Genomic DNA, 57,142 nt, shown 5'->3' on the forward strand with positions numbered 1-57,142 from the left:
ATGTACCGCACCGGCGACCGGTTCCGCTGGACGGCCGACGGGCAGCTGATGTTCGTCGGCCGGGCCGACGCGCAGGTCAAGGTGCGCGGATACCGGGTCGAGCCCGCCGAGATCGAGAGCGTGCTGTCGGAGCATCCGGGGGTCTCCCAGGTGGCGATCGCCGTCCACCGGGACGGGCCGGGCGACAAGCAGCTGGTGGCCTACATCGTGCCGTCGGCGGACACCGCGGCCGATCCGTTGTTGACCGCGCTGCGCGAGCTGGCCGCCGAACGGCTGCCGGAGTACATGTTGCCGTCGGCGTTCGTCGCGCTGGACAAGATGCCGCTCACGCCCAACGGCAAGCTCGACCACCGGGCGCTGCAGGCGCCCGACTTCGCCGGGATGACCTCCGGGCGGGATCCGCGCACGGACACGGAAAAGCGGCTGTGCGAACTGTTCGCGGAAGTACTCGGCCTCGAACGCGTCGGCGCCGACGACAGCTTCTTCGAACTCGGCGGCGACTCGATCACCTCGATGCAGCTGTCCGCCCGCGCGCGCCGGAAGGGGCTGGAACTGACCCCTTGGCAGGTCTTCGAGGAGAAGACACCGGAACGGCTGGCGGAACTCGTGACGGAACTCCCGGCCGAAGGCGGCGGCGTCGCCGCGCCGGAACCCGAGGCGGGCATGCTCGTCGACCTTTCCCCTGACCAGCTGGACCAGCTCGAGGCCGGATTGGCCCGCGACTGATGAGGGACAAGGCAATCGGGGCTGCTGCCGACGTTGCGAAAGCCACTNNAGTGGCTTTCGCAACGCCCGCCAGACACGGATGCCACCTCGCCTCGCCCCTCGAACCAACCGCTATAAGGAGCAGATCGTGACCGTTGACGACACTCGCGCGAAGCCCCGCTCCAGCGTCGAGGACGTCTGGCCTCTCTCGCCGCTGCAAGAAGGGATGCTGTACCACACCGCGCTCGACAAGGACGGGCCCGACACCTACACGGTGCAGACCGTCTACGGCATCGACGGTCCGCTGGACGCGGGACTGCTCCGGGCGTCTTGGCAGGCACTCGTGGACCGGCACGCCGCGCTGCGCGCCTGTTTCCGTTTCGTCAGCGGCGCGCAGATGGTGCAGGTCATCGCGCGGGACGCCGAAATCCCTTGGCGCGAAACGGATCTGTCCGGTCTGCCGGACGACGTCGCCGACGCCGAGGTGGACCGGCTGGCCGCGGAAGAGGTGGCCGAGCGGCTGAGCATCGAGGTCGCGCCGCTGATGAAACTCCACCTGGTCCGGCTGGGCCCGGAGCGTCACCGGCTGGTGCACACCCTGCACCACGTGCTGACCGACGGCTGGTCGATGCCGATCATCCATCACGAACTCGCCGAGATCCACGCCGCGGGCGGGGACGCGTCCGGGTTGCCGCCCACCGTGTCCTACCGCGACTACCTCGCTTGGCTGGGACGGCAGGACAAGGAAGCGGCGAGGACGGCCTGGCGCGACGAACTCGCCGGGCTGGACGTCCCGACCACGGTCGCCCCCGCCGATCCGGCCAGGGTGCCGGATATCCACACGGCGGTGGTCGAACTGCCCGAGGCGGTGACCGACGGCCTGGCCAAACTGGCGCGCGGCAACGGTCTCACCCTCAACACCGTCGTGCAGGGCGCTTGGGCGGTCGTGCTGTCACAGCTTTCCGGGCGCACCGACGTGGTGTTCGGCGCGACCGCGTCGGGACGGCCCGCCGATCTGCCCGGCGTCGAGGCGATGGTCGGCCAGTTGCTCAACACCCTGCCGGTGCGGGTCCGGCTCGACGGTGCGCGACGTGCCGTCGACCTGTTCGCCGAACTGCAGAGCCGCCAGTCGGCCCTCATGGCCCATCAGCATCTCGGCCTGCAGGACGTGCTCGCCATCGGTGGCCCCGGGGCGGTCTTCGACACGCTCGTCATCTACGAGAACTTCCCCCGGGCGGGGCTCGGTGAGGAGGAGGACACCGGTCTGGTCCTGCGTCCGGTGAAACGGGGACGCAATTCGTCGCACTACCCGTTCACCCTGATCACCGGACCCGGTGAACGGATGCCGCTCATCCTCGACTACGACCGGGGCCTCTTCGGCGAGGAGGCCGCCGAGTCGGTCGTCGGGGCGCTGGCCAGGGTGCTGGAGCGGCTCGTCGCCGAGCCGGGAGTCCTCATCGGACGGCTGACCCTGCTGAGCGAGGCCGAACGCGCACTGGTGGTCGACGAGTTCAACGCGACCGAGGCCCCGGTCCCGGGCGAGTCGGTGCTGGAACTGTTCGGGCGGCGGGTGGCCGTGGCGCCGGAGGCGGTGGCGATCACCGGCGCGGACGGCGCGGACCTGACCTACGCCGCACTCGACCAGGCGTCGAACCGGCTGGCCCGGCACCTCACCGATAGCGGCGTCGGCCGGGGAGACCGGGTCGGGGTGGCCATGGAGCGGTCGCCGGAGCTGCTGATCGCGTTCCTGGCGATCTGGAAGGCGGGCGCGGCCTACGTCCCGGTGGACGTCGACTACCCGGCGGAGCGGATCGCGTTCATCCTCGCCGACTCGGAGCTTTCGACCGTGCTGTGCACGGAGGCCACCAGCGGTGTCGTCCCGTCGGGCGCGATCGTCCTCGACGCCGCCGAGACGCGGGCCGCCGTCAGTGCTTTCCCCGCCACGCCAACGGATTTCCGGCCGAGCGCGGACGACCTCGCGTACGTGATGTACACGTCGGGCTCCACCGGGACCCCGAAGGGCGTGGGCATCCCGCACGGGGCGGTGGCGGGCCTGGCGGGTGACGCGGGCTGGCTGATCGGGCCCGGCGACGGCGTGCTGATGCACGCGACCCACGTCTTCGACCCGTCGCTCTACGCGATGTGGGTTCCGCTCTCGACGGGCGCCAGGGTGCTGCTCACCGAACCGGGTGTCCTGGACGCGGCCGGGGTCCGGCTGGCCGTCGGGCGCGGAGCGAACTACGTCCACCTCACGGCGGGTACTTTCCGTGCCCTCGCGGAAACCTCCCCGGAATGCTTCGAGGGCCTGGTCGAGATCGGTACCGGCGGCGACGTCGTCCCCGCGCAGTCCGTGGAGAACCTGAGGCGGGCCCAGCCCGGCCTGCGGGTGCGGAACACCTACGGGCCGACCGAGACCACCTTGTGCGCCACGTGGCTGCCCATCGAACCCGGTGAGGTGGTCGAGGGGGAGCTGCCGATCGGCCATCCCATGGCGAACCGCAGGATCTACGTCCTCGACGCGTTCCTTCGTCCGGTCGCCCCGGGTGTCGCGGGCGAGCTGTACATCGCGGGCACGGGCCTGGCGCGCGGGTACCTCGCCAAACCGGGCCTGACGGCCGAGCGGTTCGTGGCGTGCCCGTTCCTGCCCGGTGAACGGATGTACCGCACCGGCGACCTGGCCCGCTGGACCCGCGACGGCGAGGTGGTGTTCCTCGGCCGCACCGACGAGCAGGTGAAGATCCGCGGCTACCGGGTGGAGCTTGGCGAGGTGGAGGCCGTGCTGGCGGCCCAGCCCGGCGTGGTCGAAGCGGTCGTCGTGGCGAGGGAGGACCAGCCCGGGGAAAAGCGGCTGGTCGGCTACTTCGTCTCCGACGGCGGTGACGCCGGCGCGGAGGAGATCCGGCGGCGGATGGGGCTGGCCTTGCCCGCGTACATGGTCCCGATGGCGGTCATCGCCCTGCCGGGCCTGCCCGTCACCGCCAACGGCAAGGTGGACCGCCGTGTGCTGCCCGCCCCGGATCTCGCCGGCCGCACGTCGGAGAAGGCGCCCGAGAGCGAGGCGGAGAAGGTGCTTTGCGCGCTGTTCTCCGAGATCCTCGGCGTCGACGGCGTGGGGGTCGACGACGCTTTCCACGATCTCGGCGGGAGTTCGGCGCTGGCCATGCGGCTGATCGCGCGGATCCGGGAGGAGCTCGGCGCGGATCTGCCCATCAGGCAGCTGTTCTCCTCGCCGACCCCCGCGGGGGTCGCGAGGGCGCTCGCGGCGAAGGCACGTCCCGCGCTGGAAGCCGTGAAACGACCGGACCGGTTGCCTCTCACGGCCCCGCAGCTGCGTGCCTGGCTGCTGGCGCGCCCCGGGGAAGAGACCGCGGGGCTGCACATCGAGGTCGCGCTGCGCCTGCGAGGCAGGCTGGACGTGCCCGCGCTGGCGGCGGCGCTCGGTGACGTCGCGGCCAGGCACGAGATCCTCCGCACGACCTTCCCCGGCGACGCGCAGAGCGTCCACCAGCACATCCAGGACACGCTGGAGGTCGAGCTGACGCCGGTGCCCGCCACCGAGGAGACCCTGCCCGGCCTGCTCGCCGAGCGGCGTGGACAGGTCTTCGACCTCACGCGCGAGGTGCCGTGGCGGTGCGACCTCTTCGAGCTCTCGGAGAAGGAGCACGTCCTGAACCTGCGGATGCACCGCATCCTCGCCGACGACGACTCGATCGACGTGTTCTTCCGCGACCTGGCGGCCGCGTACGGCGCGCGCCGGGAGGACCGGGTCCCCGAGCGGGCCCCGCTGGCCCTGCAGTTCGCCGACTACGCGGGCTGGGAGCGACGGCTGCTCGCCGACGAGGACGAACCCGGCAGCCTCACCAACGAGCAGGTCGTCTTCTGGCGGGACAACCTGGCGGGTATCGACGGGGAGACGGTGCTCCCGTTCGACCGGCCGCGGCCCGCCGTACCGTCGCGGCGGACCGGGTCGGTCGAGGTGCGGCTGGACGCGGAGACGCATGCCCGGCTGACCGCGGCGGTGGAACGGCTCGGCGCGGAAACGCCCGAATCGGTGCACGCGGCGCTCGCCATGCTGCTGACCGGATTCGGCGCGGGCGAGGACCTGGTGATCGGTACCCCGAGGCCAAGGGACGAAGACCTGATCGATCTCGAGCCGATGATCGGCCCGTTCGAGCAACCGTGCGCCCTGCGGACGGATCTCTCGGGCGATCCGGACTTCCTCGAGGTCGTTTCCCGGGTCCAGGAGGCGGTCCAGGCCGCGGCACAGCATCCCGACCTGCCCTTCGCGCGGATCGTCGAGCTGCTCGACCTGCCGGCCTCGCTTTCCCGGCACCCCGTGTTCCAGGTCGGACTGCGGGTGGCCGAGGAAGACCTCGGGGCGTGGGACGCGGCGGAACTGCCGGCCCTGCGCACCAGCGCCGAACCCGGCGGGACCGGGGCGATGGAGCTCGATCTCGCGTTCGAGCTCACCGAACGCTTCGACGACAACGACGACCCGGGCGGTATCGACGGCACCCTGCGCTACGCCGCCGATCTGTTCGACGAGGCCACCGCCGAATCGGTGGCCAGGCGGCTGGTCCGGGTCCTGGAACAGGTGGCGGAGAACCCCGGACGGCGGATCAGCGAGCTGGACCTCTTCCTCGACGACTTCGAGCGCGGACGTCCCGTCATCGCACCGGCGCGGTGGTCCGGCGCGGTTTCGCCCGCCCTCGCCGAGCTGGCGGGCGAAACCCCGCTGGGCGCGCTCCTGCTCGACGAACGGATGAACCCGGTGGCTCCCGGCGTCGTCGGCGATCTGTACGTCACGGGACAAGCGGTGGACGGCGGATCGGGACTGCCCACCGTTCCCTGCCCGTTCGGCGAGCCGGGGCACCGGATGCTGCCGACGGGACTGCTCGCCCGCAAGACACCCGCCAAGACCCTGGTCGTGGTCGGCGAGCGGCGGCGATCGGACACCGCCGTGAAGACCGGTGACTTCGAGATCCTGTTGCCGCTGCGGGTCGCGGGTTCCCGCCCGCCGCTGTTCTGCGTCCACGCGAGCGGTGGGTTGAGCTGGAACTACGAGCCGCTGCTGCGCCATCTGCCGTCGGATCAGCCGGTCTACGGCGTGCAGGCGCGAGGATTGGCGCGTACCGAACCCTTGCCGGGCAGCGTCGACGAGATGGCCGCCGACTATCTCCGGCAGATCCGCGCCGTGCAGCCGTCCGGGCCGTACCACCTCCTCGGCTGGTCGCTCGGCGGGCGGATCGCGCAGGCGATCGCGACCCTGCTCGAAGCGGCGGGGGAGGAGGTCGGCCTGCTCGCCCTCCTCGACGCCTATCCCGTCTACATGGGACGGAACGCGGCAGGCACGCCGAGCCAGCAGGCCGCGCGTGACGAAGAAGCGCTCGAAAAACGGAATCAGCGGGACCTCGACCTCGCGGGCCAATTGGTCAAGGGGACGGCCGCACGGGCCCGGCTCGAAGCGGTCATGCGCAACCTCTGGGAAGTCGGGCCACGGCACACCACTTCACCTTCCGCGAGCGACATCCTGCTCTTCATCGCGACCGTGGACCGGCCCGGCCATTTGCCCGTCCCGGTGGCGAAATCCAGCTGGAAGGAGTTCACGAGCGGCGCCATCGAGCCTCACGAGATCCCGTCCAACCACTACGACATGGTGCAACCCGCGGCGTTGGCCCAGATTGGACCCATCGTCGCCGAGAAACTCCGGTCCCGGCCGGAACGTGAAAGGACACAACGATGACCAATCCGTTCGACAACGAAGACGGTTCCTTTTTCGTGCTGGTCAACGACGAGGGACAGCACTCGCTCTGGCCGACCTTCGCGGAGGTGCCCGCCGGGTGGACCCGTGTGCACGGGGAGGCGAGCCGTCAGGAGTGCCTCGCCTATGTCGAGGAGAACTGGACGGACCTCCGGCCGAAGAGCCTCATCCAGGAAATCGGCGCCTGAAAAGGTGTCCAGCCGCTCAAGACGGCCGGTTGGACGGGCTCGGCGCCCGTCCGGCCGGCCGGGGCGAAAGGATCTGCGCAGTGATCGAGGAGAACGACGTCGTCCGCGGCGATTTCGAGGAGATCAACGTCGACCTGGGGCTGGCGATCCACCGGCGTGATCGCTTCGACCCGGTGCCGGAGCTGACCGCCTTGATGGCACAGGGGCCCATGGCCGTCATGGGGGTCGAGGACGCACCCGGAGGACGGACCGCCTGGCTCGCCACCGGGTACGACGAGATCCGGCAGGTCCTCGGTTCGGACAAATTCACCGCGAAACTGCTCTACGGCGGCACCGCGGCGGGTTTCACCTTCCCGGGTTTCCTCACCCAGTACGACCCGCCGGAGCACACGCGCCTGCGGCGGATGGTGACGTCCCCGTTCGCCATCCGGCGGATCCAGGGTTTCCGGCCGCAGGTGGAGAAGATCGTCGACGCCACCTTGGACGCCATCGAGGCCACCGGCGGCCCGGTCGACTTCGTACCGCGGTTCGGCTGGCCCATCGCGACGACGGTGACCTGTGACTTCCTCGGCATTCCCCGTGACGACCAGGTGGAGCTCTCGCGGGCCCTGCACGCCAGCCGGGCCGAGAAATCGGGAAAGCGGCGGGTGGCGGCGGGGAACCGGTTCTGGACGTACATGAACCAGGTCGTGAGCCGGACCCGCCGCGACCCCGGCGACGACCTGTTCGGGGTGGTGGTGCGCGAACACGGCGACGACATCACCGACGCGGAACTGATCGGCGTGGCTTCGTTCGTCATGGGGGCGGGCGGCGACCAGGTCGCCCGCTTTCTCGCGGCGGGCGCCTGGCTGATGGTCGAGCACCCCGGGCAATTCGCGCTGCTGCGGGAAAAGCCGGAAACCGTCCCGGATTGGCTGGACGAGATGGTCCGCTACCTCACCAGCGACGAGAAGACCACTCCGCGCGTCGCGCTGGAGGACGTGACCATCGGCGGCTGCCCCGTCAAGGCGGGCGACGCCGTCACTCCCTCCTTCCTGGCGGCGAACCGCCGCGACTTCCCCGCACCGGAGGACCGGTTCGACATCGGCCGGGAGAAGCCCGTCCACGTCGCGTTCGGGCACGGCATCCACCACTGCCTCGGCAGGCCACTGGCCGAAATGGTGTTCCAGGTGGCGATTCCCGCGCTGGCACACCGGTTCCCCACCTTGAAGCTGGCCGAACCGGAGCGGGAGATCAAACTGGGGCCGCCGCCGTTCGACGTGGAAGCCCTGCCACTCGACTGGTGACACCGGAGGCGCGCGGGAGCGGGGGTCGTGATCGGGGGTGGGGTGATCGGCGGTGGGGTGAAGGCTCCCTTCGCCGCATTGGACGCGGGGAAAGTCACCTTCATCCGGGCGCCGCCGGTCCGCGCGGGCGAGTCGATCACGGCCACGACGGTCCATAAGGGACATTCGATGCCTCCAGGTGTCCCGATTCGGGCGCTCGGCGTGGGGTCGTGAGCGGCAATGGCCGGTCTAGTGAGGAGTGAGTCAAACGTGTCGTGGTCGTGGTCGCGGGAGGGTCGGTGGTGGGGTGATGGCTCCCTTCGCCGCGTCTAATGCGGTCAAGGGAGCCATCGCCCCGGCCACTCGCCCGCCTCGCCCCGCTCCCGCCTCGCCCCGGCCACTCGCCCGCGCAGGCCACCTTCCGCCGGTGCCCGTGTCGCGAAAGCCACTTTCGCGACGCCTGATGTCCCGAAAGTGGCTTTCGCGACACGTTCGACAAGGGGCCCGTCTCATCCTCATGCTCCCAGGGTGATCGCCCGAACCGGACACGTTGCCATCCGGCCCCACGAGCCGCTTTCATCCAGGGGAGCGACTGATCACGCGTGACCACCCTCACCGTCCAGGTCCGCGAATGTCTTGCAGCAGAGGAGCTTTCCGTTGAGTGGTGACGACTCGCGCCCGGTCCACATCCGGCGGGAGGGGCTCGATCCGGCCGCCGAACTGCTCGCCGCCGGGGCGCTGACGGAGGTCACCGTCGGTTCCGGGGCGGACGCCGTGACGACCTGGATGGCCACGACACACGCAGTCGTCCGGCAGGTGATGGGCGACCACACCAGGTTCAGCACGCGGCGGCGCTGGGACCGGCGCGACGAGATCGGCGGGGAAGGGATCTTCCGGCCGCGTGAACTGGTCGGCAACCTGATGGACTACGACCCGCCGGAGCACACGCGGCTGCGTCAGAAGCTGACGCCCGGGTTCACCCTGCGCAAGATGCAGCGGCTTCAGCCGTACATCGAACAGATCGTGTCCGAGCGCCTCGATGCGATGGAGCAGGCGGGATCGCCCGCCGATCTGATCGAGCTCGTCGCCAACGAGGTCCCGGGCGCGGTGCTGTGCGAGCTGATCGGGGTGCCGCGTGACGACCGCTCGATGTTCATGCAGCTGTGTCACGCGCATCTCGATCCCGCGCGGAGCCAGAAGAGACGCGCGGCCGCGGGCGAGGCGTTCTCCCGCTATCTGCTGGCCATGATCGCCAGGGAACGGAAGGAACCGGGCGAGGGGCTGATCGGCGCCGTGGTCGCCGAATACGGCGACGAGGCCACGGACGAGGAGCTGAGAGGTTTCTGCGTTCAGGTGATGCTGGCCGGCGACGACAACATCTCCGGGATGATCGGACTGGGCGTGCTGGCCCTGCTGAAGCATCCTGACCAGATCGAGGCGTTCCGGGGTGACGAGCAGTCGGCGCAGCGGGCGGTCGACGAGCTGATCCGGTATCTGACGGTGCCCTACGCCCCGACACCGCGGATCGCCAAGGAGGACGTCACCATCGGGGATCAGGTGGTGAAAAAGGGGGAGAGCGTCATTTGCTCCCTGCCTGCGGCGAATCGCGACCCCGCGTTGGTGCCGGATCCGGAACGGCTCGACGTCACCCGCGAATCCGTTTCCCATGTCGCGTTCGGGCACGGTGTCCACCATTGTCTCGGTGCCGCTCTCGCCCGGCTCGAACTGCGCACGTTCTACACCATGCTGTGGCGGCGTTTTCCCACGTTGGCGCTCGCGGATCCCGGCCAGGAGAACAATTTCCGGCTGACCACCCCGGCATACGGATTGACCAGCCTGATGGTCGAGTGGTGAGTCCCTTCGTCCATCCGGGTCGCTGGACCTCCGCTCGGCGACCGATGAAACTGGGGCCGACGGCGGATCGGCGAGACCGAAACGCACTCCCGGTCACTTAAGGAGCCTCCACTCGACATGGGAAACGGAACCGATCAGGCCGCGCCACTCCTGCGGGAGCCGGCGAACTTCCAACTGCGGACGAAGTGCGATCCGCACGAGGACAATTTCGACCTCCGGGCGCACGGCCCGTTGTTCCGCATCGTCGGGGAAGCGTCCGCCCAGCTGGGCCGGGACTATGTCTGGCAAGCGTGTGGTTATGACGTCGTCCGCAGGATCCTGGGCGATCACGAGAATTTCTCGACCCGTCCCCGGTTCACCCAAGGGGAATCGGGAACGCACGTCGAAGCCCAGTTCGTCGGCCAGATCTCGACCTACGACCCGCCCGAACACGGCCGCCTGCGGCGGATGCTGACGCCGGAGTTCACCCTCCGGCGGATCCGCCGCATGGAGCCCGCGATCCAGCGGCTCATCGACGACCGGCTCGACATGGTGGAGGCCGAAGGGCCGCCCGCGGACCTCCAGGGATTGTTCGCCGACCCGGTCGGAGCCGGTGTGCTGTGCGAACTGCTCGGTGTCCCGCGCGACGACCGGCGTGAATTCGTCCGGCGGATCAGGCGGAACGTCGATCTGGGCCGGGGGCTCAAGGCGAGGGCGGCCGACAGCGCGGCGTTCAACCGGTATCTGGAGGACTTCATCGCCAGGCAGCGGAAGGATCCCGACGAGGGGCTCCTCGGCACGCTCGCACGGGAACACGGGGACGACGTCACGGACGAGGAACTGAAGGGCCTGTGCACGGCGCTGATCCTCGGCGGCGTCGAAACCGTCGCCGGGATGATCGGTTTCGGGGTCGTCGCGCTGCTGGAAAATCCCGGGCAGATACCGCTGCTTTCGGAGGGCCCCGAGAAGGCGGACCGGGTGGTCGCGGAATTGGTGCGCTACCTGTCACCCGTGCAGCAGCCGAATCCCCGGCTGGCTCTCAAGGACGTGGTCGTCGACGGCCAGACGATCAAGGCGGGCGACTACGTACTCTGTTCCGTTCTCATGGCCAACCGGGACGAGGCGCTGACGCCGGATCCCAATGTGTTCGACGCGAACCGTGGTCCGGTTCCGGACATCGGATTCGGGCACGGAATCCATTATTGTATCGGCGCGGCGGTGGCCAGGTCGATGCTTCGGATGGCTTATCAGACCCTGTGGAATCGCTTTCCCGGGTTACGGCTCGCCGTGGCGGGCGAAGAAATCAAGTTTCGCAAGGCGTTCGTCGACTGCCCTGATCAGGTGCCGGTCACCTGGTAGTGACGGCGAAGAATATTCGGCAGCCACAACGGATTGACACTCGATCGAGGAATGGTGGGATATGTCGGTGGAAGATTTCGATGTGGTCGTGGCTGGCGGCGGGCCGGGTGGTTCGACACTGGCCACCCTCGTCGCCATGCAGGGACATCGGGTGCTGCTGCTCGAAAAAGAGGTGTTCCCGCGGTATCAGATCGGTGAGTCGCTGCTGCCGGCCACGGTGCACGGGGTGTGCCGGATGCTCGGGGTCTCGGACGAACTGGCCAACGCCGGCTTCCCGCTGAAACGCGGCGGTACCTTCCGCTGGGGCGCCCGCCCGGAGCCGTGGACGTTCCACTTCGGGATCTCCTCCAAGATGGCGGGTTCGACGTCGCACGCCTATCAGGTCGAGCGGGCGAAGTTCGACCAGATCCTGTTGAACAACGCCAAGAGCAAGGGCGTCGTCGTGCGCGAGGGCTGCGCGGTCAACGACGTGGTGGAAGAGGGCGAACGCGTCACCGGCGTGCGGTACACCGACCCCGGCGGCGAGGAGCGCGAGGTGTCGGCGCGGTTCGTGGTCGACGCGTCGGGCAACAAGAGCCGCCTGTACTCCCACGTCGGTGGCACGCGGAACTATTCCGAGTTCTTCCGCAGCCTGGCGCTGTTCGGGTACTTCGAAGGCGGCAAGCGGCTGCCGGAGCCGGTCTCGGGCAACATCCTGAGCGTGGCCTTCGACAGCGGCTGGTTCTGGTACATCCCCCTGAGCGACACGCTGACCAGCGTCGGCGCCGTGGTACGCCGCGAGGACGCGGACAAGATCCAGGGTGACCGGGAAGCGGCGCTGAAGGCGTTGATCGCCGAATGCCCGATGATCTCGGAATACCTCTCGAACGCCACCAGGGTCACCACCGGCAAGTACGGGGAACTCCGTGTCCGCAAGGACTATTCGTACCAGCAGACGACCTTCTGGCGTCCCGGGATGATCCTGATCGGCGACGCCGCCTGTTTCGTGGACCCGGTGTTCTCCTCGGGCGTGCACCTGGCGACCTACAGCGCGCTGCTCGCGGCCCGGTCGATCAACAGCGTCCTCGCGGGCGAGCTGGACGAGAAGACCGTGCTGAACGAGTTCGAGGCGCGGTATCGCCGCGAATACGGCGTGTTCTACGAGTTCCTCGTGTCGTTCTACCAGATGAACGTGAACGAGGAATCGTATTTCTGGCAGGCCAAGAAGGTCACGAACAACCAGCACACCGAGATCGAGTCCTTCGTCGAACTGATCGGCGGCGTGTCCTCCGGTGAGACGGCGTTGACCGCCGCGAACCGGATCGCCGAGCACAGCGCGGAATTCGCCGCCGCGGTGGACGAGATGGCCGGTGGCGGCGGCGACAACATGGTGCCCATGTTCAAGTCGCAGGTGGTAAAGCAGGCGATGCAGGAAGCCGGCCAGGTGCAGATGAAGGCGCTGCTCGGCGAGGACGCCGAGCCCGAGGTGCCGCTCTTCCCCGGCGGGCTGGTCACTTCTCCCGACGGGATGAAGTGGCTGCCGCACCACCCTGTGTGAGGCCTCCGCGGTTCGCGAGGGTCGGGATCGGACGGGACAGGGGAAGCGAAGAATGCGCGTGTTGATTTCCGGATGCGGATCCCGCGGCGACACCGAACCGTTGGTGGCGCTGGGAGTCCGGCTGCGAGAACTCGGTGCGGAGGTGCTGATGTGCCTGCCGCCGGACTACGCCGAGCGGTGCGCCGAGGTCGGGGTGCCGATGACACCGGTCGGCCGTCCGGTGCGGGCGGGGGCACGCGAGCCGGGAGAGCCGCCGCCCGGTGCGCCCGAGGTCGTCGGCCAGGTGGTCGGCGAGTGGTTCGACAAGGTGTCGGCGGCCGCCGAGGGATGTGACGCGGTGGTGGCGTCGGGTTTGCTGCCCGCCGCCGTCGCCGTGCGCTCGGTGGCCGAGAAACGGGGCATCCCGTATTTCTACGCCGTCTGGTCTCCGGACCATCTGCCCTCGTGGCACGACCGGGCGGAGCGGGAGCTGTACAACCAGGGCGCGGACAAGCATTTCGGTGGTGTGGTCAACGAAAGGCGGGCGGACGTCGGCCTGCCGCCGGTCACGAATCTGTTCGACTACGGCTACACCGGCGAGCCGTGGCTGGCGACGGATCCGATCCTGGCCCCACCGCCGGGCGGCGCGTACGCCAGGCAGACCGGTGCGTGGATCCTGCCCGACGAACGGCCGCTTCCCGAGGCACTGGAAGCCTTTCTGGCCGACGGCCCGCCGCCGGTGTACGTGGGCTTCGGCAGTTCGTCCGGAGCCTCGACCGCCGGCGCGGTGCAAGTGGCCATCGAAGCGATCCGTGCCAAGGGCCGCCGGGTGGTCGCCTCCCGCGGCTGGGCCGACCTGGCCCTGCCGGAGGACGACGCCGACTGCTTCGTCGTCGGCGAAGTGAATCTCCAGGCGCTTTTCGCCAGGGTGGCCGTCGCCATCCATCACGACAGCACGGGCACGACGTATGTGGCCACGCAGGCCGGCGTCCCCCAGATCGTGGTGCGCAACGTGATCGACAACGTCGTGGAGCAGGTGTACTTCGCCGACCGGGTGGCCGAACTGGGGGTCGGTGTGGCACTCGAGGGCCCGATCCCGGCTTTCGACGCCATGTCGGCCGCGCTCACCACGACGCTGGCACCGGAAGCCCGCACGCGGGCGGCGGCCGTGGCGGGCACGATCCGCACCGACGGGACGACGGTGGCCGCGGAAGAACTGTTCGACGCGGCAGGCAGGGAAGAACCCGCCGTTCCCGCGTGACGTGCGACAACCTACCGAACGGGGAAGCAGATAATGCGTGTTTTGTTGTCGACGTCCGGCAGTCGCGGCGACGTCGAGCCGCTGATGGCGCTGGCGGTCCGGCTGCGGGAGCTCGGCGCGGAGGTGCGGTTGTGCGCGCCGCCGGACTCCGCGGACCGGGTGGCCGAGTTCGCGCTGCCGCTGGTGCCGGTCGGCCGCTCGGCACGACCGAAGGCGGACCGGAAGACCCCGCCCTCGCGCGAGGAAATGGCGCGGTTCATGACCGAGTCGATCACCGTGCAGTTCGACGAGGTCCCGGCGGCCGCCGAAGGCTGTGACGCGGTGGTGACGACCGGCCTGCTGCCCGCGGCCGTCGGTGTCCGTTCGGTGGCCGAGAAACTGGGCATTCCCTACTTCTACGCCTTCTACTGCCCGATCTACGTTCCGTCGCCGTACTACGCGCCGCCGCCGCCCATCGGCGAGCCGCCCGCCCCGGAAGGCACCGGGATCCAGGAGTTGTGGGAGCGCAACAACCAGAGCGCCCTGAAGCGATACGGGGCGGCGCTCAACGGCAAACGGGCCGAGATCGGTCTGCCGCCGGTGGAGGACATCTTCACCTACTGCTACACCGAACAGCCGTGGGTGGCGGCGGATCCGGTGCTGGCCCCGTTGCAGCCGACGGATCTCGGCGCGGTGCAGACCGGAGCGTGGACCCTGCCCGACGAACGGCCGCTTTCCGCGGAACTGGAGGCGTTCCTCGCCGCCGGGTCGCCTCCGGTGTACGTGGGCTTCGGCAGCCTGCACGCTCCCGCCGACGCCGCGAAAGTCGCCATCGAGGCGATTCGCGCCCAGGGCCGCCGGGTGGTGCTTTCCCGCGGCTGGGCCGATCTAGCCCTGATCGACGACCAGGAGGATTGCCTGGCCATCGGCGAGGTCAATCAGCAGCTGTTGTTCGGCCGGGTGGCCGCCGTCGTCCACCACGGCGGGGTGGGCACGACGACCGTGGCCGCCCGCGCGGGCGTTCCCCAGATCCTGGTCCCCCAGATCGCGGACCAGCCCTACTACGCCGGCCGGGTCGCCGAGCTGGGGATCGGTGTGGCGCACGAAGGCCGGACGCCGACCTACGACTCGTTGTCCGCCGCCCTCACCACCGCGCTGGCACCGGAAACCCGCGCCAGGGCGCAGGCCGTGGCGGCCACCATCGGCACCGACGGGGCGACCGTCGCCGCGGAGCTGGTGCTCGACGCGCTCAACCGGGAGAAGACCTCCGTCCCCGCGTGAACCACCGCCCCCGCTTCCATTTCGTCCCTTGAGGAAGGTTTGAGACCGGCCATGATCGACCAACCGGACACCGCCACCCGAACGTACGAAGCCAGCAGCATGTGGCAGCAGATCGGTGAAGCACACCTCAACCAGGAGATGATCGCCGACCTGGCCGGATTCAAGAACAGTGAGGTCAACTACCGGCTCGCGCTGGTCAACGTGCAGACGAACGGCGTACGGTTCCTGAAGACGCTCGTCTACGGCCTGGCCGGCAGCTTGAGCGAGGACGCCTGGGCGGGCCTGACCCGTATCCGCCACCGCGAGGTGGGCGATCCGATCTCGGTGACCTACCACGGCGAGCAGGTGGATCTGGACTATCTGCGGGCCGCCCTGGAGCTGGAGTTCATCGCGAAGCGGGTCGATCTGGACAAGGCCGAGGTGCTGGAGATCGGCGCCGGGTACGGGCGGACCGCCCACGCCATCATCTCCAATCACGAGCTCTCCGGATACTGCGTCGTCGACCTGCCGAACACCCTGGAACTGTCGCGGAAGTACCTCGCCGCGGTGCTGACCGGCGAGCAGTTCGCCAAGGTCGAATTCGTGCCGGTGGACAAGATCGAAAGCACACTGGCGGACCGGACCTTCGATCTCTGTATCAACATCGACTCGATGGCCGAGATGAGCGCCGAGACCGTGCGGTCCTACCTCGCCCTCATCGACCAGCAGTGCCGCCACTTCTACGTGAACAACCCGGTGGGGAAGTACATGGACAAGAGCCTCGACTCGCACGCGCGAGGCGAGGAGGCCGTCGCGCGTGCCCTGAGCACCGGGCTGCTGACGAACATCATCGACATCCACGACAACCGCGCCGTCGAAGCGCAGGCACGGAACTACGTCGAGGCCTATGTACCGGGCCCTGACTGGAAATGCGTCGCCGACGAGTGGGCCCGGCCGTGGAGCTACCTCTGGCAAGCGTTGTACCAGCGGCAAGGTCGTTGACGGACCCCGGTCGGGAACCCATCGGAACAGAGGTGCGAAATGCGTGTGTTGTTGTCGACGTGCGGCTCTCGGGGAGACGTCGAACCACTGGTGGCACTGGCGGTTCGGTTGCGGGACCTCGGCGCGGAGGTGCGGATGTGCGCCCCGCCGCCCGCCGCGGAACGGCTGGAGGAGGTCGGTGTCGTCCACGTGCCGGTCGGTGCGAAGCAGCGGGTGATGTTGCAGGAGGGGATGCCGCCGCCGTCGCCCGAGGACGAGCGGCGGTTCGCGGCCGAGGCGATCGACATGCAGTTCGACAACGTCCCGGCAGCGGCCGAAGGCTCCGACGTCGTGGTGGTGACCGGGGAGATGGCCGCCGCGGTTTCGGTGCGGTCGGTGGCCGAGAAGCTGGGCATCCCGTACCACTACGCCGCCTACAGCCCCGTCTATCTGCCGTCCTCGCATTTCGCGCCGCCGCTGGACGAACGGACCACCCCGGGCGTGACCGACAACCGGGTGCTGTGGGAACAGCGTCACGAGCGGTTCTACGAGCGGTTCGCCGGTCCGCTCAACCGCAGGCGGGCATCGGCGGGCCTGGCTCCGCTGGAGAACCTGTTCGACTACGGCTACACCGATCAGCCGTGGCTGGCGACGGATCCGGTGCTGGCCCCGTTGCAGCCCGGGCTGGACGCCGTGCAGACCGGCTCGTGGATCCTGCCCGACGAACGCCCCCTTCCCGCGGCGGTCGAGGCGTTCCTGGCGGCCGGGGCGCCGCCGGTGTACGTGGGTTTCGGGAGTTCGACCGCGCTCGGCACCGCGGAGCTGGCGACGTCGGCCATCAAGGCGATCCGGGCCAAGGGCCGCCGGGTGATCCTTTCCCGTGGCTGGGCCGAATTGGCCCTGCCCGACGAAGGCCCTGACTGTCTCGCCGTCGAAGAGGTGAACCTCCAGGTCCTGTTCGGCCGGGTGGCCGCCGTCATCCACGGTGGCAGCGCGGGTACGGCGCATATCGCCGCCCGGGCGGGTGTCCCGCAGATCATCGTCGCCCGGCACACGGATCAGCCCTATTACGCGGACCGGGTGGCCGAATTGGGGATCGGTGCGGCACACCACGAGCCCGCTCCGAGCTTCGACGACCTGCCGTCGTCGCTCACCGCGGTGCTGAGCCCGGAGACCAAGGCCAGGGCGGTCGAAGTCGCGGGCATGATCAGCGAGGACGGGGCGGTCGTCACCGCGGAGCGCCTGCTGGACGCGGTCCGGCGGAGGAAGCCCGCCGTTTCCGTTTGACCCGGCGATCCGTCCAGCCTTCACCTGTTGTCCCGTGGCACCGCTGACGCGAAAGTGACGCTATGTCTCAAGACCTCCGGCTACTGGCGCTCTCCCCTCATCTGGACGACGCGGTCCTGTCCTACGGCGCCGGCCTCGCGCAGGCGGCGCGGGACGGCGCGGAAGTGATCGTCAATACGGTGTTCGCCGGTACGGCACCGCCTCCTTATTCGCCCGCGGCGGAGCGGATGCACTCGATCTGGGGGCTTTCGCCGGACCAGGACGCGCCGCTGCACCGGCGCAACGAGGACATCGCCGCGCTGGCACATCTGGGGGTCGGCTACCGGCACGGCCGGTTCCTCGACGCCATCTATCGCAAACTCCCGGACGGCCGCTGGCTGGCCGACAACGTGGAGGGCCGCAAGAAGCTGGCGATCAGCAGGCAGACTTCGCAGAGCGACCCGGATCTGTTCGCCGCGGTCAAGGACGACATCGAAGCGCTCGTCGAAGAATTCGACCCGGCGCTGATCGTCACCTGCGCGGCCATCAGCCATCACGTCGACAACGAGATCACGCGGGACGCCGCGCTGCTCGTCGCCGCGGAGAAGGGCGTTCCGGTCCGGCTGTGGGAAGACCTCCCGCACGCGGTCTTCGGTATGGGCTCGGCCGAGCTGCCGTCCGGATTCCGGCTCGGCGCACCCGTGGCCGCCCCGGTCGAGGCCGACGCGCGGACGCGGAAATTCGAGGCGCTCAAGCTCTATTCCTCGCAGATGCTGATGCTCAACGGGCCGCAGAAGGATCTTTTCGAGCAGTTGGACGGGCATGCCCGCAAGACATCGACGGACGGCGCCTATCGCGAAACGACCTGGCCTGTCGTCTCTGGCGACGACAGCTGAGACCGCAGCACACGAAGAACTCGATCAGTCGGTACGGCAGGGGCGCCGTACCGTGCCGGGAGGTAGCCGAATGTCCGAAACGCTCACCGTCCAACCGTCGCCGAGCCCGGATCCGGTGCCCGTCGCCGGATCACCCCGCTGGATGCTCTGGCGCTCCCCGCCCGGCCAACCGCCGTGGGCCCGGCCCGCCTTGCTGGGCATCGCGTTCGTGGCGGCGGTGCTCTATGCCTGGAACCTGCCCCGGGTCGACTACGCGCCGCTGTATTCGGACGCGGTCCGGAGCATGTCCGAGAGCTGGAAGGCGTTCTTCTACGCCGCCGTCGATCCGGAGGCGACCGCCACCCTCGACAAACTCGGCGGTTCGTTCGCGGTGCAGGCCGTGTTCGCCAAGATCTTCGGGTACCACGCTTGGTCGCTGGCACTGCCGCAGGTGATCGGCGGGGTGCTCTCGATCCTGGTGATGTACCGGGTCGTGCGGCGATGGGCGGGCGTCGTCCCCGGCCTGCTCGCCGCGGCCGTCCTCACCTTCACCCCCGTCGCCGCGTCGATGTTCGGGCACAGCATGGCGGACGGCCTGCTGACCATGTGCCTGGTGTTCGCGGCCGACGCGTTCCAGCGGGCCGTCCTGGAAGCCCGGCTCCGGTCGCTGCTACTGGCCGGTGTCTGGGTCGGGCTGGGGTTCCAGGCCAAGATGATCACTGCGTGGATGATCCTGCCCGCGCTGGCGATCGGCTACCTGCTGACCGCGCCGACCGAGCTGCGCCGCCGGGTCAAGCACGTGGGCATCGCCGGCGTGGTGACGCTCGCGGTCTCGCTGTCGTGGATCGCGCTCTACACCTTCACTCCGGCCAGTGCCCGGCCGTACGTCAGCGGTACGACGAACAACAGCGCCGCCGCCATGGTGTTCGGCTACAACGGTCTCGGGCGGGTGGGCATCGACATCCCCGGTGCGCTGCCGCCCACCGGCCGGATGTCCGGGCCGCCGGTGCTCGGTCCGCCGGACAATCCGTTGGACCGCTCGAAACTGCGTGGCTCGCAGGGTGAAGAGGGTGGTCCAGGACAGGAAGGCGGTCCGGGTCAAGCGGGCCCGGGGCCGGAAGGTGGTCCGGGGCAGGCCGGTCCTGGCCAGGAAGGTGGCCCTGGGCAAGCAGGTCCGGGGCAGGCGGGCCCCGGCCAGGAGGGCGGTCCTGGGCAGGCGGGCCCGGCCAACCGGGATCCGAGCCAGCTGAAGCCCGGTGACGTGATGGTGCTGCCCAACGGCGATGTGATCGTGGGCCCGGGCGGGGAGCCGCCGCCTCCGGAGGACCCGTCGAAGGTCTCGAGCCGGAAGGACCCGGTGTTCAGCTGGTACAAACTGTTCGACGGCCACCTCGGGGTCGCGATCGGCTGGCTGTTCCCGCTCGCGTTGCTGGCACTGGCCTGCGGGCTCTGGTCGCGGCGCCGGGCCGAACGCACCGACCCGGTGCGCGGCGGCCTGGTGACGTGGGGGGTGTGGCTGGCGACCTTCACCGTCGTCTTCAGCGCGAGCGAAGTCGCGCACACCGCCTACGTGGCCACTCTCGCCCCCGCGATCGCCGCGCTCTCGGCCTTCGGCATCGTGATGTTCTGGCGGGCGTTCCAGAACGGCGGACGGCAGGCGTGGCTCCTGCCCCTCGCGCTCGCGGCCGAACTGGCCTGGGGTGCCTGGCTCTGGTCCGCTTATCCCGCGTTCCTGCCGTGGGCGAAATGGGGAACGCTCGCGCTGGGTGTGCTCGCCCTCGTGGTGCTGATCCTGACGCGAGTGGCCAAGGGCGCCTCCACCACCCTCGTGAAGGCCGCGCTGGTCGTCGGGGTCGTGGCCATGCTCGCCGCGCCCGCGGCGTACTCCCTCTCCGTGCTGGATTCCGACTACGCGGGCGACTCCTTCGACGCCAACGCCGGGCCGGCTTCGGGTTCCGCGTGAGGTGAACCCCGGCTGCACCTGAAGGCCTCCTCGAGGGACCACGCGGCCGCGCTCGTCACCCACAGCAACACCACCAGCTCCAGCGGGAACCGCGGAGTACATGAAGGCCCCCTTCCTTGCGTCTAGCGCAAGGAAGGGGGCCTTCATGTACCTTATCCGCCGGTCAGGTGGGCGACGGAGGGTGGCCTGGCTCAGGTCGAGTGCGGGTCGCCTTCTCGAGAAGAGCAGGCGAAAATCGTGCGCCGGTGGCTCATTCGGTGCCCCCGATGTGACATCGGAGACGCTCAGCGTCCCCAATGCCACATTGGGCGCAACCCAGCCCTGCTCGCGGTCACCGCGGATCCGCACAAAGGCCCCCTTCCCTCGGCTCAGCCGAGGGAAGGGGGCCTTCACGCGCTGGGTTCAGGGAAGTCGCGCCTTGATCAACGCCGCCAGCCGCGCGACGCCCTCTTCGATCAGTTCCGGCGTGAGCAGGCTGATCGACAGCCGGAGCTGATGGAAGCCGCCCTTGCCGCCGTAGAAGTGGTGCATCGGGGTGAACAGCACGCCGTGTTCGCGGGCGGCGATTTCGAGCAGTTCGTCGTCGGCGACGAACGGAACCGTGACGGTGACGAAGAACCCGCCCGTCGGGGTGTTCCAGCCGACGCCCTCGCACGAGCCGAGCCTGCGCTCCAGTTCGCCGAGCGTCAGCCGCAGGTTTCGTTGGTAGATGGCGATTTCCCGCTCGTTGGCCTTGGTGAGGCTGAAGTCGTTGAGCAGGAGCTTCCCGGCGATCACGGCTTGCGCGATGGGGGAGGTGTTCACCGTGAGCATGCCCTTGAGCTTCGAAAGCTGGTCGGCGAACAGGCCACCGTCGGCCATCCGCTGATCGGCGACCGCGAAGCCGACCCTGGCGCCCGGCATGCCGGTTTTGGCGAAGGAGCCGAGATAGACCACGGATCCCGACCGGTCGAGGGATTTCAGCGAGGGCAGCCGCTCGGAGCCGAACAGCCCGTACGCGTTGTCCTCCAGGAGCAGGATCCCGTTCGATTCGGCGACGTCGAGGAGCCGGTGGCGCGAAGGCAGGTCCATGCTGGTGCCGGTCGGATTGGCGAAGTTGGGGGTCACGTAGCAGGCGCGGACCCGCTTGCCCTGCTCGTCGGCGCGTTTCAGCTGGAGGACGAGATCGTCCGGGTCGATGCCGTTCTCGTTCGACCGCACCGGCCACACGGGAGTGTCGGTGAGCAGCGCCGCCCCGGTCAGGCCGACGTAGGTGGGCGCGGGGGCGAGCAGCACGTCCCGGTCGCCCGCCCGCAGGGTGCGCAGGACCAGGAACATCGCTTCCTGCGCGCCCACCGTGACGACGACGGATTCCGGGGCGGCGTCGATGTTCTCGTCCTCGGCGAGGTTCTTGGCGATGAGGTCGGCGATGACGCCCTTCGTGGTGCCGTATTGGAAGAGCGTCCGGGTCACCACGGCCTCGTCCATTTTCCGGTCGCGCCGGAGATGGTCGCAATAGGCGTCGAGGTAGGTGTGAATGAGCCGTATGTCGAAGAACTCTTCATACGGCCGGCCTGCCGCCATGGAAATGGCCACAGGGTATTCGTCGATCAGTTCGTTGAGCAGGTTCATCGACGAGATGGCCGGATCGGTGAGCGATCCGTGCAGCGTTTCCACGTTCAAGTGAGTGGACAGACCGTTTGAATCCATGAATACTAGGATTTCCATCGGCCGTCGAGGTGTCAAGAAGAGGCCGTGGACGCGCCTTTTCCCGGGAATTGTCCGTGCTGTCCATCGTCGAATACTTCGGACACGGGATACGCGAAGGTACGGTCGGATCCGCGCCACGTCTCGGCGCAGCACCCTTTTTCCCTCAAGGAGCATCATGCTGATGACAACCGAGAACGGGATCCGGTTGTCCTACAACGATTGTGGCGACGGTCCGCCGGTCCTTCTGCTGACCGGCACCGGTGCGCCGAGTTCGGTGTGGGACCTGCATCAGGTGCCCGCGCTCCGTGCCGCCGGTTTCCGGGTGATCACGATGGACAATCGCGGGATACCGCCGAGCGACGACGGCGCGGACGGCTTCACCATCGAAGATCTCGTCGCGGACGTGGCCGCCCTGATCGATTACCTCGACGCGGTGCCGTGCCGGCTGGTCGGCACGTCGATGGGTTCCTATATCGCGCAAGAGGTCGCGCTCGCCCATCCGGAACTGCTGGAGTCGGTCGTGCTGATGGCGGCCTGTGGCAAGAGCAGTCTCGTCCAGCGTGAGCTCGCGGAGGGTGAGGCGAAGCTGATCGAGCAGGGCATCGAACTGCCGCCGGGTTTCCTCGCCGCGGTCCGCGCGATGCACAACCTGGGGCCGGCGACGCTCGCCGACGACGATCTCACCGGCGACTGGCTCGACCTGTTCGCGGCGGCGGGATCCTGGGGCCCGGGTGTGCGGTCGCAGCTTTTGCTGAGCGCGTTGCCGGATCGCCTCGGCGCCTACCAGGAGATCAAGGTGCCCTGCCACGTCGTCTCGTTCGAGCACGACCTCGTGGCGCCGCCGTCGGCCGGAATGGAGCTGGCTTCCGCGATCCCCGGCGCGACCTTCCGCACGATTCCCGAGTGCGGGCATTTCGGCTACCTGGAGAACCCGGAAGCGGTGAACCGCGAGCTGATCCGGTTCCTCCGCACCGAATCGCGCGAGACACTGGGAGAGACCGCATGACCGTCCTTTCGGCGGCCACGACCCCCGCCCTGTTCGAGGCGACCGCAGCCGTGCTGCCGGATCGGCCCGCGGTGGCGATGGACAGCACCACCCTCACCTACGCCGAGCTGAACGGGGAGGCCAACCGGCTCGCCCGGCGGCTCGTCGCGCACGGCGCCGGCCCGGAGCGGCTCGTCGCGCTGGCGATGCCGAGGTCGATCGAGTTCGTCATCGCGATCCTGGCCGTGCACAAGGCGGGTGCCGCGTACGTGCCGGTCGACCCGGACTATCCGGAGGAACGCAAGCGGCAGATGCTGGACGACGCGGCGGCGCACTGCCTGCTGCGCCTGCCGGGGCAGGACGTGACCGGCGCCCCCGTCATCCTGAGCGTGACGCGGGAACCCGGCCTGGCCGAGCCGAACCTGAGCGACGAGGACCGGGTCGGCCCGTTGCGTCCCGGCCACCCCGCGTACGTCATCTACACCTCGGGCTCCACGGGGCGGCCGAAGGGCGTGCTGGTCACGCACCGCGGGATCCCGAACCTGGCCGACGACTACGTACGCCGTCAGGAACTGGGGCCCGACAGCAGGTTGCTGGCCTTCGCCTCGCCCAGCTTCGACGCCGCGGTCGCCGAATTCTGGCCGATCTGGCAGGCGGGTGGCTGTCTCGTCCTGGCTTCCGCGCCGGATCTGGTCCCCGGCGAGCCGCTTTCCCGGCTGGTGCGCGAGCAGCGCATCACCCATGTCACGTTGCCGCCGTCCGCGCTGGCGCCGCTGGAGGAGGCGGGCGGGCTGCCCGCCGGGCTGACCCTGCTGGTCGCCGGTGAGGCGTGCCCGGCCCCGGTCGCGAAACGCTGGTCCGTGGACCGCGTGATGATCAACGCCTACGGCCCGACCGAGACCACGGTGGCGGTCACCGCGAGCGAACCGTTGACCGGTGAGGAGACGCCGCCGATCGGCAGGCCGATCACCGGTGTCCGTACCTATGTCCTGGACGACCGGCTGCGTCCGGTCGAAGACGGCGACGTCGGCGAGTTGTACGCGGTGGGGCCCGGCCTCGCCCGCGGCTACCTCCGGAGGGCGGCCGCGACCGCGGAACGGTTCCTGCCGGATCCCTTCGGCGGCCCGGGCGGGCGCATGTACCGCACCGGTGACCGGGTCCGGAGGCGTCCGGACGGTCAGTACGTCTTCGTCGGCCGGGTCGACGACCAGCTGAAGGTGCGCGGCCACCGGATCGAGCCGGGCGAGGTCGAGGCCGCGCTGCTGGCGGTGGACGGCGTGGCCCAGGCGGTGGTGACCGAACACGAGAACAGGCTCGTCGCGTACGTGGTCGGCGTCGGCGGAGAGCGGGTGCCCACCGAAAAGCTCCTGACGCCACTTCGTGAACAGCTGCCCGGATATCTGGTGCCCGACGTGGTCGTCGGTCTGCCGAGCCTCCCGGTCTCGCCCAACGGCAAGATCGACCGGGTAGCCCTGCCCACGCCCGAAGAGGAGCACGCCGGGCGCGCGGCCGGACGGGCCCCGCTCACTCCCACGGAAATCATCCTCGCCGAGCTGTTCGCCGAAGTGCTCGGCGTCAGCAGCGTCGGGGTGGAGGACAGCTTCTTCGAGATCGGCGGGCATTCGCTGCTCGCGACCCGGCTCGTGAGCCGCGTCCGCGAACGCTTGAAGATCCGGCTGCGGGTGCAGGCGTTCTTCGACGCGCCGACAGTGGCTCAGCTCGCCAAGGTGCTCGACCGCGCCCACACCTGACCTGGAGACCATTCATGCAGACGACGACAGCCGTCGACCTCGGCGATCCCGACCTGTACACGACCTTGGCCCGGCACGACCGGTGGCGGGAGTACGCGGCGGAAGACGCGATGGTGTGGAGCGCGCCGGGCAGTTCACCCAGTGGTTTCTGGTCCGTGTTCTCGCATCGGGCGTGCGCGGCGGTGCTCGCGCCGTCGGCCCCGTTCACCTCCGAGTACGGCATGATGATCGGCTTCGACCGCGATCATCCCGACAACTCGGGTGGCCAGATGATGGTGGTGTCCGAACAGGACCAGCACCGGAAACTGCGCAAACTGGTGGGGCCGCTGCTTTCGCGGGCGGCGGCGCGGAAACTGTCGGAACGGGTGCGGACCGAGGTGACCGGCGTCCTCGACCGGGTGCTCGACGCCGAGGTGTGCGACGTCGCCGCGGCGATCGGACCGCGGATCCCCGCCGCCGTCGTCTGCGAGATCCTCGGTGTGCCCGCCGAAGACCAGGACATGCTCATCGACCTGACGAACCACGCGTTCGGCGGCGAGGACGAACTGTTCGACGGGATGACCCCGCGCCAGGCGCACACCGAAATCCTCGTCTACTTCGACGAACTGATCACCGCTCGCCGGGCGAGTCCCGGCGAGGATCTGGTCAGCACCCTGCTTTCCGACGACGAGCTGTCGATCGACGACGTCCTGCTCAACTGCGACAACGTGTTGATCGGCGGCAACGAGACCACCCGGCACGCGATCACCGGCGCGGTGCACGCTTTCGCCACCGTGCCGGGACTTCTGGCCAAGGTGCGGGACGGGGACGCGGACGTCGACACCGTCGTGGACGAGGTGCTGCGCTGGACTTCGCCCGCGATGCACGTGCTGCGGGTGACGACCGGCGACGTCACGATCAACGGTCGCCACCTCGAAGCCGGCACCCCGGTGGTCGCCTGGCTTCCCGCCGCGAACCGGGATCCCGCCGTGTTCGACGAGCCGGACACGTTCCGGCCGGGGCGGAAACCCAACCGGCACATCGCTTTCGGGCACGGTATGCACCACTGCCTCGGCTCCGCGCTCGCACGGATCGAGCTGGCGGTGGTGCTGCGGGAGGTGGCCGAGCGGGTGTCGCGTGTGGAGCTGGTGAAGGAACCGTCCTGGCTGCGGGCGGTCGTCGTGCAGGGATACCGGGAACTCCCGGTGCGGTTCACCGGCCGCTGACCCCGCGTCTGTCCGATGTGGACCGAAGTGTCAAGCGGACAGCATTGATGCGGAAATGGCTTCGCGCCATCCTGTGATCGAGGATTACATCTATTCCACGGAGGAATGTCTTGTCTTCTCACGAAAGCACGCAGAATTTCGAGATCGACTATGTGGAAATGTATGTGGCCAACCTCGAGGTGGCCGCGTCCGGCTGGATGGACAAGTACGACTTCTCCGTCACGGCCACCGACCGGTCGGCCGACCACCGGAGCGTGACGCTGCGGCACGGCGCGATCGCGCTGGTGCTGACCGAGCCGCTGTCGGACCGGCACCCCGGGGCGACCTACCTGCAGACCCACGGTGACGGGGTGGCCGACATCGCGCTGCGCACCCCCGACGTGGCCGCCGCCTTCGAGGCCGCGGTGAAGGCGGGCGCGGAACCCGTCCGCGAGCCGGAGAAGCGGTCGGACTCGGTCGTCACGGCCACCGTCGGCGGTTTCGGCGATGTCGTGCACACCCTGATCCAGAGCGACGTCGCCGAGGAGGCCCCGCGCGGCAAGGGCGGTGTGGACCTCGGCGTGATCGACCACTTCGCGGTCTGCCTGAACGCGGGCGACCTCGGCCCCACGGTGGCGTTCTACGAGCGCGCGCTCGGCTTCAAGCAGATCTTCGAAGAGCACATCGTGGTCGGCGCGCAGGCGATGAACTCCACCGTCGTGCAGAGCACGTCGGGAGCGGTCACCCTCACCCTGATCGAGCCCGACAAGACCGCCGACCCCGGGCAGATCGACGACTTCATCAAGGAGCACCACGGGTCCGGTGTCCAGCACATCGCCTTCACCAGCCCGGACGCGGTCCGCGCGGTCAAGGAGCTTTCCGCGCGCGGCGTGGAATTCCTGAAGACCCCGGACACCTACTACGACCTGCTCGGCGAGCGGATCGAGCTGGAGACGCACTCGCTGGACGATCTGCGCGAGACGAAACTGCTCGCCGACGAGGACCACGGCGGCCAGCTGTTCCAGATCTTCACCGCCTCCACGCATCCGCGTAAGACGATCTTCTTCGAGATCATCGAGCGCCAGGGCGCCGGCACGTTCGGCAGCTCGAACATCAAGGCCCTGTACGAAGCCGTGGAGCTGGAGCGCACCGGGCAGAGCAAGCTCGGCCCCGCCCGGCGATGACCCACCTCTGCCTGGACGACCTCGAACGTGCCGCACGGGCGGTGCTGCCCGGCGAGATCTGGGATTTTCTCGCCGGGGGCAGCGGCGCCGAGGCATCGCTGGCGGCCAATCGCACCGCGCTGGAGCGGATCTTCGTGATCCCCCGGATGCTGCGTGATCTGACCGGCGGCACCACCGAGGCCGAGGTGCTCGGCCGGCGCGCTTCGCTCCCTGTGGCGGTCGCGCCGGTCGCGTACCAGCGGTTGTTCCATCCCGAAGGCGAGCTCGCGGCGGCACGAGCGGCGCGCGACGCCGGGGTGCCGTACACCATCTGCACGCTCAGCAGTGTCCCGCTGGAGGAGATCGCGGCCGTCGGTGGACGGCCGTGGTTCCAGCTGTACTGGCTGCGCGACGAAAAGCGGTCCCTGGAGCTCGTGCGCCGCGCGGAGGACGCCGGCTGCGAGGCCATCGTGTTCACCGTCGACGTGCCGTGGATGGGGCGGCGGCTTCGGGACATGCGGAACGGCTTCGCGTTGCCGGAATCGGTGACGGCGGCCAACTTCGACGCCGGTGCGGCCGCGCATCGCCGGACCGAAGGGCTTTCCGCCGTCGCCGACCACACCGCGCGCGAATTCGCCCCGGCCACTTGGGAATCCGTCGAGGCGGTCCGCGCGCACACGGGCCTTCCGGTGGTGCTCAAGGGGATCCTCGCGGTCGAGGACGCGGTGCGCGCCGTCGACGCGGGTGCCGCCGGGATCGTGGTGTCCAACCACGGAGGCCGTCAGTTGGACGGCGCCGTCCCGGGGATCGCGATGCTGGAGGAGATCGCGGACGCCGTCTCCGGCGGCTGCGAAGTGTTGCTGGACGGCGGTATCCGGACGGGCGGGGACGTACTCAAGGCGCTCGCCCTCGGCGCGTCGGGAGTGCTCGTCGGGCGGCCCTTCATGTGGGGGCTGGCCGCGGACGGCCAGGAGGGTGCCCGTCAGGTGCTCGACCTGCTCGCCGTCGAACTCCGGAACGCGCTGGGCCTGGCGGGCTGCGACTCGGTGAGCGCGGCCCGGCGGTTGAGCACGAGGGTTTCCCGCCACGCCTGACGATTTCGCGTGACCGGACACGGGCCGTGCTCCGGGTCCGGTCACGTGTGCCGCGTTTGCCGAAGGAGGAAAGTGTTTCTCTCGCTTCCCGCGCCGATCGCCCCGATCGCCGCGCACAGTCTCCTGATCTTCCTGCTGCAGGCGGGTCTGCTGCTTCTGCTCGCCGTCGTCTTCGGACGCCTCGCGGCCCGGTTCGGGATGCCTGCCGTCGTCGGCGAGTTGTTCGTCGGGGTGCTGCTCGGTCCTTCCTTGCTGGCGTGGGCGCTACCGGGGTTGCACGGCCGGCTCTTCCCGGCGGTCGCCGAGCAGTACCACCTGCTCGACGCCGTCGGCCAGATCGGGGTCCTGTTGCTGGTCGGGCTGACCGGTATGCAGCTGGACATGCGGATGGTCCGGCGGCGTTTCGGTGCCGCGGCCGGAGTCGGCTTCGGCGGGTTGATCATCCCGCTGGGCCTCGGAATCGGCGCGGGTTTCGTCCTGCCGAGGATGCTGATCCCCGACGGGACCGACGTCACCGTCTTCGCGCTGTTCCTCGGGGTGGCGATGTGCGTCAGCGCCATCCCCGTCATCGCCAAGACCCTGATCGACATGAACCTGTTGCACCGCAACGTCGGGCAGCTCACCCTCGCCGCGGGGATGATCGACGACGTGTTCGGCTGGCTGTTGCTGTCCGTCGTCAGCGCGATGGCCGTGCAGGCGGTGACGGCGGGCACCGTGCTCGTTTCCCTCGCCTGCTTGATCGCCATCGTCGTCTTCGCGCTCACGCTCGGCAGACCCCTGGTCAGGGGCGCGCTGCGCGTGGCAGGCAGGTCCGACGGCCCCTGGGCCACCGTCGGTGTCGTCGTCGCCCTGTTGCTCCTCGCTTCGGCCGGCACGCACGCACTCGGTCTCGAGGCCCTTTTCGGCGCGTTCATCTGCGGCATCCTGATCGGCACGGCGGGAAAGGTGGACCCGGCCGTGCTGGCGCCCTTGCGCACCGTCGTCCTTTCGGTGTTCGCGCCGCTCTTCTTCGCCACGGCCGGTCTGCGCATGGATCTCACCGCGCTCATCCGCCCTGAGGTGCTGCTCACCGGGCTCGCGGTGCTCGCGCTGGCCATCATCGGCAAGTTCACCGGTGTGTACGCCGGAGCGCGGATCAGCGGCCTGAACAAATGGGAAGGGCTGGCGCTCGGCGCCGGGCTCAACGCCCGCGGCGTCATCGGGATCATGGTCGCCACCGTCGGCCTGCGGCTGGGCATCCTCGGCGTGGAGATCTACACGATCGTCATCCTCGTCGCCATCGTCACGCCGCTGATGGCCCCACCGATCCTGCGATTCGCGGTGAAACGACTGGAACAGACGGCCGAGGAACAGGTGCGGGAGACCGAGCAACAGGCTTGGAGCACGCACTCGGCGGTGCAGAAGGAACAGTTCCTGTAGGCGGGCTTCGCACCTTCCGCTCGATGTCCCTTATGGACAGTCAACCTTCCAGGCCGCCGAATTGGACGATCTGGACCCCCGAGAGCCGCCGAAGCTACCTTTTAGCGGGGCATGGGGGTTGATGAATCGACGATGCGCGCGGGGTTTCGCCTCAGTTCCGGCCACTACCCGATCGACGACATGGAGCAGCGGGATGCCGAGAAGTCCTATGATGCTGCGTTGCCTGGTACCACCGCCCGCGGTGCGCCCGCGGGAAGACCGCGACCACACGGATCGCATCGCCTTGTCGGCGGCCACCACCGACGGAGCGCATATGCGGACCGAAGACGTCCGCGCGTGGATCGACGAACGTCGTGAGGCGAACGTGTTCCACGTCGAACACATCCCGTTCGCGGATCTCGACCAATGGGGATTCCAGGGCGGGACGGGCAATCTCGTGCACAGCAGCGGGCGGTTCTTCGCCATCGAAGGCCTGCACGTGGTCGAGCACGACGGTCCGCACGGCGACGGTCCTTACCGCGAATGGCAGCAGCCGGTCATCAAACAGCCCGAAGTGGGTATTCTCGGCATCCTCGCCAAGGAATTCGACGGTGTCCTGCATTTCCTGATGCAGGCGAAGATGGAGCCGGGGAATCCCAATCTGGTGCAGTTGTCGCCGACCGTGCAGGCCACCCGCAGCAATTACACCAAGGCGCACGGCGGCTCGAACGTCAAAATGATCGAATACTTCGCGCCGCCCGACCCCGACCGGGTCATCGTCGACGTCCTCCAGGCGGAGCAGGGGTCGTGGTTCTTCCGGAAGAGCAACCGCAACATGATCGTCGAGACCGTCGACGACGTGCCGCAGGGCGACGACTTCCGCTGGCTCACCCTCGGTCAGATCGCGGAACTGATGTACGAGGACGAGACGATCAACATGAACTCGAGGAGCGTGTTGTCGTGTCTTCCCTACCACGACCCGGCTCCCGGCGCGGTGCTCTCCGACGTCCAGCTCCTGTCGTGGTTCACGAACGAACGTTCGCGCCACGACGTGCGCGCCGCCCGTATCCCGCTCAAGGACGTCCGCGGCTGGAAACAGGGCGCCGAGGCGATCGAGCACGAGGAAGGCCGGTACTTCAAGGTCCTCGCGGTCGCGGTGAAGGGGAGCAACCGGGAGAAGATCAGCTGGACCCAGCCGTTGCTGGAATCCGTGGGGCTGGGGGTCGTCGCGTTCCTCGTCCGTGAGATCGACGGCGTGCGGCACGTCCTGGTGCACGCCCGGGTCGACGGCGGCTTCGTGGACACCGTCGAGCTGGCGCCGACGCTGCAGTGCACACCGCACAACTACGCGCATCTGCCCGAAGAGAGCCGCCCGCCCTTCCTCGACGAGATCATGTCGGTCCCGCGGTCGCGGATCCTTTACGAGGCGATACATTCCGAGGAGGGTGGCCGGTTCCTCAACGTCAGGGCCCGCTATCTCGCGGTCGAGGCAGGCGACACGGTCGATCCGCCGCCCGGCTACGCCTGGGTCACCCCGGCGCAGCTCACCGCGCTCACCCGGCACGGGCACTACGTGAACGTGGAAGCCCGCACCCTTCTGGCGTGTATCAACGCTTTGACCGCACAGCCGCGCGGAGGCGCCTGACATGAAGCAGATCACCGTCCTCGGCGCGTCGGGTTTCCTCGGCTCGGCCGTCACCCGTGAACTGTCCCGACGGCCGATCCGGCTGCGGGCGGTGTCGCGCAAGCGTTTCACCCCCGCCCCCGGACCGGCGGAAACCACCGTCGTCGCCGCCGACCTCACCGACCGCGCCGCGCTCGCCGACGCCGTCGCGGGCTCCGACGCGATCGTCTACCTGCTCCTGGGCGACGGCGGCTGGCGGGCGGCCGAGACGCAGGGAGCGGAACGCGTGAACGTGGGCGTTCTGCGGGACCTCGTCGACGTCGCCGGGAACGGTGACGGGCCGCCCCCGCTGGTGCTGTTCGCCGGCACCACGACGCAGGTCGGTGTGCCGCCACGGGAACCGCTCGACGGGACCGAACCCGACCATCCAGCGACTCCGTACGACGTTCAGAAGCTCGAAGCGGAACAGATCCTCAAGAAGGCGACCGCCGACGGCCGGGTGCGGGGGATCAGCCTGCGGCTGCCGACGATCTTCGGTGAAACCGCGACCGAAGGCGCGAACCACGACCGCGGTGTCGTGTCCGCCATGGCGCGGCGAGCGCTCGAAGGGCTGCCTCTCACCGTCTGGGGCGACGGGACGGTGCGACGCGACCTGATCCACGTCGAGGACGTCGCCAAGGCCTTCACCGCGGCACTGGATCACCCGGATTCCCTGGTGGGCGGGCACTGGCTGATCGGTGCGGGCCGGGGCGACCGGCTGGGTGAGGTGTTCCGGCTCGTGGCGAAGGAGATGTCCGAGCACACCGGGACGGACCCGGTGGAGGTGGCCTGCGTGGAACCGCCGTCCCACGCGCCCGCGACGGACCTTCGCAGTATCACCATCGATTCCGCCGCCTTCCGGGCGATCACCGGCTGGCGCCCGGAGATCTCGCTGCCCGAAGGCGTGCGTCGTACCGTCGCCGCTTTGACCGCCCCAGTTCACGGAAAGGCACGCACATGACCACGCGCGTTTGGGACTACCTGGCCGAATACGGGAAGGAGCGGCTCGACCTGCTCGACGCGGTCGAGACGGTCTTCAATTCGGGACAGCTCGTGCTCGGCGCGAGCCTCCGCGGCTTCGAGGCGGAATTCGCCGCGTACCACGGGGTCGAGCATTGCGTCGGGGTCGACAACGGGACGAACGCGATCAAGCTCGGTCTCCAGGCGCTGGGTGTCGGTCCGGGCGACGAAGTGATCACGGTGTCGAACACCGCCGCTCCGACCGTGGTCGCCATCGACGGAACCGGTGCCACCCCGGTCTTCGTCGACGTCCGCGAAGACGATTTCCTGATGGACACGAGCCAGGTCGCCGCCGCGATCACCGAACGCACCAAATGCCTCCTGCCCGTGCACCTGTACGGGCAGTGCGTGGATATGGCGCCGTTGAAGGAGCTCGCCGCGAAGCACGGACTGTCCATTTTGGAGGATTGCGCGCAGGCGCACGGGGCCCGGCAGAACGGCACGATCGCCGGGTCGACCGGCGACGCGGCGGCGTTCTCCTTCTATCCGACCAAGGTGCTCGGTGCCTACGGGGACGGCGGCGCGACCATCACCTCCCGGGAAGACGTGGAGCGGCGGCTGCGGCGGTTGCGGTACTACGGCATGGAGGAGCGGTACTACACGATCGAGACGCCGGCCCACAACAGCCGCCTGGACGAGGTCCAGGCCGAGATCCTGCGGCGCAAGCTCACCCGGCTCGACGCGTACACGGCGGGCCGCCGCGCCGTCGCCGAGCGGTACGTCGAAGGTCTCGGCGACACCGAGCTGAAGCTGCCGAAGACCGTCCCCGGCAACGAGCACGTGTACTACGTGTATGTGGTGCGCCACCCGCGCCGTGACGAGATCCTCGAGCGGCTCAAGGCCTACGACATCCACCTGAACATCAGCTACCCGTGGCCCGTGCACACCATGACCGGGTTCGCGCACCTCGGCTACGAGACCGGGTCGCTGCCGGTCACCGAGAAGCTGGCGGGCGAGATCTTCTCGTTGCCGATGTACCCGGCGCTGTCCGCGGATCTGCAGGACAAGGTGATCCACGCGGTCCGCGAAGTGCTGTCCACCCTCTGATCACGCCAACCGCAGGAGTAGCTGTGCAAGCACGTAAACTCGCCGTCGAGGGCGCGCTCGAATTCACCCCGCGCGTCTTTCCGGACGACAGGGGCCTGTTCCTCTCGCCGTTCCAGGAGGAAGCGTTCGCCGAGGCGCACGGCGGCCCGCTCTTCCCCGTGGCGCAGACGAACCACAGTGTGTCCAAACGCGGTGTGGTGCGCGGTGTCCACTACACCGTGACCCCGCCGGGGATCGCGAAGTACGTCTACTGTGCCCGCGGCAAGGCCCTGGACATCGTGGTCGACATCCGGGTCGGCTCGCCCACGTTCGGGAAATGGGACTCGGTCCTGATGGACCAGGAGACCCACCGGACGATGTACTTCCCCGTCGGTGTCGGCCACGCCTTCGTCGCGCTCGAGGACGACACCGTCATGTCGTACATGCTCTCCGGGGGCTACGTGCCGGAGAACGAACTCGCTCTTTCCGCGCTGGACCCCGCCTTGGGCCTGCCCATCGGCTCCGGCGTCGACCCGATCCTGTCCGACCGGGACCAGGTGGCCATCACGCTCGCGGAGGCGCAGCGGCAGGGCCTGCTGCCGGACTACGCCACCAGCCGCGAGATCGAGCGGCGGCTGACCGGAGTGCCGCTTTCGGCCTGATTTCCTTGTCCGTGAAGGACTCCTGAGGTCCCTCAAGGAGTCCTTCACGGACCGAACCAGCACACGAGACGAGAGAAAGGTGAGGTCGATGCGCGCCGCGCGGTACAAGCAGCTGCTCCGGAGCAAATTGAGAACATGGGGATGGATGTATCGATGACTGCCCTGGCCGAAACCACCGCGGACCTTTCCGTCCACAATGGATTGACCGAGATCACCCGATTCGCCGGCGTCGGCACCGCGGTGTCCGAGTCGTCCTACTCGCAGTCCGAGCTGCTCGAAATCCTCGACATCGAGGATCCGAAGATCCGCTCGGTCTTCCTGAACAGCGCCATCGACCGGCGTTTCCTCACCCTGCCGCCGGAGGGTACCGGCGGCGCCCGCGCGGCCGAGCCGCAGGGCGACCTCCTCGACAAGCACAAGAAGATCGCCGTCGACATGGGTTGCCGTGCCTTGGAAGCCTGCCTGAAAACGGCCGGAGCGACGCTTTCGGATCTGCGTCACCTGTGCTGTGTCACCTCGACCGGGTTCCTGACGCCCGGCCTGAGCGCGCTCGTCATCCGGGAAATGGGCATCGACCCGCATTGCAGCCGCTCGGATATCGTGGGCATGGGCTGTAACGCCGGTCTCAACGCGCTCAACGTGGTCGCGGGCTGGTCCGCGGCGCATCCCGGCGAACTCGGCGTCGTCCTGTGCAGCGAGGCGTGTTCCGCCGCCTACGCGCTGGACGGCACGATGCGGACCGCGGTGGTCAACAGTCTTTTCGGCGACGGATCCGCGGCGCTCGCGGTCGTCTCCGGTGACGGGCGCGTGCCGGGTCCGCGCGTCCTGAAATTCGCCAGCTACATCATCACCGACGCGGTCGACGCGATGCGCTACGACTGGGACCGTGACCAGGACCGGTTCAGTTTCTTCCTCGACCCGCAGATCCCCTACGTGGTCGGCGCGCACGCCGAAATCGTCATCGACCGGCTTCTGTCCGGGACGGGCCTGCGCCGCAGCGACATCGGCCACTGGCTGGTGCATTCGGGCGGGAAGAAGGTGATCGACGCCGTCGTCGTCAACCTCGGCCTGAGCCGGTACGACGTGCGCCACACCACCGGTGTGCTCCGCGACTACGGGAACCTCTCCAGCGGCTCCTTCCTCTTCTCCTACGAGCGGCTCGCCGACGAAGACGTCGCCCGTCCGGGGGACTACGGCGTGCTCATGACCATGGGGCCCGGCTCCACGATCGAAATGGCGCTTATCCAATGGTGACACGTAACGAAAACAAGGGCGGGCCGATGCTGCGCTTCGACGGATCCCGTCCGCTGTCCGCCGCGATCGTCGAGGAGATCGACGCGCTGTGCGATCGGGCCGAGGACCAGCGTGAACCGGGACCGGTCACCATCCACGTCACGGGCGCCCCGGCCGACGGCTGGGCGAAGGGGCTGGCGGTCGGGCTCGTGTCCAAATGGGAGCGGGTCGTGCGCCGGTTCGAACGCCTCGGCAGGCTCACGGCCGCGGTGGCGTCGGGCGAATGCGCCGGAACGGCCTTGGACCTCCTTCTCGCCGCCGACATCCGGATCGCCGAACCGGGCACCACGCTGCGGCTCGCGTCGGCCGGCGGTGGCACCTGGCCGGGCATGACCGTGTACCGGCTCACCAAACAGGCGGGGGCGGCGGGCATCCGCCGGGCCGTGTTGCTCGGGGCCCCGCTCGGGACGGAGCGCGCGCTCGCCCTCGACCTGATCGACGAGGTGTCCGAAGACCCGGCGAAGACGCTGGCCGAGCTGAACGTCGTCATGGACGGCGCCGAGACGGCGATCCGGCGGCAGCTGATCTTCGAAGCGGGCTCGACCACCTTCGAAGAGGCTCTCGGTTCCCATCTGGCCGCGGCCGACCGGGCCCTGCGGCGGGAAGCCAAGTCGTGACGGCTCTTTCGCCAGGGCTCGACCTCCGGGCCCTGGCGGGGGAGGCCCACCGGGTCGACGACGACGTCCGGACGCTGCGCGCGGCCTTCGTCGAGGCGCACGCCGAAGAGATCTACGCCGAACTCACCGACGGCAGGACGCGATACCTGCGGATGGACGAACTCGTCCGCGCCGCCGCGCTCGCCTTTCCCGGTCTGGTGCCGTCGGAGGAGCAGATGGCGGCCGAGCGTGCGCGGCCGCAGGCGGAGAAGGAAGGGCGCGAGATCGACCAGGGCATCTTCCTGCGCGGGATCCTGCGCGCCCCGAACGCCGGCCCGCATCTGCTCGACGCCATGCTCCGGCCCACCGCCAGGGCTCAGCGGCTGCTCCCGGAGTTCCTCGAAACCGGCGTGGTGCGGATGGAAGCCGTCCGGCTGGAGCGGCGGGACGGCGTCGCGCACCTGACCCTGTGCCGGGACGACTGCCTGAACGCCGAGGACGCCCAGCAGGTCGACGACATGGAGACCGCGGTCGACCTGGTGCTGCTCGACCCGTCCATCCGGGTGGGACTGCTGCGGGGCGGAGTGATGAGCCATCCCCGTTACGCGGGGCGCCGGGTGTTCTGCGCGGGGATCAACCTCAAGAAGCTCAGCTCCGGGGACATCCCGTTGGTGGATTTCCTGCTGCGGCGGGAAACGGGGTACATCCAGAAGATCTTCCGCGGTCTGCTGACGGACGATTCCTGGCATTCCGGGTTCACCGGCAAACCCTGGCTGGCGGCCGTCGATTCCTTCGCCATCGGCGGCGGGACCCAGCTGCTGCTGGTCTTCGACCATGTGCTGGCGGCGTCCGACGCGTACCTCAGCCTGCCCGCGGCCAAGGAGGGGATCATCCCCGGCGTCTCCAACTTCCGGCTTTCCCGGATCGCGGGGCCGCGGGTGGCCCGGCAGGTGATCCTCGGCGGCCGCAAGCTCCGGGCGGACGAGCCGGACGCCCGCTCGATCGTCGACGAGGTCGTCCCTCCGGAGAGCATGGACGAGGCCATCGACAAGGCGCTCGCCCGGCTCGACGGGGAAGCCGTCGCGGCCAACCGGCACATGCTGAACCTTTCCGAGGAACCACCGGAGGAATTCCGCCGGTATATCGCCGAATTCGCGCTGCAGCAGGCCCTGCGCATCTACGGCGCGGACGTGATCGGCAAGGTGGACGGCTTCGCGGTGGGCTCGCGGTGAACGGCGTCCGGTACGAGAAGAAGGACCACGTCGCCTACGTGACGATGGACCGGCCCGAAGCGCTGAACGCGATGGACCGGCGGATGCACGCGGAACTCGCCGGGATCTGGGACGACGTCGAAGCCGACGACGACGTCAGGGCCGTGGTCCTGACCGGGGCGGGGGATCGGGCGTTCTCGGTCGGGCAGGACCTCAAGGAGCGCGCGCGGCTGACCGACGAAGGCGTTGAAGCGTCGACGTTCGGCAGTGCCGGTCAGCCGGGCCATCCCCGGCTGACCGACCGGTTCACGCTGTCCAAACCGGTGGTCGCGCGTGTGCACGGCTACGCGCTGGGCGGCGGCTTCGAACTGGTGCTGGCGTGCGACATCGTCGTCGCTTCCGAAGATGCGGTCTTCGGGTTGCCGGAGGTCCGTCTCGGGCTGATCGCCGGGGCCGGTGGTGTTTTCCGGTTGCCGCGTCAGCTTCCGCAGAAAGTGGCGATGGGTCATCTGCTGACCGGACGCAGAATGGACGCGGCGACGGCACTGCGCCACGGCCTGGTCAACGAGGTCGTCCCGTTCCCGGAATTGGACCGGTGTGTCGCCGAATGGACCGGCGACCTGGTGCGTGCCGCGCCGCTTTCGGTGCGGGCGATCAAAGAGGCCGCGCTGAAATCACTCGACCTCCCGCTCGAAGAAGCGTTCAAAACCTCGTATCCGTGGGAAGAACGGCGGCGGACGAGCGCGGACGCGAGTGAGGGCGCCCGTGCCTTCGCCGAAAAACGGGATCCGATCTGGACCGGTCGCTGAATCCGGGTTGGACCGTTGTTCCGCGTGGCGGATGGTGGAAGATTCGGCGTAAGAGAATTCTCGCTCGAGTAAATGCCGGGCCTGCTTCTTAGTTCACCCGAGACCGCCGGCCGGGCCGGGAAAACCCGGCTTTCCCGCCCCCGGTGCCGGCAGAAACCCTGGATATCTGTGATGACAACCATCGCCACGGTCGAACTCGACAACCAGCGCATCGACCGGATGGTCCCGCTGGTCACTCCCGCCCTGCTGCACCACGAACTGCCGCTCAGCGCGACCGCGGCCGACACGGTCCGCCAAGGCAGGGAAAACGTCCTCCGCGTCCTCGACGGCACGGACGACCGGCTGCTCGTGATCGCCGGGCCCTGCTCGATCCACGATCCCGCCGCGGCACTCGAATACGCCGACCGGCTCGCCGCCATGGCGGACCGGTTCGCCGACGAACTCCTGATCGTCATGCGCGTGTACTTCGAAAAGCCCCGCACGGTCGGCGGCTGGAAGGGACTCATCAACGATCCGCACCTCGACGGCACCGGCGACGTCAACCGAGGGCTGCGCATCGCGAGGGACCTGCTGCTCGAACTCGCCGAGGGCGGCCTGCCCGCCGCGTGCGAATGGCTGGACACCACGATCCCGGCGTACCTCGCCGACACCGTCTCGTGGGGCGCGATCGGCGCGCGCACCGTGGAAAGCCAGAACCACCGCATGCTGGCCAGCGGTCTGTCCATGCCGGTCGGTTTCAAGAACCGCCGCGACGGCGACGTCACCGTCGCGGTCGACGCGATCCGCGCCGCCGAGGCCCGGCACGTCGTCCCCGGCGTCGACCCCAGCGGGCTGCCCGCGATCCTGCACACCGTCGGCAACCCGGACTGTCACCTCGTGCTGCGCGGCGGCAACAGCGCGCCGAACCACAACCCGGCGTCCGTCCGCGCGGCGCTCACCACACTGCAGAACGCGGGCCTGCCCCGCCGGGTCGTGATCGACGCCAGCCACGACAACAGCCGCAAGGACCACCTCCGGCAGGCCGTCGTCGCGGGTCAGATCGCCGAACAGGTCAAGAACGGCCAGCGCGGCATCGTCGGCGTCATGCTCGAATCCAACCTCCAGGCGGGCCGCCAGGACCTCCACCCCGACCGGCCGCTCACCTACGGCCAGTCCATCACCGATGCCTGCATCGACCTCGCCGCCACCCAAGAGGTCCTGCAGACCCTCGCCACGGCCACCGCCACCCGCCGCTCCGGATTGCGGTGAAGTCGTGTTCGCCCTCCAATCACGCGAGATCGCTCTTCAATCACGCGAGATCGTTCTTCAATCACGCGAGATCGCTATCCGATCACGTCGGCGCAGGTCATCGCGGCGTTCGGCGCCGCGTCGCCCCGCGTGCGTTCGAGATGTGCCTCGCCCCAGACCCTGACCCCTTCGACGACCGGCAGAACCGTTGCGCCGTAAGGAGTGAGCCGGTAGATGACGCGCGCCGGGACCGGCCCGGTGACCACGCGTTCGACGAGTCCGTCGGCTTCGAGTTCGCGGAGCTGCTCGGCCAGCACCTTGGGCGTGATGGGGGCGCCCCGGCGGCGGAGACCGGCGAAATGGGACTCGCCGTGGGCGAGCCAGTACAGCAGCGTCAGTTTCCATTTCCCGCCGATCGCGGCGAACGCCGCGGCCATCGGACAGCCGGGCAGCGGGTTGGGACGGGGAAGGTTACCCAGAGGTGCCTTCTTGTTCATGACCGTTCTCCGCTCGGATAGTCGGACCATGACCGTGCCATACAAACGAATCCTGACAGTGGGTCTTTCGGCCCTGATGCTGATCGCGACGGTGGCGTCGGGCGACGCGTCGACCTCGGGCACCGATCCCCAGCGGGCGTTCGACTGGGAGATCGGCACCTGGCGCTCCACGGTGCGGGTGCTCGCCGAGCCGCTGTCGGAATCCGCGGACCAGTGGCTCCAGTTCGCGGGCACCAGCACCGTCCGTCCGCTCATGGACCGGCGGGCGAACGCCCTCGAATTCGAGGTTTCGGGCCCCGACGGGCGGATCGACGCGCTCAACCTGCGGCTGTACGAACCGCAGGCGCAGCGGTGGAGCCTGACCTTCGTCAACATGCGCGACGGTCTGCTCACCCCGTCGGTCCGCGGCGGGTTCCGTGACGGCGTCGGCGAGTTCCACGGCGACGACCAGCTCGGCGGCCGTCCGATCAAGGTGCGTTTCCTCGTCTTCCGGCAAGGCCCGGACGAAGCGCGGTTCGAGCAGGCGTTCTCCGCCGACGGCGGGACGACCTGGGAGACGAACTGGGTCGCTGTGGATCGCCGGGTCCGCTGGTGAGGCTTCGGCGCGGCGGGTGGTGAGTAGGAAGGATTCGGGACACTCAACGTCCCAAATCCTCCACACTCGACCGTGCCGCGGCGAGCGTGCGAATCACATTCGCCCTGATCGGGCGCGGGTACGCGAACATCGACCGGTTCCAGCCCGAATCGCCACTCACGACCACCCCTTGTGCGGGGCCGGCCGTTTCGCGTGACTGATTGGACGACACGCGTGAGCCGATGGACGACTCGCGTGACTGATCGGACGGCACAACGAGTCGTCCCTCTGGACACGCGTGTCGTCCCGTTGATCACGCGCGCCGTCCATCCGCGCACTGCGGTATGAAACGCCATTCACCCTCGACCGACGCCATCCAGCAAAGCCAGGTCCGCCTCGCTCAACCGAAGGCCGCCCGCCGCGACGTTCTCCGCCAGATGCCCGGGATCGCCGGTCCCGGGAATGGCGAGGACGTGCGCGCCCCGGTGCAGTGTCCAAGCGAGCCGGATCTGCGCCGGGGTCGCGTCGTGCGCCGCGGCGACCTTCGCGACCTCGGCCTCGCCACGAACCGCCCCGGGCGCGGCTCCCGGAATCGAGGTCGTCACGGCGAAGAACGGCACGAACGCGATGCCGAGTTCGCCGCACAGGTCGAGCAGGGCGTCGTCCTCGCGGTCGGCCAGGCCGTAGCGGTTCTGCACGCAGACCACGGGGGCGATCGACCTCGCTTCGGTCAGCTGGTCCGCCATGACGTTGGAGATGCCGAGGTGCCGGATAAGGCCCACCTCGCGCAGCTCCGCCAGCGCGCCGAAATGCTCGGCCACCGAGCCGGGCTCCTTGCCCATCGCGGCACCCCAGCGCAGATTGACGACGTCGAGGTGGTCGAGGCCGAGTTGCCGGATGTTCTCCTCGACCTGGCCGCGCAGCCGGTCCGGCCGGGCGAAGGAGAACTCGCCGTCACGCGACCGGCCCGCGCCGACCTTCGTGGTGATCACGAGGTCTTCGGGGTACGGCTGGAGCGCGGTGGCGATCAGCTCGTTCGCCGAACGCGTGGGCGTGAAGTAGAAGGAAGCCGTGTCGATGTGGTTGACGCCGAGTTCGATCGCGCGGCGCAGGACGGTGATCGCGTCCTCGCGGCTCTTGGGTTTCTCGTCCCAGGGCATCCCGGTCAGCCGCATCGCGCCGAGGCCGAGGCGGTTGACGGTGAGGTCGCCGAGCCGCCAGGTGTCGTGAAGGTTCGTCATATCCCTCAGCGTCGTGACGCGCCCGCTCGTAGTCAGAAAATGGCAACAAGCTGCCACCCGGTCGCGCGGCTGGGGCAGTATCGGTGTCATGCGGACGAGTGATGCGGTGACGATCGTGCGCGGCGAGGAGGAGCTGTTCCGCCGCGTCGGGCACCTGTTCTCGACCGTGACGGACATGGCGTGCGCGGCCAACGACCTCGCGACCTGGGTCGCCGCCCACGGAGCCGGCGAGCTCGCCGAGCGCAGGGCGGGCCAGGTCCGGATCCGCAAGATCTACCGGGCGGGCCTGTTGCTCGACCCGGGGTCCGCGCAGGAGCTGGCGAGCATCCGCGACCGGCACGGAGCCCAGGTCCGCATCTCCACCGAGGACCTCAACGAGACGATCGTCATGGACGGCAGACTCGTCATCCTCGCCGGTGACCTCACCGCCGGGCAGCGCGGCTACAGCGTCATCACCCAGCCCGAAACCGTGCAGGGCGTGATGTCGCTGTTCGAGGCGGCGTGGCGATCGGCGACCGATCTCGCCGTCTTCGACGCGCGGGTGTCCGAGATCCGGCGGCTCGCGCCCGCGGTGCTGGACCTGCTCGGCAGCGGCGTCAAGGACGAAGCCGCCGCCCGGACCCTCGGCCTCGGCGTGCGGACCTATCGGCGCCGGGTGGCCGAACTGATGGCCGCCCTCGGCGCCGAGTCCCGCTTCCAGGCCGGAGTCCGGGCGCGCGAGCTCGGCTTGGTCTAGACGCCCGCCCAGTCCGGCAGCGGTTCGCAGGTCTCCCGCCAGGACAGCGGCAGGCCCTCGATACCGACTCGGGTCGCGACGATGCCGCCGACGATGGCGCACGTGGTGTCGACGTCGCCACCGGCGGCCGCCGTGGTCCAGAAGGCCTTCTCGTAGTCGTCGAGGTAGTGGGCCGCGACCCACAGGGTGAACGGCACCGTGTCGTGAGCGCCGGTGTGGCTGCCGTTGCCCAGCTCCCGGGCGGCGGTCTCGGCCGAGGGCTCGCCGACCAGGCGGAGGGCGGCTCGGACACCGTCGTGCACGCGGCCCGGCGGCACCCGCCGCAGCACCTGGCCGAGGAAGTCCTCCGGTGACGGCGGGTCCGGGGTGGCGGCCAGCGAGGCGGCGACCGCCACCGCGATCGCGCCGGCCACCCCGTCCGGATGGGTGTGGGTCACCTCGGCCGAAAGCGCGGCCTGACGCGCGGCCTCGTCGGGCTCGCCGCCGAACCAGGCACCGAGCGGCGCGACGCGCATCGCCGCGCCGTTGCCCCAGGAACCCTGCCCGTCGAACAGATCCGCGACCAGTTCACGCCACGAGCCGCCCTCGCGGACGAGCCGCAGCAACCGGTTCATGGACGGGCCGTAGCCGCGATCGAAGTCGTGGTGCGTCGCGAAGCTCGCGGCGAGCAGGTCCTGGTCGATGTGGCCGCCCCGGTCGAGGACGGCGAAAACGGAGCACGCCATTTCGGCGTCGTCGGTCCATTGCCACGGGCCGGGCGGTGGTTGCCGCCGCACCCAGTGGTCGCGATTTCCGGGGACGAAGAACTGGGAACCCAGCGCGTCGCCGAGGGCCAAGCCGTACAGGGAGTTCAAGGCGCGAGTGCGCCGATCGATGGTCATCGCGGCCCATTCTGGCAAAGCCCCCGACCGGGTGAGCTTCGGCTCTGCCGGTGGGGGCCGGGAGGGTAGGATCTCCCCGCCGAGGACGCCGTGGAAATCTTCCGGGAACCAACGCGCGGCCGGATGCGTCGGTGTACACGAACGGCGTCATCGCGTTTACGGAAACGGTGCGCACGCGTGGGTGGGAACTCATAGGGTGCGCGGTAGAGCAATATGGGTCAGGCAAGCACGGGCTGGAGGATCATTCATGACTCGCCGATTCGATCCAGAGCAGATCGCCGCGCTGGCCAAGAAGGTCGGCGGGCTCAAGGACGGCTACACCGGCACGGGCAAGGACCTGGGCGACGGCGACCCCGGAGCCGCTTTCGGCGACCTGAAGAACGCGGCCGGCACGGGGACCACCATCAAGGGTTTCCACCGCGGGGTGAACGCCGAACTGGCGGCCGCCGCGAAGCTCGTCGACGCCGCGTCGAACGCGCTGGCCAACGCCGCGCAGCGGATGCGCAACGACGAGGCCGCGGGTGTCGACACCCTCCGCGGCAACGCTCGCGAGCGGGACTGATCGGACTGAAGACGGGAACCAGGGGGATTTACCGATGACCACCGCGGAGCGGAATCCGAGCACGCTCGACGACCCGTCGCACGACCGCCCGAAGTCGCTGGACGCCATCGACAAGCACGCCCAGCAGACGCAGAAGCTCAACTCGGGCGCGGTCAACGACCAGGCCAGGAAGGTCGGCGGAGCCGCAACCAGGGCCAACGACCTCGGCGACGACCTCAAGGTCTTCCGCGAGGACGTCCTGCGCCACTGGGAAGGCAAGGACGCCGACGCCGTCGCCGACCACCTCGAAAAGCTCGGCAAGGCCAGCTACAAGGTCAGCGACAAGGCCGAGGCCGCCAAGAACATCCTGCAGCGCGTGTCGGAGATCCTGGACGAGGTCAAGAAGAAGGTCGCACAGCTCGCCCAGGAAGCCAACGACAAGGACGCGGACAACCGGAAGCTGATCGACGCGGCACGCCGCCGGAAGAACAGCTCCGAGGACGACAACGAGATCGCCGCGGCCGCGTCGGACATCGAGCGGCTCCGGACGCTCAACGAGAAGGACTCGAACGGCAAGAAGGACGAGATCGAGAAGGCGCTGGACGACGCCGAGAAGCAGATCGACGATCTCCTCAAGCCACTCGGCCTGGAGATCGAAGGCGGTTTCATCGAGCTCATCCCCGCCGACGACGGCCAGACCACGGCGTCGAGCGTCAACGCGAAGCCGGTCAACTCCAACCTCAGCAGCACTCCCAGCTACGGCGGGGGAGACGGCGGCGGTGGTGGAGGCGGCGGTGGTGGCGGTGGTGGCCCCGCCGGAGTGCCGGGCGACGGCAGGCCCGCCAAGCCGATCGACGCCCGCGGCGACAACCCGGCGAAGATCGCGGAGCAGTTCCTCGGCCGCAACGCCGGCGACCTCAAGGGCAGCGGTGAGCTCCCCGCCATGCAGTCGTGGGTGCCCAACAACGTCAACTGCGCGAACTTCGTTTCCGGCTGTCTCGAGGCGGCGGGCCTGATCGACAAGGGGCAGGCCAGTGCCTCGGTCGCGGGCCTGACGGCCAACCTCGAAGCGGACGGCTGGCGGTCGGTGCCGCTTTCCGAAGCGAAACCCGGCGACGTGGTGATCTCGAACAACGGCGGGCACGTCGTGCTGTACGCGGGCGATGGCCAGTTCATCGGCTCGAACAACGTCAACCCCGACGGTTCGCAGAGGATCAGCATGGGCGGCGGTGGCGGCCTCGTGAAGATCCTCACCCCGCCGACCTGATCCGACAGAACGCCGTAGCAGCACCGGGCAGGCGGACGCGATCATTCGCGTCGCCGCCCGCCAGTGGGAGGTAGCTTGATGTACACCCCGTCCGCACGACCGTTTCCGGTGGCGCTGAACCCCGGCGACCCGGTCCGGGAAGCGGTGCTCCAGGCCGCCACGGCCCGGCTCGACGAGGAGTTCGGCGATCAGGTCCAGGTGGCCGTGGAACAGCTCGACCGGCTCGGTCCCTGGGTGTTCCTGCAGGGCACGATGCGTCCCGCCCAAGCCGGCCGTCCGTACTACGCCGGCACCATCTACGAGAACCGCCGGGCCGACGGCGTCATGTCCGACGTCTATGTCGCCCTGCTCAAGAAGAAGAGCGATACGAACGTCGACGACGACCCGCGGTCCTGGCGGGTGGCCAACTGCGCCATCGGCCCGACCGACGTCGCCTGGCTGACCTGGCCGGACGACTACGAGATCCCGCAGGAGCTGTTCGGGTTCTGAGCCGCACTCACGTGATCGAAGCCGGAACTCGCGTGATCAGAGGCGGAACACCCGAGTGCGGCCTCCAATCACGCGAGTCACGTCCCTGATCACGCGAGTCACGCCTTTGCACACGCCGTGCCTGTGTTCCCGACCGGGACACGGTTGGCTCTAGCCGTCCTTAGCACTCACGAGGTCCGCGCCCAGTCCGGCAGGGTGCGGGCGACCTCGTCGGGCGAGGGCATCCGGGCGATCTCCTCGGCGATCGCCCGGGCCGCGTCGCGATGGCCGTTCCGCCCCAGCAGGGTCCGCGTGTGTCCGGTGACGGCTTCCGCGTTCAGTTCGCCGGGCTGAAGGCTCAGCGCGGCCCCCGCGGTGCACAGCGCTTCGGCGTTGGCGAAGTGGTCGGCGCCCTGGGGGAGGACCAGCTGCGGGACACCGGCGGCGAGGGCGCCGAGCGTCGTGCCGCTGCCGCCGTGGTGCACCACCACGTCGACGTGCGGCATCAGATCCGGTTGCGCTACCCAGGCCCGCACCGTGACGTCGTCCGGGAGGGCGCCGAGTTCCTCCGGGCGGATCCGTCCCGACGCGACCACCACGTGCGCGCCGAGCGGCGCCAGCCCCCGGATGGCCGTGGTGAGCACTGCCGGCGTGCCGAACGCGGTGCCGAGCGTCAGGTAGATCAGCGGTCGCGCGGTCTTTTCCAGCCGCGGCGCCGGTTCGGAGAACGGAACGGGACGCAGTTCGACGCGTTCGGCCGTCGCGAGGAAATCCTTGTCCTGCAAGGAAGGCGGGCAGATGTCGAGATGCGGCCGGGCGGGCCGCGCCGGCGGCTGAAGCCCGATCCCGTCGGGGAACATGCGGCCGAAACCGTGCCAGAGCCCCGGGATCCCGGCGCGTTCCGCGGCGACGGCCACTCCCGGTTGCCCCCATTCGTGCACGACGAGGTCGGGCCGTAGCCGCGCCAAGTCCGGTTCGAGGTCCTCGGCGTAGATCTCGTAGAACGCGTCCGCCGGCCGGAACGGCCTGAGACCGTTCCGGAGCAGCGGCGGATGGACGTTCTCGCCGGCGGCGAACCACACCTCGTGCCCGGCGTCCCTGGCGGCGATCGCGAGGGGGATCAGCGGATAGGTGTGGCCGACCGACGCAAGGCTGGCGAAAAGGACTCGCATTCTCCAGATGTTAGCACCAGATGTTCTGAACATCTGAAAGCTCGGGTGGTCGCGCTGAACACCTCACCGCACCTCCAGCTGCAGGGAGCTGTTCGGCACACCGCAGACCACCTCGGTCCCGGATTCCGTCAGGCGGGCGCAAGTCCACTTGCCCTGGATGTCGAGCACCCGCTCGCCGGGTCCTTCGGCCTGCGGCAGTTTCCCGTAGTACTCGGTGATCACGTTGTACGCTTCGGTGCAGCCCGGCGTGGTGCCGTCCGTGGCGGCCACCGCGATCAGGTCCATTTTCGGCCGCCCGGGGGCACCGACCTGTCCGCCGTGCTTGCTGCAGTTGACGTCTCCGCTCGAAGACTCTCCGGCGGCCGCCGCCCCCTGGCCACCGCCCGGCTGAGCCTGTTCGACGGCCGCGTTCTTCACCGGAGAACCATTTCCCACGACATTGTTCCCCGTGCACGCGGAAAGCAGTGCGGTGGCCGCGAGTGCGCCACCCACAATGGCGGCTTTGACGGTCTTCTTCGCGGTGAATTTCATTTCAGCGCCCCTCTCGCATCCCTTGTTCGAAGCTTTGTCCCCGAAGACGCCGGAAGTGGAATGGGGTTGCGTCGAAAAGCGGCCGCGGCGCGGGGCTGCCCGAAGGTCCGGACCGGCGTGCCCGCACGGGCACGACCGTGTCCGGCCACGCAACCCTCCCGGCGTGACCCGCCGGGAGGGGGGCGCGAGCGGGTTACGGGATGACGCGGTTGCGCAGGTTGTTCGGGTACGGGCCTTCGCCGTGGATGTTCAGCTCTTTGGCCACTTCGAAGCTGTAGAACGGATGCGAGTTGAAGTAGCTGTCCAGATTGGTGCCGCCGAAGCAGATCAGATCCGCGCCGCCTCCCGCGTTGGGGCCGTTGCAGAGGCTCAAGGTCGGGTACCGGAAGGAATCCACCGGCCGGAAACCGGCGCCACCGGGGCCGGGAACGGGCAGATGCCCGATCAGGCCGCCGGGATCACCCGGCCAGTTCGACTCGACGGGCTGCCGCCGCCCGTCGGCGAACAGCACGCCCTGGATGTTCCGTCCGGGCGGTTCGGTCTCCAGCACCGTGCCCGCGACGAGCGCGCCGAGGCTGAACCCGACGATGTACACCTTCGTTTCGAGGTCGCAGCCGTAGGTGACATAGAGGTTGTAGAGCGCGGTGCGGAGATTGGCGACACCGGCGTCGACATCGGCGTACAGATTGACGTCGCCGGCACTGTTCGGATACGGGATGCGCACCGGGTCGGCGCCGCCCGGCGCGAGTCCCCGGTCGAGCAGCTTTTGCGCGCCACCGTCCTGATATCCCGGGACGACGAACATGACGGGCCCGCACGGACCCTCCGGCCGGGCGGGTGCCGCCTGCGCCGCTCCCGCACCGGCGATCGCGCCGGCCAGGGTGACGACGGACAGGACGGCGGTCGCGAGCAAACGCGCTCCGGTTCTTTTCATCGGTTTCTCCCCACTGTCGTATTGCCGCGCCGAACGCTAATGAGGGCCGATGAAATACCGATGAAATATGCCGCCGTACGCACTTTCGGGTGAAGTTTCGATGCGACGGCGTGGACACCGAAAGTGCGAACGAAATCGGCGGGCTCACAGGGAAACACCCGCGGCGCCACGGGTGTCCTGCCGGATACGCGGACTCAGGCCCTGGTGTTGACACTGACCGGGCGGGAACCGGTCGGCGGGGTCCAGCCCTGGAGGGTGGAGCGGATGCCGACGCGGGTGGAGCAGTTGATCACCTGGTAGTGCAGGTGATAGTCGGTGGCCGCGCCGGTCTTGCCCGACCAGCCGATGACCCGGCCCTGCGGGACCCAGGTGCCCGCGTCATAGATGGCGCGGTTCAGGTGGATGTACTGCGTGCAGGTGCCGTTGGAGTGCCGGATGATCACCTCGATGCCGTTCTGCCAGTACGGCGACCAGTCCGAGACGAGGATCTGGCCGCCCTGCGCCGCCGACACCTCGTAGTTGGCCGGGAGCGCGAAGTCCCAGGCGTATTCGTTGTAGGGGCCGGTGTGGGAGAAAGTGCCCTCAGGTGCCTGGGAGACGGTGTAGGCCTCGCCTGCCGGGTACGGCAGTTCGTAGTAGTGGTCCGCGGCCGAAGCCGTGGCCGACCCGGTGATCGTGACGCCCGCCGCCATCAGTACGGCGGCCGCCATCGTGACCAGCCTGCGCGGTAGTGCGTTTCCGCTCATATGCCCTCGCTTTCGTGCGTTCGACGCCCTGCCGTCGGCCGGGCGTCCCTGACTGAACAGGCAGGCCACGGCCCGGACAATGGTTTGTTCAGGGCTTGCGCGAAGGCGAGGATCGGGCTATTTCAGCGGCGGCCGGCGGCCAGGATGACGAGGAACTGGCCGCCGCCCGGCTCGACGGAGGCGGTCACCGGCAGCCCCGGCACGAGCCGGGAGAAGCGGTCCACCAGCCAGTCGGCCGCCTCTTGGGCATCCTGTTTCGTCGGGCAACGGGCCACCATTTCGCGGCCGCCCTTGCGCTCCAGCCGTCCGGCGACGGTGATCAGCGGCGCGGGTTCGACCACGTGCAGCCGGTCGGGCCAGGCGATGACCACCTTGACCGCTCCCTTGCGGGTGTTGCACCCGCGGTGCGCGAGCCGTTCGGCGATCTTGGCCTTCCGGTCCGCGGTGCGGCTGTCGACGCTCGGGCCACGCGGGTCGTTCACCGACATGTCCGGGTCGACCGGTTCGTCGCACACCCAGCATCGCCAGCCGTCGCGTTCGGCCACGTCGTCGAGGAGACTCACCCGGCCAACCTAGCTTGAAATCCGTGAAGGCCTCCTTGAGGGACCCAGAGTCCCTCAAGGAGGCCTTCACGGACATGCCTACTTCGTGCAGTGGATCCCGGCCTCACCGCGGTACATCACGAAGCTGATCTTCACCGAGTACAGGTGGATGATCACGCACTGGTCCTGCGTGTACCCGTAGGCGGAAGCGTGGTCGTAGGCCTGCTGCAACGCCGTCCGCTTGGCCGAGGCCGACGTCTTCTCCACGGTGGTCCCGAGGAACGCGCGGGTCTCCTCGGCGCTCGCCACCGACGGCGCGAGTGTCATGAGTCCCGCGAGGACCACGGCGGCTCCCGTGGTGCGGGCGATCGTCCTGTTCATGCTTTCCCCTCCTGGTTTCAGCGCTGGCAGTAGAGCCAGACGGTGGCGCTGTAGTAGCTGGTCTGTGACCGGACGTCGGAACTGCGGACGTAACACTGCGAGTCCAGCCAGCCCGTGTTGCGGGCGAAGGTGCGGGCGACCTTTTCCGCCGAGCTGATGGCGTCCGTCGGATACGGGCCGATGCCGGTGCCGTGGAAATTCCCGGTCTCCACGGCGAGCGCGGGCTGCGCCGACATGGTCACCGCGGCCACCACCAGTGCCGCCGCGGTCAGAAATTTCTTCATGAAAGATCCCCCTTCTGGTCGTCAGCCAGGATCGACTGACTCCCCTCGGTCATTCATCTCAGCTAACGTGGAAACCGTATGGCGACGGCCGTCCGGCTGTCAACCCAGATGAACGAAGTGCCACAGTTCATTCATTTCAGCTAACGGAGGTGAAGATGACCGAACCACGGGCGACCACGCTCACCGACCGGATCGACCGCCTCTTCCAGGTGGTCCGGCGGCCGAACGGTGAGCAGCACAGCCACGAGGAGGTGGCCCGCGCCTGCCGGGAGAGCACCGGCGAGTCGTTTTCCGCCGCCTACCTCTGGCAACTGCGGACCGGCCGCCGGGACAACCCGACCAAACGGCACCTCGAAGCGCTCGCGGCGTTCTTCCAGGTGCCGCCCGCGTACTTCTTCGACGACGAACAGGGGAGGGCCCTTGCCGAGGAGGTCGAATTGCTGGGAGCGTTGCGCAACAGCGCGGTGCGCAACCTGGCGTTGCGTGCGGTGACGCTGTCCGAGGAGGGGCTCGGCACCGTGACCGACATCGTCGAGGCGATCAAACGGCGCGAGTCCAAGCGTGACCAGGGGGAGTAGCCATGCTGGGCAGGAAGAGTGCGCTCTGGCGCAGATGTGAGCGCATCGCGGGCGGCGTGCGGCTGCCGGAGCCGTTCGACGTCACCACGTTGTTCGGCGAGGTCGCGGCGATGCGAGGGCGGCCCATCGAACTGGTGCCGCTCGCCGCGCGGCCGGGGGCGCCGTGCGGGGTGCTCGCGGCCACCGACCGGGCGGACTACGTGTTCTACACGCGGGACACGTCCCCGTTGCACCAGCGGCACATCCTGCTCCACGAACTCGGTCACCTGCTGTGCGGGCACGTCGAAGGCGAGGTGCGGCCGGAGACGATCGCGGAGATCGTCGCGCCGAGCCTGTCGGTGGACCTGGTCCGCCGGGTCCTCGGCCGCACCACCTACGCGCAGGAACAGGAGAAGGAAGCCGAACTGGTCGCGTCGCTGCTCATGCGCCGCGCCGCGCGCACCGGGCCGGAGAACGATCGGCTGCGCCACGCCCTCGGTTCATGATCAGCTATCTGTCCGCCGCGCTGCTGGCGTTGATCGGGCTCACCCGGCTGATGACGGTCCGCGCCGGGCCGAGGTACCTGGCCACGTTCTTCCTCAGCATGGCGGCGGGCCTCGCCGTCTCCGCGGAGGACACGGTCCGGCTGCTCGGCGACGAACTGCTCCCGCGGCTGGTCACCAACGCGCTGCAACTGCTCGCGATGCGCGCGCTGCTGCAACTGGTCCGCAGCACCCGGTCGCCGGAGAAGTCGACGCCGTTCTGGCCGATCGTGGTGTGCTGGGCCCTGATGGTGTTGTGCTACCTGGACTTCGCGCCGCATCGGCTCGAAGCGGGCACGTCCGGATTCCAATGGCGCTTCAGCATCGTGGCCTACCAGGTGATCCTGACGACGTACGCGGTCACGTGCCTGGTGCTGTTCATCCGTACGCTCGTCCGCAGCGCCGCGGGCCGTCCACGAGGCGCGTTCCGGACCGGTCTGCGGATCCTGATCTGTGCCGCCGTCGTCACCATCGGCTGGGCGCTGTTCTCCGGGCTTCCCTCGCTGTGGCTGGAGATCACCGACCTCGCGGACCTCGACTTCATGCCCCGCGCCCGCCTGGTCGGGCTCTGCGCGATGGTGTTGTGGGTGCTCGGCGGACTGTTCACCACCTGGGACGGCGCGCTCCGGCTAGCGCGCTCGTGGCGGAGGATCCGGGCGGTGACACCGTTGTGGAAGGAACTCGTCGCCGCCCACCCGCAGATCGCGCTGCCCGTGCGGCACGACCTCGAATTCACCTTGTACCGCAGGGTGATCGAGATCCGTGACGGCCTGCTGGCGTTGCGGGCACACGTCCCGCCGCATATCGGGGACTGGCTGCGCGTCCCGGTCGACGAGCCGACGCGCGCCGCCGCCGAACTCGCCGCGGCGCTGGTGATGCGGGAGGCGGGCCGGAGCTGGCCGGACAACCCGGCGGGCCCGCACCCCAGCGCGACGGACGAAAGTGCCTGGCTGGGCGCGGTCTCGTCCGCGTTCACGCGGTCCCGTGTGGTGCGGGAGGTCCGTGAACGCGCGCTGGCGGAGGCCGGGCGGCCGTCCTGACGGCCGAGTTCCAGCGTCGCGTTGTGCAGCGACGAGTACAGCGGGTCGGAAGTGAAGTCCGGCCCGGTCTCATCGCCGAGGTCGACGAAGGGTTCCAGCGAGCGGCCGTGCCTGTCGCGGGGCGCCTCGTCCAGCCGGAAACCGGTGTGGTGCGAGAGTTCAGTACGGCCAGCGACGTCGCCTGCGGCTGAGCGCCTCCTGTCGTGTCCGCGGGCCGGCCGCGGACACGACAGGATCAGTGCAGGGTGATCCTGTCGAAAGGCCACGCGTGGTGCGGCAAGCCGGGCGGGCCGCCCTCGGTGCGCTTGGCGTCGGGATCGATCGTCTCTGGCCAGGAGTACTGGTCGAGGCTGTAGGCGATCTCGGGCTGCGGGCCGGTCGTGACCGGTGCTCCGCCGAGATCCAGCCGAGGCGTGGAAAGGCTCACCGCGTAGGCCGGAAGCAAGGTGACCGGGTCGAGGAAGTACCTCTTCTTGAAGCCTTGGTAGACGCCGATGTTGATGCTGTAGGGATGATCGAACGGGCTCTTTCCCGTTTGGGCGAACGCGGCGTTGAGGAAGGCGGTGCCCTTCCTGTCGTTCATACCGTCGGGCTGGGGCACCAGGGTCACGTCGAGCCGGACGTATTTCTTGCCGTCCTTACCGCTTACGGCTTCGGGACGGGTGACCTGGATGAGATCCGGCACCTGGTCCAGGTATGAAAGGAACTTGTCGGTCTCCTGCGGCGAAAGCCCGTAGGGTGCCAGGCCGTCGGTGACGCGGTTGTTGGCCACCAGTTTGCCGGGTTTCATCCGGTCCGGGCAGTTGCTCGCCGGAGGGTTCTCCACCACCTTCCACGTGGCCTCGCGGTCTCCGGACGACGCTTGGTGGTAAGTGCCTTCGCGGGCGGGGCCGGAGGACGAACCGACGCACCGGAAGATCAAGTAGGTGTCGAGCGTGTCGTCCGCGTTGATCTTGGCGTCGTCCCGGGTGAACTCCCTGGTGCGCCAGTCGATGGCCGAGCGGATCACGGAGTGGGCCGCCGGGTAGGACTTCTCGTACTCGTCGATCGACTGATACCAGCGGTTGACCGAGTCGGTGACCGGTTGCCGCGCTTGCCGTTTGAGCGTGACCCACAACAGCGTCCGGGGATCCACGCCGCCGAGCTGCTGCTCGGACAATTCCGTACCGGGCGCCACGCCGGGCAGATCCTCCGGATACTTCCTGGGCTCACGGGCGGGAATGTTGACCGCGTACCTTATGGGGTCGGTCACCGAGCCCGAGCCGATATCTCCCGAAACCCCTCCTCGCGCGGGCGGCGACATCCACCCGCGAACGACTGCCGTGCCGACGAAGCCGAGCACACCGACGAGGACGATCGCGAGCGTGATCTTCAGGCCACGGCGCCGTTTCTTCGGCGGAACCGGCATCGGGAAACCCGGGCCGGGCGGCGGCACGAAGCCCTGATGCGGATGGTGATTCGGCGGGCCGTAGCCGCCCTGCGGCGGCGGTGGATAGCGTCCGTTCATGGTCCCCGTTCCTCCCCTGACGGCTGAACACTTCTGGAGCGACGGCCATTCTGCCTGGTCATGATCATGGAAGGTGCACCGTGTCGGGATCGTGGTCGTGGGCTGAAGGCTCCCTTCACCGCGTCTGATGCGATGAAAGGAGCCTTCACCACCTGCCAGGGGAGACCGATGCTCACGCACCAGTGACGTAGATCCGGGCGATCCTCCCGTCCGCCCAGCACAAGCAGAGCCGATGCCCGGCGAAGTGGTAGACGACCGTGGCTTCGCCGTTGGCACGGTTCACCCAGCTGTCGTGCGGAACGGCCCCATGTGCCCGTACGTAGGTATCGACGGACCCACGATGCCCGCCGAGGTCGAGCCCGGAGATCAGCCGGTCCGCGTCCGGGCAGATTGCGACATCGACACTGACCTTCGTCACCAGCCCGTCGAGCGCCTCGATGTAGACGCCGTCGGCGCTCGGCTCGTCGGGGACCAGCTCGCTCCGCCGGACGGTCGAGCCGGGGAAGAGCCGCCGAAGTTCCGCGTAGGCGGGGGAGTCCTCAGGCTCGCCCAGCGCGGCGCACATCGTGACGACGACACCGGTCAGTGGCGTCCCGGGGGCTGGAAGATGCTCGGCCGTGGGCTCTTCGGTCTTCAGCGGTGCCGGCCGCGGGTCCTGCCCGCCGAAGCCCGCCACCCGGTCCCATATCCAGTCGGCCATCGAGTCGGCGACGGGCTCGTCGGGCTGTCCTGCCCGGCGTTTCACCAGCTTCCCGAACGCGACGGCGACCAGGTAGGCCCCGGCGTCGTCGGTCATCACCTGCTCCCAGACCTCTTTCTCGGGCCAGTCGGGGTGCGCCGCCCGGTCGGCTTCGATCTCGGCGTCCATGGCGAGGATTTCGGCCGCCGACATCAGGCGGAACGACTCGGTCCAGCCCCAGGTGGCGCCGGAGCCGGGCGGCTGGCCGTCGTGCCAGGTGAGCAGATCCCTCGCGGCCATGGAGCCGACCTTGTCCTCACCCTCGGCCAGATCCGAGGCCGAGGCTCCCGGCCGAAGGGTGGCGCGCAGTTCGGCGGGCATCACCGCGTCCAGTGCCGCCAGCGCGGAGGCCAGGTCGATGCCCAGCTTCAGGTCGCGGATCTGCTGCCAAGCCATTTCGAGTGCGCCGGTGGCTTGGATGTCCCCCAGGCTGATGTCGTCGCCGCGCGCCTTTTCGACGATCCGCAGCATCGTCCGCGCGGTATCCACCAGGGTCTGCAACAGGTCGTCGGTCGGGTCCTCGCGCAGCAGCCGGAGACCGAGTTGTTCGGCGTCGTCGAACCGGTACTGCGCCAGGTAGGCGTAGCCGAGCAGCGTGGCGACCCAGGAGTCGGCCACGTTGGTCCGGATGGCCTCCTCGGCGGCGGGAACGAACCGTTCGGGTGGTGCGCAGGTGCCCAGCAGGTACTCCGCGCGTTTCGCCAGTGCCTTGGGGAGGTGATCCGGCCTCGTCCGCGCGCAGAGCGCTACCGCCTCGTCGAGTTGCCGCCACCCGGCCTCGTGCTCCCCGGCGCAGGCTTGGGCGTGGCCCAGTTGCATCCAGTCGTCCCAGTCCTCGTGGTTCTGGCCCAGTACGGTGTGCGCCCACCGCAACGCCTCGTCGTGGTTGTACTCTCCCGATTCCAGATGCCGGAGCGCACGAGCCGCCCAGATGAACTGGTTGTCGCGGCGACCGGCAACCCGGAGATAGAGGCGCCGGGCCTCGTCCGGGTCACCGCAGGACTCGCGGTGATAGGCGAGCACCATCGACGCGCTGCTCCGCTCCGGCTCGGCCGCGAGCACCCGCAGCGCCAGTTCGGGGATCTTGGGATGCGTCGGCTGTGCCTCGAGGAGTTCCCAGGCCAGGTCGAGGTCCCGCTCGACGGTGTCGCTCATCGCATGCCCCGCTTCACCCGATACGCCCGGAGCTGGTCGAAGGTGCCGTCGTCGACGCCGAACTCGAGCACCGGCGCCACCTGGTCGAACCAGGAGGTCGTGGACGGGGTGATCCCGCCGACGGCGGCCAACAGCGCGCCGGTGGTGACCGGCACCAGCTCGCCCTTGCTCATCGACTCGACCATCGCCTGCTGCAGCACGGTGGTCGTCAGGTGGCTGAGATCGGCACCGGAGAATCCTTCGGTCGCCGCCGCGACGGCCACGACATCGACGTCGTCGGCGGGTTTGCCGTCCAGCGCGCCTTGGACGATCGCCGCCCTGGCGACCGCGTCCGGCGGCAGCACCAGCACCGTCTTGTCGATCCGGCCCGGCCTGCGCAGCGCGGAGTCGATGTCCCACGGCCGGTTCGTCGCGGCAAGGAAGTAGACCCCGTCGTTCGCGCCCGCCACGCCGTCGAGCTCCTCCAGCAGCTGCGTGACGAGCATCCGCATCGACTGCGACCCGCCGCCACCGGAGGTGCGCCGTCCGCCGAGCGCGTCGAATTCGTCGAAGAAGATCACGCACGGTGCCGCGGCGCGCGCGTGGCGGAACACGCTCTGGATCGCCTTCTCGCTTTCCCCGATCCATTTGCTGAGCAGGTCCGCGAGGGTCACGTGGATGAAGGACGCGCCGAGATCGCCGGCGATCGCCCTGGCGATGAACGTCTTGCCGCAGCCGGGCGGGCCGTACATCAGCAGCGATCCACCAGGTTTCTGCCCGAACGCCGCCGCCAGTTCGGGATTGCGCAGCGGAGTGAGGAAAGCGGTGTTCAGGTGCTGCTTGACCTCGGCGAGCCCCACGACGTCGGCCAGCGTCACCGCCGGGCGCTCGGTGTCCCACAGCGACGCCGAAGCCGAGGGACTCGTGTCGTGACGGTCCTCATCGGACGGAGCCGCCACGACCTCGGCGGGCGGTGGGGCCGACGTCCGCAACCGCGCCGCCATCAGCCGGGCGCGCAGCAGGCGGATCCGCGCCGGGTCGCCGCCGTGTGCCTCGAAGGCCGCCAGTTCGACGGCGGCGCGGTCCGGGTCCTGCTCCAGCAGCAGCGTGACGAAGTCCTCGCGCAGCGCCAGATTGCCGGGGTCGGCCTCTACCTCACGGGCGATCACTTCGATGAAGCCGTCATCGCTCACCGCGAACCTCCTTCCGCGAATGGTCCAGTGTCCGACCAGAGACAATCATCCCGGCGATCGCGGCGGACAGGCGGTCCGGCGAAGATCCCTGTCAGGGGTGAATCGGGGGCGGTCCCCGATGTGCGCCGGCCTCGCAGGCTGGACCGTGATGGGGTGACAGCAAGGACAACGGAATTACCCCAGCCTCTCGACCGTTCGATGTTCTTCGGTGGCAACGCGCCGATGGAAGGCGTGCTGAACACGCTGGCGATGGAACCTTTCATCACCGGGGCGAAACCGCACTCGCGGGCCGCCGAAATCACCGAGGTCTCGCCGGACGCGACGCTGCTGCCCCCGGGAGTCACCGCGGATCTGACGTACGAACTGGACGGACGGCGCTCGCATGTCGCGTCCGGTCCGGAGTGGACACTCGTCGCGCTGCGCCGCCGCGCCGGCGCCGCGACCGTATGCGTCTGCGCCACTTCCGGCGAGCTGGCGGACGAGGTGCTCGCGGCCGCGGTCGGCAGCGCGCGGACGGGAACGCCGGGTGAATCGACCGTGCCGGTCGGATTCTGGCACGTGCAGGGCTGCGGTGGTGCCGGGGTGCGCGCGCCGAGGACGATGGATTTGCCGCCGTGGCAAGCGATCCGCGGCAACTACCCGCGGTCGGCGG

Annotated in this window: 51 protein-coding genes (1 of these 51 only partly in view); 37 read left to right on the forward strand and 14 right to left on the reverse strand. The window is 69.0% G+C overall.

The window, feature by feature from the left end; translation table 11 throughout:
- From AVR91_RS43750 to AVR91_RS11035, 13 genes are all read left to right on the forward strand, one after another.
- Window positions 1–726 (forward strand): phosphopantetheine-binding protein (locus AVR91_RS43750; protein ID WP_228709180.1); only part of this gene is annotated, 726 nt, incomplete at its 5' end.
- A 127-nt stretch (window positions 727–853) separates the two neighbouring features.
- Entirely contained in the window at window positions 854–6,448 is a 5,595-nt protein-coding gene (locus AVR91_RS10980) for a non-ribosomal peptide synthetase (protein WP_063271445.1), read from the forward strand.
- Window positions 6,445–6,654 (forward strand): MbtH family protein, encoded by a 210-nt coding sequence (locus tag AVR91_RS10985; protein WP_063271444.1) that lies wholly within the window; start codon window positions 6,445–6,447, stop codon window positions 6,652–6,654. The genes AVR91_RS10980 and AVR91_RS10985 overlap by 4 nt, the downstream gene beginning before the upstream one ends.
- A gap of 83 nt (window positions 6,655–6,737) precedes the next feature.
- A complete protein-coding gene (locus AVR91_RS10990; protein ID WP_063271446.1) occupies window positions 6,738–7,940 on the forward strand; it encodes a cytochrome P450 in 1,203 nt (400 codons plus the stop codon).
- 636 nt (window positions 7,941–8,576) lie between these two features.
- The gene (locus AVR91_RS10995) at window positions 8,577–9,773 is read left to right on the forward strand and encodes a cytochrome P450 (RefSeq protein ID WP_063275800.1); all 1,197 of its coding nucleotides are present in this window, start codon (window positions 8,577–8,579) and stop codon (window positions 9,771–9,773) included.
- A gap of 117 nt (window positions 9,774–9,890) precedes the next feature.
- A complete protein-coding gene (locus AVR91_RS11000; protein WP_063275799.1) occupies window positions 9,891–11,111 on the forward strand; it encodes a cytochrome P450 in 1,221 nt (406 codons plus the stop codon).
- A 61-nt stretch (window positions 11,112–11,172) separates the two neighbouring features.
- Window positions 11,173–12,648 (forward strand): tryptophan 7-halogenase, encoded by a 1,476-nt coding sequence (locus AVR91_RS11005; RefSeq protein WP_063275798.1) that lies wholly within the window; start codon window positions 11,173–11,175, stop codon window positions 12,646–12,648.
- A 52-nt stretch (window positions 12,649–12,700) separates the two neighbouring features.
- Window positions 12,701–13,888, forward strand: coding sequence for a glycosyltransferase (locus AVR91_RS11010; RefSeq protein WP_063275797.1), 1,188 nt, complete (start codon window positions 12,701–12,703; stop codon window positions 13,886–13,888).
- A 33-nt stretch (window positions 13,889–13,921) separates the two neighbouring features.
- Window positions 13,922–15,148: a glycosyltransferase gene (locus tag AVR91_RS11015; RefSeq protein WP_063275796.1), complete on the forward strand. Its 1,227-nt coding sequence runs from the start codon at window positions 13,922–13,924 to the stop codon at window positions 15,146–15,148.
- A gap of 51 nt (window positions 15,149–15,199) precedes the next feature.
- Complete coding sequence (locus tag AVR91_RS11020; RefSeq protein ID WP_063275795.1) at window positions 15,200–16,129, forward strand: putative sugar O-methyltransferase; 930 nt, start codon at window positions 15,200–15,202, stop codon at window positions 16,127–16,129.
- A gap of 39 nt (window positions 16,130–16,168) precedes the next feature.
- On the forward strand, window positions 16,169–17,395 hold the full coding sequence (locus tag AVR91_RS11025) for a glycosyltransferase (RefSeq protein WP_063275794.1): 1,227 nt from the start codon (window positions 16,169–16,171) through the stop codon (window positions 17,393–17,395).
- A gap of 62 nt (window positions 17,396–17,457) precedes the next feature.
- Complete coding sequence (locus AVR91_RS11030; RefSeq protein WP_063275793.1) at window positions 17,458–18,270, forward strand: PIG-L deacetylase family protein; 813 nt, start codon at window positions 17,458–17,460, stop codon at window positions 18,268–18,270.
- Between the two features lie 70 nt (window positions 18,271–18,340).
- Complete coding sequence (locus AVR91_RS11035; RefSeq protein ID WP_063275792.1) at window positions 18,341–20,212, forward strand: ArnT family glycosyltransferase; 1,872 nt, start codon at window positions 18,341–18,343, stop codon at window positions 20,210–20,212.
- Between the two features lie 402 nt (window positions 20,213–20,614).
- Here AVR91_RS11035 and AVR91_RS11040 read toward each other — a convergent pair whose 3' ends face one another.
- Entirely contained in the window at window positions 20,615–21,901 is a 1,287-nt protein-coding gene (locus tag AVR91_RS11040; protein WP_063275791.1) for an aminotransferase-like domain-containing protein, read from the reverse strand.
- A gap of 175 nt (window positions 21,902–22,076) precedes the next feature.
- Here AVR91_RS11040 and AVR91_RS11045 point away from each other — a divergent pair, with 175 nt between their 5' ends.
- The 15 genes from AVR91_RS11045 (at window position 22,077) to AVR91_RS11115 (ending at window position 39,004) form a co-directional block, all read left to right on the forward strand.
- On the forward strand, window positions 22,077–22,907 hold the full coding sequence (locus tag AVR91_RS11045) for an alpha/beta fold hydrolase (RefSeq protein ID WP_063275790.1): 831 nt from the start codon (window positions 22,077–22,079) through the stop codon (window positions 22,905–22,907).
- On the forward strand, window positions 22,904–24,637 hold the full coding sequence (locus AVR91_RS11050; RefSeq protein ID WP_063275789.1) for an amino acid adenylation domain-containing protein: 1,734 nt from the start codon (window positions 22,904–22,906) through the stop codon (window positions 24,635–24,637). Before AVR91_RS11045 ends, AVR91_RS11050 begins: the two co-directional genes overlap by 4 nt.
- Window positions 24,638–24,651: 14 nt before the next feature.
- Window positions 24,652–25,842 (forward strand): cytochrome P450, encoded by a 1,191-nt coding sequence (locus tag AVR91_RS11055; protein WP_063275788.1) that lies wholly within the window; start codon window positions 24,652–24,654, stop codon window positions 25,840–25,842.
- A 110-nt stretch (window positions 25,843–25,952) separates the two neighbouring features.
- Window positions 25,953–27,005: a 4-hydroxyphenylpyruvate dioxygenase gene (gene hppD / locus AVR91_RS11060; protein ID WP_076857316.1), complete on the forward strand. Its 1,053-nt coding sequence runs from the start codon at window positions 25,953–25,955 to the stop codon at window positions 27,003–27,005.
- Window positions 27,002–28,078, forward strand: a complete 1,077-nt coding sequence (locus AVR91_RS11065) for an alpha-hydroxy acid oxidase (protein WP_063275787.1) — start codon at window positions 27,002–27,004, stop codon at window positions 28,076–28,078. Before hppD ends, AVR91_RS11065 begins: the two co-directional genes overlap by 4 nt.
- Window positions 28,079–28,150: 72 nt before the next feature.
- The gene (locus AVR91_RS11070) at window positions 28,151–29,497 is read left to right on the forward strand and encodes a cation:proton antiporter (RefSeq protein WP_063275786.1); all 1,347 of its coding nucleotides are present in this window, start codon (window positions 28,151–28,153) and stop codon (window positions 29,495–29,497) included.
- A 211-nt stretch (window positions 29,498–29,708) separates the two neighbouring features.
- Window positions 29,709–31,121, forward strand: coding sequence for an NDP-hexose 2,3-dehydratase family protein (locus AVR91_RS11075; RefSeq protein ID WP_063275804.1), 1,413 nt, complete (start codon window positions 29,709–29,711; stop codon window positions 31,119–31,121).
- A gap of 1 nt (window position 31,122) precedes the next feature.
- Window positions 31,123–32,100, forward strand: a complete 978-nt coding sequence (locus AVR91_RS11080) for an NAD-dependent epimerase/dehydratase family protein (RefSeq protein ID WP_063275785.1) — start codon at window positions 31,123–31,125, stop codon at window positions 32,098–32,100.
- Window positions 32,097–33,206 (forward strand): DegT/DnrJ/EryC1/StrS family aminotransferase, encoded by a 1,110-nt coding sequence (locus AVR91_RS11085; RefSeq protein WP_063275784.1) that lies wholly within the window; start codon window positions 32,097–32,099, stop codon window positions 33,204–33,206. The genes AVR91_RS11080 and AVR91_RS11085 overlap by 4 nt, the downstream gene beginning before the upstream one ends.
- 23 nt (window positions 33,207–33,229) lie before the next feature.
- Entirely contained in the window at window positions 33,230–33,847 is a 618-nt protein-coding gene (locus tag AVR91_RS11090) for a dTDP-4-dehydrorhamnose 3,5-epimerase family protein (RefSeq protein WP_063275783.1), read from the forward strand.
- A gap of 153 nt (window positions 33,848–34,000) precedes the next feature.
- On the forward strand, window positions 34,001–35,101 hold the full coding sequence (dpgA, locus tag AVR91_RS11095) for a 3,5-dihydroxyphenylacetyl-CoA synthase DpgA (RefSeq protein ID WP_063275782.1): 1,101 nt from the start codon (window positions 34,001–34,003) through the stop codon (window positions 35,099–35,101).
- Window positions 35,095–35,757 carry an enoyl-CoA-hydratase DpgB gene (gene dpgB / locus AVR91_RS11100; protein ID WP_063275781.1) on the forward strand — a complete coding sequence of 221 codons (663 nt, stop codon included), beginning with the start codon at window positions 35,095–35,097 and terminating at the stop codon, window positions 35,755–35,757. The genes dpgA and dpgB overlap by 7 nt, the downstream gene beginning before the upstream one ends.
- Window positions 35,754–36,968: a (3,5-dihydroxyphenyl)acetyl-CoA 1,2-dioxygenase DpgC gene (gene dpgC / locus AVR91_RS11105; RefSeq protein WP_083737494.1), complete on the forward strand. Its 1,215-nt coding sequence runs from the start codon at window positions 35,754–35,756 to the stop codon at window positions 36,966–36,968. The genes dpgB and dpgC overlap by 4 nt, the downstream gene beginning before the upstream one ends.
- On the forward strand, window positions 36,965–37,756 hold the full coding sequence (dpgD, locus tag AVR91_RS11110; RefSeq protein WP_063275780.1) for an enoyl-CoA-hydratase DpgD: 792 nt from the start codon (window positions 36,965–36,967) through the stop codon (window positions 37,754–37,756). The genes dpgC and dpgD overlap by 4 nt, the downstream gene beginning before the upstream one ends.
- 171 nt (window positions 37,757–37,927) lie before the next feature.
- Window positions 37,928–39,004, forward strand: coding sequence for a 3-deoxy-7-phosphoheptulonate synthase (locus AVR91_RS11115; RefSeq protein WP_063275779.1), 1,077 nt, complete (start codon window positions 37,928–37,930; stop codon window positions 39,002–39,004).
- Between the two features lie 74 nt (window positions 39,005–39,078).
- On the opposite strand, the gene AVR91_RS11120 is transcribed toward AVR91_RS11115, so the two are convergent.
- Window positions 39,079–39,480, reverse strand: coding sequence for a winged helix-turn-helix transcriptional regulator (locus AVR91_RS11120; protein ID WP_228708002.1), 402 nt, complete (start codon window positions 39,478–39,480; stop codon window positions 39,079–39,081).
- Window positions 39,481–39,508: 28 nt separating this feature from the next.
- On the opposite strand from AVR91_RS11120, the gene AVR91_RS11125 reads away from it, so the two are divergent.
- Entirely contained in the window at window positions 39,509–40,075 is a 567-nt protein-coding gene (locus tag AVR91_RS11125) for a hypothetical protein (protein WP_228709181.1), read from the forward strand.
- Between the two features lie 335 nt (window positions 40,076–40,410).
- Here AVR91_RS11125 and AVR91_RS11130 read toward each other — a convergent pair whose 3' ends face one another.
- Entirely contained in the window at window positions 40,411–41,295 is an 885-nt protein-coding gene (locus AVR91_RS11130; protein ID WP_063275778.1) for an oxidoreductase, read from the reverse strand.
- 88 nt (window positions 41,296–41,383) lie between these two features.
- Between AVR91_RS11130 and AVR91_RS11135 the strand changes: the two genes are divergently transcribed.
- On the forward strand, window positions 41,384–42,031 hold the full coding sequence (locus tag AVR91_RS11135; RefSeq protein ID WP_063275777.1) for a response regulator transcription factor: 648 nt from the start codon (window positions 41,384–41,386) through the stop codon (window positions 42,029–42,031).
- On the opposite strand, the gene AVR91_RS11140 is transcribed toward AVR91_RS11135, so the two are convergent.
- Complete coding sequence (locus AVR91_RS11140; protein ID WP_063275776.1) at window positions 42,028–42,912, reverse strand: ADP-ribosylglycohydrolase family protein; 885 nt, start codon at window positions 42,910–42,912, stop codon at window positions 42,028–42,030. The genes AVR91_RS11135 and AVR91_RS11140 overlap by 4 nt on opposite strands.
- Window positions 42,913–43,159: 247 nt before the next feature.
- On the opposite strand from AVR91_RS11140, the gene AVR91_RS11145 reads away from it, so the two are divergent.
- From AVR91_RS11145 to AVR91_RS11155, 3 genes are all read left to right on the forward strand, one after another.
- Window positions 43,160–43,474 carry a hypothetical protein gene (locus AVR91_RS11145; protein WP_063275775.1) on the forward strand — a complete coding sequence of 105 codons (315 nt, stop codon included), beginning with the start codon at window positions 43,160–43,162 and terminating at the stop codon, window positions 43,472–43,474.
- Window positions 43,475–43,508: 34 nt separating this feature from the next.
- A complete protein-coding gene (locus AVR91_RS11150) occupies window positions 43,509–44,720 on the forward strand; it encodes a hypothetical protein (protein ID WP_063275774.1) in 1,212 nt (403 codons plus the stop codon).
- Between the two features lie 78 nt (window positions 44,721–44,798).
- A complete protein-coding gene (locus AVR91_RS11155; protein WP_063275773.1) occupies window positions 44,799–45,209 on the forward strand; it encodes a hypothetical protein in 411 nt (136 codons plus the stop codon).
- A 167-nt stretch (window positions 45,210–45,376) separates the two neighbouring features.
- On the opposite strand, the gene AVR91_RS11160 is transcribed toward AVR91_RS11155, so the two are convergent.
- The 7 genes from AVR91_RS11160 to AVR91_RS11190 all read right to left on the reverse strand — a co-directional run bounded on the left by AVR91_RS11160 (window position 45,377) and on the right by AVR91_RS11190 (window position 49,778).
- On the reverse strand, window positions 45,377–46,360 hold the full coding sequence (locus tag AVR91_RS11160) for a glycosyltransferase (protein ID WP_063275772.1): 984 nt from the start codon (window positions 46,358–46,360) through the stop codon (window positions 45,377–45,379).
- A gap of 63 nt (window positions 46,361–46,423) precedes the next feature.
- Window positions 46,424–46,891 (reverse strand): hypothetical protein, encoded by a 468-nt coding sequence (locus tag AVR91_RS11165; RefSeq protein ID WP_394329950.1) that lies wholly within the window; start codon window positions 46,889–46,891, stop codon window positions 46,424–46,426.
- 193 nt (window positions 46,892–47,084) lie between these two features.
- The gene (locus tag AVR91_RS11170; RefSeq protein ID WP_063275771.1) at window positions 47,085–47,825 is read right to left on the reverse strand and encodes an alpha/beta fold hydrolase; all 741 of its coding nucleotides are present in this window, start codon (window positions 47,823–47,825) and stop codon (window positions 47,085–47,087) included.
- Window positions 47,826–48,019: 194 nt separating this feature from the next.
- A complete protein-coding gene (locus tag AVR91_RS11175) occupies window positions 48,020–48,571 on the reverse strand; it encodes a M23 family metallopeptidase (RefSeq protein WP_063275770.1) in 552 nt (183 codons plus the stop codon).
- A 122-nt stretch (window positions 48,572–48,693) separates the two neighbouring features.
- A complete protein-coding gene (locus AVR91_RS11180) occupies window positions 48,694–49,134 on the reverse strand; it encodes a hypothetical protein (RefSeq protein ID WP_063275769.1) in 441 nt (146 codons plus the stop codon).
- 78 nt (window positions 49,135–49,212) lie between these two features.
- Complete coding sequence (locus tag AVR91_RS11185) at window positions 49,213–49,494, reverse strand: hypothetical protein (protein ID WP_063275768.1); 282 nt, start codon at window positions 49,492–49,494, stop codon at window positions 49,213–49,215.
- 17 nt (window positions 49,495–49,511) lie between these two features.
- Window positions 49,512–49,778, reverse strand: coding sequence for a hypothetical protein (locus AVR91_RS11190; protein ID WP_063275767.1), 267 nt, complete (start codon window positions 49,776–49,778; stop codon window positions 49,512–49,514).
- A 155-nt stretch (window positions 49,779–49,933) separates the two neighbouring features.
- Between AVR91_RS11190 and AVR91_RS11195 the strand changes: the two genes are divergently transcribed.
- Genes AVR91_RS11195 through AVR91_RS11205 form a run of 3 tightly spaced genes read left to right on the forward strand, consistent with a single transcriptional unit; the run spans window position 49,934 to window position 51,917 of the window.
- Window positions 49,934–50,356: a helix-turn-helix domain-containing protein gene (locus AVR91_RS11195; protein ID WP_016331913.1), complete on the forward strand. Its 423-nt coding sequence runs from the start codon at window positions 49,934–49,936 to the stop codon at window positions 50,354–50,356.
- 2 nt (window positions 50,357–50,358) lie between these two features.
- Window positions 50,359–50,841, forward strand: coding sequence for an ImmA/IrrE family metallo-endopeptidase (locus AVR91_RS11200; protein WP_063275766.1), 483 nt, complete (start codon window positions 50,359–50,361; stop codon window positions 50,839–50,841).
- Window positions 50,838–51,917: an MAB_1171c family putative transporter gene (locus tag AVR91_RS11205; RefSeq protein ID WP_063275765.1), complete on the forward strand. Its 1,080-nt coding sequence runs from the start codon at window positions 50,838–50,840 to the stop codon at window positions 51,915–51,917. The genes AVR91_RS11200 and AVR91_RS11205 overlap by 4 nt, the downstream gene beginning before the upstream one ends.
- Window positions 51,918–52,152: 235 nt before the next feature.
- Here AVR91_RS11205 and AVR91_RS11210 read toward each other — a convergent pair whose 3' ends face one another.
- The 3 genes from AVR91_RS11210 to AVR91_RS11220 all read right to left on the reverse strand — a co-directional run bounded on the left by AVR91_RS11210 (window position 52,153) and on the right by AVR91_RS11220 (window position 56,490).
- Window positions 52,153–53,424, reverse strand: coding sequence for a hypothetical protein (locus AVR91_RS11210; protein WP_063273061.1), 1,272 nt, complete (start codon window positions 53,422–53,424; stop codon window positions 52,153–52,155).
- 172 nt (window positions 53,425–53,596) lie between these two features.
- On the reverse strand, window positions 53,597–55,318 hold the full coding sequence (locus tag AVR91_RS11215; RefSeq protein WP_063273060.1) for a tetratricopeptide repeat protein: 1,722 nt from the start codon (window positions 55,316–55,318) through the stop codon (window positions 53,597–53,599).
- Window positions 55,315–56,490 (reverse strand): ATP-binding protein, encoded by a 1,176-nt coding sequence (locus AVR91_RS11220; protein WP_063273059.1) that lies wholly within the window; start codon window positions 56,488–56,490, stop codon window positions 55,315–55,317. Before AVR91_RS11220 ends, AVR91_RS11215 begins: the two co-directional genes overlap by 4 nt.
- Window positions 56,491–56,643: 153 nt before the next feature.
- Here AVR91_RS11220 and AVR91_RS11225 point away from each other — a divergent pair, with 153 nt between their 5' ends.
- Window positions 56,644–57,142: the beginning of a DUF5925 domain-containing protein gene (locus AVR91_RS11225; protein WP_228709182.1), read on the forward strand. 545 nt of this gene lie beyond the right edge of the window; 499 of the gene's 1,044 nt are visible here — the first part of the coding sequence; it begins with the start codon at window positions 56,644–56,646; its stop codon lies off the right edge, out of view.

Origin of the sequence: Amycolatopsis keratiniphila subsp. keratiniphila, from assembly GCF_001620365.2 — a bacterium.
GTDB lineage: Bacteria > Actinomycetota > Actinomycetes > Mycobacteriales > Pseudonocardiaceae > Amycolatopsis > Amycolatopsis keratiniphila.

Excerpts from the sequence above, each read along its gene's own strand:
- AVR91_RS10985 (WP_063271444.1), top strand. The coding sequence starts at position 6,445 with ATGACCAATCCGTTCGACAACGAAGACGGTTCCTTTTTCGTGCTGGTC.
- AVR91_RS11000 (WP_063275799.1), top strand. The coding sequence starts at position 9,891 with ATGGGAAACGGAACCGATCAGGCCGCGCCACTCCTGCGGGAGCCGGCG.
- AVR91_RS11005 (WP_063275798.1), top strand. The coding sequence starts at position 11,173 with ATGTCGGTGGAAGATTTCGATGTGGTCGTGGCTGGCGGCGGGCCGGGT.
- AVR91_RS11010 (WP_063275797.1), top strand. The coding sequence starts at position 12,701 with ATGCGCGTGTTGATTTCCGGATGCGGATCCCGCGGCGACACCGAACCG.
- AVR91_RS11015 (WP_063275796.1), top strand. The coding sequence starts at position 13,922 with ATGCGTGTTTTGTTGTCGACGTCCGGCAGTCGCGGCGACGTCGAGCCG.
- AVR91_RS11020 (WP_063275795.1), top strand. The coding sequence starts at position 15,200 with ATGATCGACCAACCGGACACCGCCACCCGAACGTACGAAGCCAGCAGC.
- AVR91_RS11025 (WP_063275794.1), top strand. The coding sequence starts at position 16,169 with ATGCGTGTGTTGTTGTCGACGTGCGGCTCTCGGGGAGACGTCGAACCA.
- AVR91_RS11030 (WP_063275793.1), top strand. The coding sequence starts at position 17,458 with ATGTCTCAAGACCTCCGGCTACTGGCGCTCTCCCCTCATCTGGACGAC.
- AVR91_RS11035 (WP_063275792.1), top strand. The coding sequence starts at position 18,341 with ATGTCCGAAACGCTCACCGTCCAACCGTCGCCGAGCCCGGATCCGGTG.
- AVR91_RS11040 (WP_063275791.1), bottom strand. The coding sequence starts at position 21,901 with ATGGATTCAAACGGTCTGTCCACTCACTTGAACGTGGAAACGCTGCAC.
- AVR91_RS11045 (WP_063275790.1), top strand. The coding sequence starts at position 22,077 with ATGCTGATGACAACCGAGAACGGGATCCGGTTGTCCTACAACGATTGT.
- AVR91_RS11050 (WP_063275789.1), top strand. The coding sequence starts at position 22,904 with ATGACCGTCCTTTCGGCGGCCACGACCCCCGCCCTGTTCGAGGCGACC.
- AVR91_RS11055 (WP_063275788.1), top strand. The coding sequence starts at position 24,652 with ATGCAGACGACGACAGCCGTCGACCTCGGCGATCCCGACCTGTACACG.
- AVR91_RS11065 (WP_063275787.1), top strand. The coding sequence starts at position 27,002 with ATGACCCACCTCTGCCTGGACGACCTCGAACGTGCCGCACGGGCGGTG.
- AVR91_RS11075 (WP_063275804.1), top strand. The coding sequence starts at position 29,709 with ATGCTGCGTTGCCTGGTACCACCGCCCGCGGTGCGCCCGCGGGAAGAC.
- AVR91_RS11080 (WP_063275785.1), top strand. The coding sequence starts at position 31,123 with ATGAAGCAGATCACCGTCCTCGGCGCGTCGGGTTTCCTCGGCTCGGCC.
- AVR91_RS11085 (WP_063275784.1), top strand. The coding sequence starts at position 32,097 with ATGACCACGCGCGTTTGGGACTACCTGGCCGAATACGGGAAGGAGCGG.
- dpgA (WP_063275782.1), top strand. The coding sequence starts at position 34,001 with ATGACTGCCCTGGCCGAAACCACCGCGGACCTTTCCGTCCACAATGGA.
- dpgB (WP_063275781.1), top strand. The coding sequence starts at position 35,095 with ATGGTGACACGTAACGAAAACAAGGGCGGGCCGATGCTGCGCTTCGAC.
- AVR91_RS11115 (WP_063275779.1), top strand. The coding sequence starts at position 37,928 with ATGACAACCATCGCCACGGTCGAACTCGACAACCAGCGCATCGACCGG.
- AVR91_RS11120 (WP_228708002.1), bottom strand. The coding sequence starts at position 39,480 with ATGAACAAGAAGGCACCTCTGGGTAACCTTCCCCGTCCCAACCCGCTG.
- AVR91_RS11125 (WP_228709181.1), top strand. The coding sequence starts at position 39,509 with ATGACCGTGCCATACAAACGAATCCTGACAGTGGGTCTTTCGGCCCTG.
- AVR91_RS11130 (WP_063275778.1), bottom strand. The coding sequence starts at position 41,295 with ATGACGAACCTTCACGACACCTGGCGGCTCGGCGACCTCACCGTCAAC.
- AVR91_RS11135 (WP_063275777.1), top strand. The coding sequence starts at position 41,384 with ATGCGGACGAGTGATGCGGTGACGATCGTGCGCGGCGAGGAGGAGCTG.
- AVR91_RS11140 (WP_063275776.1), bottom strand. The coding sequence starts at position 42,912 with ATGACCATCGATCGGCGCACTCGCGCCTTGAACTCCCTGTACGGCTTG.
- AVR91_RS11145 (WP_063275775.1), top strand. The coding sequence starts at position 43,160 with ATGACTCGCCGATTCGATCCAGAGCAGATCGCCGCGCTGGCCAAGAAG.
- AVR91_RS11150 (WP_063275774.1), top strand. The coding sequence starts at position 43,509 with ATGACCACCGCGGAGCGGAATCCGAGCACGCTCGACGACCCGTCGCAC.
- AVR91_RS11155 (WP_063275773.1), top strand. The coding sequence starts at position 44,799 with ATGTACACCCCGTCCGCACGACCGTTTCCGGTGGCGCTGAACCCCGGC.
- AVR91_RS11160 (WP_063275772.1), bottom strand. The coding sequence starts at position 46,360 with ATGCGAGTCCTTTTCGCCAGCCTTGCGTCGGTCGGCCACACCTATCCG.
- AVR91_RS11165 (WP_394329950.1), bottom strand. The coding sequence starts at position 46,891 with ATGAAATTCACCGCGAAGAAGACCGTCAAAGCCGCCATTGTGGGTGGC.
- AVR91_RS11170 (WP_063275771.1), bottom strand. The coding sequence starts at position 47,825 with ATGAAAAGAACCGGAGCGCGTTTGCTCGCGACCGCCGTCCTGTCCGTC.
- AVR91_RS11175 (WP_063275770.1), bottom strand. The coding sequence starts at position 48,571 with ATGAGCGGAAACGCACTACCGCGCAGGCTGGTCACGATGGCGGCCGCC.
- AVR91_RS11185 (WP_063275768.1), bottom strand. The coding sequence starts at position 49,494 with ATGAACAGGACGATCGCCCGCACCACGGGAGCCGCCGTGGTCCTCGCG.
- AVR91_RS11190 (WP_063275767.1), bottom strand. The coding sequence starts at position 49,778 with ATGAAGAAATTTCTGACCGCGGCGGCACTGGTGGTGGCCGCGGTGACC.
- AVR91_RS11195 (WP_016331913.1), top strand. The coding sequence starts at position 49,934 with ATGACCGAACCACGGGCGACCACGCTCACCGACCGGATCGACCGCCTC.
- AVR91_RS11200 (WP_063275766.1), top strand. The coding sequence starts at position 50,359 with ATGCTGGGCAGGAAGAGTGCGCTCTGGCGCAGATGTGAGCGCATCGCG.
- AVR91_RS11205 (WP_063275765.1), top strand. The coding sequence starts at position 50,838 with ATGATCAGCTATCTGTCCGCCGCGCTGCTGGCGTTGATCGGGCTCACC.
- AVR91_RS11210 (WP_063273061.1), bottom strand. The coding sequence starts at position 53,424 with ATGAACGGACGCTATCCACCGCCGCCGCAGGGCGGCTACGGCCCGCCG.
- AVR91_RS11215 (WP_063273060.1), bottom strand. The coding sequence starts at position 55,318 with ATGAGCGACACCGTCGAGCGGGACCTCGACCTGGCCTGGGAACTCCTC.